The 57,671-nt window shown below is 59.8% G+C and carries 51 protein-coding genes, 4 pseudogenes and 2 riboswitches (2 of these 57 running past the window's edge); of the genes and pseudogenes, 36 read left to right on the top strand and 19 right to left on the bottom strand.

Going from position 1 to position 57,671, the window contains the following annotated elements:
- From torT to ACYHH6_RS10260, 6 genes are all read right to left on the bottom strand, one after another.
- Positions 1-188: the beginning of a TMAO reductase system periplasmic protein TorT gene (gene torT / locus ACYHH6_RS10285; RefSeq protein ID WP_352480520.1), read on the bottom strand. The gene continues 883 nt to the left of window position 1, outside the view; 188 of the gene's 1,071 nt are visible here — the first part of the coding sequence; the start codon lies at positions 186-188; its stop codon lies beyond the left edge, outside the window.
- Between the two features lie 195 nt (positions 189-383).
- The gene (locus tag ACYHH6_RS10280) at positions 384-1,157 is read right to left on the bottom strand and encodes an SDR family NAD(P)-dependent oxidoreductase (RefSeq protein WP_352592918.1); all 774 of its coding nucleotides are present in this window, start codon (positions 1,155-1,157) and stop codon (positions 384-386) included.
- A 1,070-nt stretch (positions 1,158-2,227) separates the two neighbouring features.
- The gene (locus ACYHH6_RS10275; protein WP_352592915.1) at positions 2,228-2,671 is read right to left on the bottom strand and encodes a hypothetical protein; all 444 of its coding nucleotides are present in this window, start codon (positions 2,669-2,671) and stop codon (positions 2,228-2,230) included.
- A gap of 690 nt (positions 2,672-3,361) precedes the next feature.
- Positions 3,362-3,868: a GIY-YIG nuclease family protein gene (locus ACYHH6_RS10270; RefSeq protein ID WP_031204411.1), complete on the bottom strand. Its 507-nt coding sequence runs from the start codon at positions 3,866-3,868 to the stop codon at positions 3,362-3,364.
- 91 nt (positions 3,869-3,959) lie between these two features.
- On the bottom strand, positions 3,960-4,829 hold the full coding sequence (locus ACYHH6_RS10265; RefSeq protein ID WP_023685599.1) for a nucleotidyl transferase AbiEii/AbiGii toxin family protein: 870 nt from the start codon (positions 4,827-4,829) through the stop codon (positions 3,960-3,962).
- Complete coding sequence (locus tag ACYHH6_RS10260) at positions 4,817-5,878, bottom strand: type IV toxin-antitoxin system AbiEi family antitoxin (protein ID WP_245263163.1); 1,062 nt, start codon at positions 5,876-5,878, stop codon at positions 4,817-4,819. The genes ACYHH6_RS10265 and ACYHH6_RS10260 overlap by 13 nt, the downstream gene beginning before the upstream one ends.
- Positions 5,879-7,116: 1,238 nt before the next feature.
- Between ACYHH6_RS10260 and ACYHH6_RS10255 the strand changes: the two genes are divergently transcribed.
- The 5 genes from ACYHH6_RS10255 to ACYHH6_RS10235 all read left to right on the top strand — a co-directional run bounded on the left by ACYHH6_RS10255 (position 7,117) and on the right by ACYHH6_RS10235 (position 11,790).
- Positions 7,117-8,082, top strand: coding sequence for an NUDIX hydrolase (locus ACYHH6_RS10255; protein ID WP_352487231.1), 966 nt, complete (start codon positions 7,117-7,119; stop codon positions 8,080-8,082).
- Between the two features lie 65 nt (positions 8,083-8,147).
- Positions 8,148-9,122, top strand: a complete 975-nt coding sequence (gene nadA, locus ACYHH6_RS10250) for a quinolinate synthase NadA (RefSeq protein ID WP_352592909.1) — start codon at positions 8,148-8,150, stop codon at positions 9,120-9,122.
- A complete protein-coding gene (locus ACYHH6_RS10245; RefSeq protein ID WP_352592906.1) occupies positions 9,119-10,660 on the top strand; it encodes an L-aspartate oxidase in 1,542 nt (513 codons plus the stop codon). Before nadA ends, ACYHH6_RS10245 begins: the two co-directional genes overlap by 4 nt.
- Positions 10,660-11,541 (top strand): carboxylating nicotinate-nucleotide diphosphorylase, encoded by an 882-nt coding sequence (gene nadC / locus ACYHH6_RS10240; RefSeq protein WP_352592903.1) that lies wholly within the window; start codon positions 10,660-10,662, stop codon positions 11,539-11,541. The genes ACYHH6_RS10245 and nadC overlap by 1 nt, the downstream gene beginning before the upstream one ends.
- Positions 11,542-11,589: 48 nt before the next feature.
- Positions 11,590-11,790 (top strand): hypothetical protein, encoded by a 201-nt coding sequence (locus tag ACYHH6_RS10235; protein WP_023693535.1) that lies wholly within the window; start codon positions 11,590-11,592, stop codon positions 11,788-11,790.
- Here ACYHH6_RS10235 and ACYHH6_RS10230 read toward each other — a convergent pair.
- Positions 11,781-11,966 (bottom strand): hypothetical protein, encoded by a 186-nt coding sequence (locus tag ACYHH6_RS10230; RefSeq protein WP_352592900.1) that lies wholly within the window; start codon positions 11,964-11,966, stop codon positions 11,781-11,783. The two genes, ACYHH6_RS10235 and ACYHH6_RS10230, sit on opposite strands and share 10 nt — an antisense overlap.
- A 196-nt stretch (positions 11,967-12,162) precedes the next feature.
- Here ACYHH6_RS10230 and ACYHH6_RS10225 point away from each other — a divergent pair, with 196 nt between their 5' ends.
- Positions 12,163-13,620 carry an NAD-dependent succinate-semialdehyde dehydrogenase gene (locus ACYHH6_RS10225; RefSeq protein ID WP_435053479.1) on the top strand — a complete coding sequence of 486 codons (1,458 nt, stop codon included), beginning with the start codon at positions 12,163-12,165 and terminating at the stop codon, positions 13,618-13,620.
- Positions 13,621-13,772: 152 nt separating this feature from the next.
- Here ACYHH6_RS10225 and ACYHH6_RS10220 read toward each other — a convergent pair whose 3' ends face one another.
- A complete protein-coding gene (locus tag ACYHH6_RS10220) occupies positions 13,773-14,108 on the bottom strand; it encodes a hypothetical protein (protein WP_031204413.1) in 336 nt (111 codons plus the stop codon).
- A 329-nt stretch (positions 14,109-14,437) separates the two neighbouring features.
- Here ACYHH6_RS10220 and ACYHH6_RS10215 point away from each other — a divergent pair.
- Positions 14,438-16,092: pseudogene (locus ACYHH6_RS10215) on the top strand (MFS transporter).
- 213 nt (positions 16,093-16,305) lie between these two features.
- On the opposite strand, the gene ACYHH6_RS10210 reads toward ACYHH6_RS10215, so the two are convergent.
- Positions 16,306-16,830: a DUF309 domain-containing protein gene (locus ACYHH6_RS10210; protein ID WP_352593574.1), complete on the bottom strand. Its 525-nt coding sequence runs from the start codon at positions 16,828-16,830 to the stop codon at positions 16,306-16,308.
- Positions 16,831-17,003: 173 nt separating this feature from the next.
- On the opposite strand from ACYHH6_RS10210, the gene pmtA reads away from it, so the two are divergent.
- From pmtA to ACYHH6_RS10175, 7 genes are all read left to right on the top strand, one after another.
- Entirely contained in the window at positions 17,004-17,600 is a 597-nt protein-coding gene (gene pmtA, locus ACYHH6_RS10205; RefSeq protein ID WP_352593577.1) for a phospholipid N-methyltransferase PmtA, read from the top strand.
- A gap of 182 nt (positions 17,601-17,782) precedes the next feature.
- Positions 17,783-17,899: riboswitch (TPP riboswitch) on the top strand.
- Positions 17,900-18,001: 102 nt separating this feature from the next.
- Positions 18,002-19,837: a phosphomethylpyrimidine synthase ThiC gene (gene thiC, locus ACYHH6_RS10200; RefSeq protein ID WP_023685604.1), complete on the top strand. Its 1,836-nt coding sequence runs from the start codon at positions 18,002-18,004 to the stop codon at positions 19,835-19,837.
- The gene (thiO, locus tag ACYHH6_RS10195; RefSeq protein WP_352593580.1) at positions 19,834-20,835 is read left to right on the top strand and encodes a glycine oxidase ThiO; all 1,002 of its coding nucleotides are present in this window, start codon (positions 19,834-19,836) and stop codon (positions 20,833-20,835) included. The genes thiC and thiO overlap by 4 nt, the downstream gene beginning before the upstream one ends.
- The gene (thiS, locus tag ACYHH6_RS10190) at positions 20,804-21,001 is read left to right on the top strand and encodes a sulfur carrier protein ThiS (RefSeq protein WP_023685606.1); all 198 of its coding nucleotides are present in this window, start codon (positions 20,804-20,806) and stop codon (positions 20,999-21,001) included. Before thiO ends, thiS begins: the two co-directional genes overlap by 32 nt.
- 3 nt (positions 21,002-21,004) lie before the next feature.
- Positions 21,005-21,778 carry a thiazole synthase gene (locus ACYHH6_RS10185; protein WP_023685607.1) on the top strand — a complete coding sequence of 258 codons (774 nt, stop codon included), beginning with the start codon at positions 21,005-21,007 and terminating at the stop codon, positions 21,776-21,778.
- Positions 21,775-22,380 (top strand): thiamine phosphate synthase, encoded by a 606-nt coding sequence (locus ACYHH6_RS10180; protein WP_352593583.1) that lies wholly within the window; start codon positions 21,775-21,777, stop codon positions 22,378-22,380. Before ACYHH6_RS10185 ends, ACYHH6_RS10180 begins: the two co-directional genes overlap by 4 nt.
- Positions 22,371-23,132, top strand: coding sequence for a hydroxymethylpyrimidine/phosphomethylpyrimidine kinase (locus ACYHH6_RS10175; protein ID WP_352593593.1), 762 nt, complete (start codon positions 22,371-22,373; stop codon positions 23,130-23,132). The genes ACYHH6_RS10180 and ACYHH6_RS10175 overlap by 10 nt, the downstream gene beginning before the upstream one ends.
- Before the next feature lie 21 nt (positions 23,133-23,153).
- On the opposite strand, the gene ACYHH6_RS10170 is transcribed toward ACYHH6_RS10175, so the two are convergent.
- The 3 genes from ACYHH6_RS10170 to ACYHH6_RS10160 form a co-directional block, all read right to left on the bottom strand.
- Positions 23,154-23,327 carry a hypothetical protein gene (locus tag ACYHH6_RS10170; protein ID WP_352593586.1) on the bottom strand — a complete coding sequence of 58 codons (174 nt, stop codon included), beginning with the start codon at positions 23,325-23,327 and terminating at the stop codon, positions 23,154-23,156.
- A gap of 432 nt (positions 23,328-23,759) precedes the next feature.
- On the bottom strand, positions 23,760-24,452 hold the full coding sequence (locus ACYHH6_RS10165; protein WP_023747646.1) for a hypothetical protein: 693 nt from the start codon (positions 24,450-24,452) through the stop codon (positions 23,760-23,762).
- 243 nt (positions 24,453-24,695) lie between these two features.
- Positions 24,696-24,983: a hypothetical protein gene (locus tag ACYHH6_RS10160; RefSeq protein ID WP_081726247.1), complete on the bottom strand. Its 288-nt coding sequence runs from the start codon at positions 24,981-24,983 to the stop codon at positions 24,696-24,698.
- A gap of 573 nt (positions 24,984-25,556) precedes the next feature.
- Here ACYHH6_RS10160 and ACYHH6_RS10155 point away from each other — a divergent pair.
- The 4 genes and pseudogenes from ACYHH6_RS10155 (at position 25,557) to ACYHH6_RS10140 (ending at position 29,019) form a co-directional block, all read left to right on the top strand.
- Positions 25,557-26,006, top strand: coding sequence for a hypothetical protein (locus ACYHH6_RS10155; protein ID WP_352593590.1), 450 nt, complete (start codon positions 25,557-25,559; stop codon positions 26,004-26,006).
- Between the two features lie 192 nt (positions 26,007-26,198).
- Positions 26,199-27,693: pseudogene (locus ACYHH6_RS10150) on the top strand (MFS transporter).
- Entirely contained in the window at positions 27,678-28,328 is a 651-nt protein-coding gene (locus ACYHH6_RS10145; protein ID WP_352592365.1) for an NAD(P)/FAD-dependent oxidoreductase, read from the top strand. The pseudogene ACYHH6_RS10150 and the gene ACYHH6_RS10145 overlap by 16 nt, the downstream one beginning before the upstream one ends.
- A 499-nt stretch (positions 28,329-28,827) precedes the next feature.
- Positions 28,828-29,019 carry a hypothetical protein gene (locus ACYHH6_RS10140; RefSeq protein WP_023727257.1) on the top strand — a complete coding sequence of 64 codons (192 nt, stop codon included), beginning with the start codon at positions 28,828-28,830 and terminating at the stop codon, positions 29,017-29,019.
- Positions 29,020-29,194: 175 nt separating this feature from the next.
- Here the strand turns inward: ACYHH6_RS10140 and hemN are convergent, their stop codons facing one another.
- On the bottom strand, positions 29,195-30,556 hold the full coding sequence (gene hemN / locus ACYHH6_RS10135) for an oxygen-independent coproporphyrinogen III oxidase (RefSeq protein WP_352592368.1): 1,362 nt from the start codon (positions 30,554-30,556) through the stop codon (positions 29,195-29,197).
- Between the two features lie 1,007 nt (positions 30,557-31,563).
- Here hemN and ACYHH6_RS10130 point away from each other — a divergent pair.
- The 6 genes and pseudogenes from ACYHH6_RS10130 to ACYHH6_RS10105 all read left to right on the top strand — a co-directional run bounded on the left by ACYHH6_RS10130 (position 31,564) and on the right by ACYHH6_RS10105 (position 37,376).
- Positions 31,564-32,721: a porin gene (locus tag ACYHH6_RS10130; RefSeq protein WP_023747649.1), complete on the top strand. Its 1,158-nt coding sequence runs from the start codon at positions 31,564-31,566 to the stop codon at positions 32,719-32,721.
- 18 nt (positions 32,722-32,739) lie between these two features.
- A pseudogene (locus tag ACYHH6_RS10125) lies at positions 32,740-33,003 on the top strand (thiazole synthase); the annotation flags it as partial.
- Positions 33,000-33,596: pseudogene (locus ACYHH6_RS10120) on the top strand (thiamine phosphate synthase); the annotation flags it as partial. The pseudogenes ACYHH6_RS10125 and ACYHH6_RS10120, both read left to right, overlap by 4 nt.
- Before the next feature lie 48 nt (positions 33,597-33,644).
- Positions 33,645-33,953 carry a bifunctional hydroxymethylpyrimidine kinase/phosphomethylpyrimidine kinase gene (locus ACYHH6_RS10115; protein ID WP_435053460.1) on the top strand — a complete coding sequence of 103 codons (309 nt, stop codon included), beginning with the start codon at positions 33,645-33,647 and terminating at the stop codon, positions 33,951-33,953.
- A gap of 509 nt (positions 33,954-34,462) precedes the next feature.
- Entirely contained in the window at positions 34,463-34,957 is a 495-nt protein-coding gene (locus tag ACYHH6_RS10110; protein ID WP_031194149.1) for a MaoC family dehydratase, read from the top strand.
- Positions 34,958-36,032: 1,075 nt separating this feature from the next.
- Entirely contained in the window at positions 36,033-37,376 is a 1,344-nt protein-coding gene (locus ACYHH6_RS10105; protein ID WP_352592373.1) for an IS1380 family transposase, read from the top strand.
- 111 nt (positions 37,377-37,487) lie between these two features.
- On the opposite strand, the gene ACYHH6_RS10100 is transcribed toward ACYHH6_RS10105, so the two are convergent.
- Together ACYHH6_RS10100 and ACYHH6_RS10095 are read right to left on the bottom strand one after the other, a co-directional pair.
- Positions 37,488-37,850, bottom strand: a complete 363-nt coding sequence (locus tag ACYHH6_RS10100; protein ID WP_352592375.1) for a PIN domain-containing protein — start codon at positions 37,848-37,850, stop codon at positions 37,488-37,490.
- Complete coding sequence (locus tag ACYHH6_RS10095) at positions 37,847-38,149, bottom strand: hypothetical protein (protein WP_023671839.1); 303 nt, start codon at positions 38,147-38,149, stop codon at positions 37,847-37,849. Before ACYHH6_RS10095 ends, ACYHH6_RS10100 begins: the two co-directional genes overlap by 4 nt.
- Positions 38,150-38,519: 370 nt before the next feature.
- Between ACYHH6_RS10095 and ACYHH6_RS10090 the strand changes: the two genes are divergently transcribed.
- The 6 genes from ACYHH6_RS10090 (at position 38,520) to metE (ending at position 46,204) form a co-directional block, all read left to right on the top strand.
- A complete protein-coding gene (locus ACYHH6_RS10090; RefSeq protein ID WP_352592379.1) occupies positions 38,520-38,864 on the top strand; it encodes a recombinase family protein in 345 nt (114 codons plus the stop codon).
- A gap of 622 nt (positions 38,865-39,486) precedes the next feature.
- Complete coding sequence (locus ACYHH6_RS10085; protein WP_352592382.1) at positions 39,487-40,824, top strand: serine hydroxymethyltransferase; 1,338 nt, start codon at positions 39,487-39,489, stop codon at positions 40,822-40,824.
- Between the two features lie 53 nt (positions 40,825-40,877).
- Positions 40,878-42,053, top strand: coding sequence for a methionine adenosyltransferase (metK, locus tag ACYHH6_RS10080; protein ID WP_352592385.1), 1,176 nt, complete (start codon positions 40,878-40,880; stop codon positions 42,051-42,053).
- 108 nt (positions 42,054-42,161) lie between these two features.
- Positions 42,162-43,154: an adenosine kinase gene (locus ACYHH6_RS10075; RefSeq protein WP_352592388.1), complete on the top strand. Its 993-nt coding sequence runs from the start codon at positions 42,162-42,164 to the stop codon at positions 43,152-43,154.
- Positions 43,155-43,424: a hypothetical protein gene (locus tag ACYHH6_RS10070; RefSeq protein WP_023750988.1), complete on the top strand. Its 270-nt coding sequence runs from the start codon at positions 43,155-43,157 to the stop codon at positions 43,422-43,424.
- 137 nt (positions 43,425-43,561) lie between these two features.
- A riboswitch (cobalamin riboswitch) is annotated at positions 43,562-43,758 on the top strand.
- Between the two features lie 94 nt (positions 43,759-43,852).
- Entirely contained in the window at positions 43,853-46,204 is a 2,352-nt protein-coding gene (metE, locus tag ACYHH6_RS10065) for a 5-methyltetrahydropteroyltriglutamate--homocysteine S-methyltransferase (RefSeq protein ID WP_352592391.1), read from the top strand.
- A gap of 438 nt (positions 46,205-46,642) precedes the next feature.
- Here the strand turns inward: metE and ACYHH6_RS10060 are convergent, their stop codons facing one another.
- A complete protein-coding gene (locus ACYHH6_RS10060; RefSeq protein WP_352592394.1) occupies positions 46,643-47,698 on the bottom strand; it encodes a cytochrome-c peroxidase in 1,056 nt (351 codons plus the stop codon).
- A gap of 956 nt (positions 47,699-48,654) precedes the next feature.
- Here ACYHH6_RS10060 and ACYHH6_RS10055 point away from each other — a divergent pair.
- Complete coding sequence (locus tag ACYHH6_RS10055; RefSeq protein ID WP_023690586.1) at positions 48,655-49,008, top strand: hypothetical protein; 354 nt, start codon at positions 48,655-48,657, stop codon at positions 49,006-49,008.
- A 137-nt stretch (positions 49,009-49,145) separates the two neighbouring features.
- Here the strand turns inward: ACYHH6_RS10055 and ACYHH6_RS10050 are convergent, their stop codons facing one another.
- The gene (locus tag ACYHH6_RS10050) at positions 49,146-50,150 is read right to left on the bottom strand and encodes a glycosyltransferase family 10 domain-containing protein (RefSeq protein WP_352592396.1); all 1,005 of its coding nucleotides are present in this window, start codon (positions 50,148-50,150) and stop codon (positions 49,146-49,148) included.
- A gap of 1,160 nt (positions 50,151-51,310) precedes the next feature.
- Here ACYHH6_RS10050 and ACYHH6_RS10045 point away from each other — a divergent pair.
- Positions 51,311-51,784, top strand: a complete 474-nt coding sequence (locus ACYHH6_RS10045) for a Ros/MucR family transcriptional regulator (protein WP_352592399.1) — start codon at positions 51,311-51,313, stop codon at positions 51,782-51,784.
- A gap of 225 nt (positions 51,785-52,009) precedes the next feature.
- On the opposite strand, the gene ACYHH6_RS10040 is transcribed toward ACYHH6_RS10045, so the two are convergent.
- Positions 52,010-52,222: a cold-shock protein gene (locus tag ACYHH6_RS10040; RefSeq protein WP_023679670.1), complete on the bottom strand. Its 213-nt coding sequence runs from the start codon at positions 52,220-52,222 to the stop codon at positions 52,010-52,012.
- 335 nt (positions 52,223-52,557) lie between these two features.
- Here ACYHH6_RS10040 and ACYHH6_RS10035 point away from each other — a divergent pair, with 335 nt between their 5' ends.
- The 4 genes from ACYHH6_RS10035 (at position 52,558) to ACYHH6_RS10020 (ending at position 56,101) form a co-directional block, all read left to right on the top strand.
- Positions 52,558-52,812: a hypothetical protein gene (locus tag ACYHH6_RS10035; protein WP_352592402.1), complete on the top strand. Its 255-nt coding sequence runs from the start codon at positions 52,558-52,560 to the stop codon at positions 52,810-52,812.
- Positions 52,813-53,920: 1,108 nt separating this feature from the next.
- Entirely contained in the window at positions 53,921-54,052 is a 132-nt protein-coding gene (locus ACYHH6_RS10030; protein WP_023690580.1) for an insulinase family protein, read from the top strand.
- 51 nt (positions 54,053-54,103) lie between these two features.
- On the top strand, positions 54,104-54,379 hold the full coding sequence (locus tag ACYHH6_RS10025; protein ID WP_435053459.1) for a peptidase M16 family protein: 276 nt from the start codon (positions 54,104-54,106) through the stop codon (positions 54,377-54,379).
- 246 nt (positions 54,380-54,625) lie between these two features.
- Positions 54,626-56,101 carry an NAD-dependent succinate-semialdehyde dehydrogenase gene (locus ACYHH6_RS10020; RefSeq protein ID WP_352592405.1) on the top strand — a complete coding sequence of 492 codons (1,476 nt, stop codon included), beginning with the start codon at positions 54,626-54,628 and terminating at the stop codon, positions 56,099-56,101.
- Positions 56,102-56,858: 757 nt separating this feature from the next.
- On the opposite strand, the gene ACYHH6_RS10015 is transcribed toward ACYHH6_RS10020, so the two are convergent.
- Positions 56,859-57,671 carry the 3' portion of a class I tRNA ligase family protein gene (locus ACYHH6_RS10015; protein ID WP_352558869.1) on the bottom strand. The gene runs 1,191 nt beyond the window's last position, so the window shows 813 of its 2,004 coding nt (coding positions 1,192-2,004); its start codon lies beyond the right edge, outside the window; its stop codon occupies positions 56,859-56,861.

The raw sequence follows: 57,671 nt of genomic DNA, 5'->3' as shown, positions 1-57,671 counted from the left end.
TTCCAGGGCTTCTCGGCCTTTTCCAGCGGCACATAGTCGAGTGCCTCGACTTTTTTCAGATCGCCGCCTTTGGCCGCGTTGATCTTGAAGGGCCACCAATCCTTGGCCTCGGCGGCGTTGGGCAGGACGGCCACGCCGGTGACGAAAGCCGCCGCGAGGATGGATCGGAAAGCGTGATTCTTGGTCATGTGATTCCCCATTTGTTTCGTGTGTTCCCGGGTGGGGAGCCGACGAATTCGCCGGCTCCCCGGTCTGCCTTGGGAGCAGAGATATCTGCCGATGCGTGGAAGTCACCTTTTCGGCGAATGCGCCTTGGGGTCGTCCGCGCTGTCGCTCATTCACATCGCCACCGTACTACTTATAAGTTATAAGTCAACAGGCTTTCATACGCTGGTGCTAATTTCAGGCAGGGTGAGCGTCTTCAATCCCGCGCCCTCGCCGCCGTCGACCGGCATGACGATGCCGTTGACGAAGGATGAAGCGCGCGACAGCAGCCAGGCCACGGCCTCGGCGACGTCTTCGGGAGTTCCCAATCGACCCACTGGAATGCGGCTTTCCAGCAGAGCCCTGCGGCCAGGAATGGCTAGCGTGCCCGCCATCATCCTTGTTGCGATCTGGCCGGGGCAGACGGCATTGAAGCGAACGTCGCTGATCTCCAATGCCAGCGACAAGGTCAAGGCGATCAGCGCGGCCTTGGAGGCCGAGTAGATGGCCAGACCCTCCTCGCCCATCAGCCCGGCCACCGATGACATCATCACCACCGATCCGCGCGCCGCGCGCAGGCCTGGCAGCGCCGCGCTGGTGAAGACGAACGACGAGCGCGCATTCACCCTCATGATCTCGTCCCAATCGCTCAGGGTGGCGGTCTCAAAAGCCCCTCGCCCCGTCATGCCGGCGTTGTTGACCAATCCGGCGATCTTTCCGTTACCGAGCATCATCGCGGTATTGATGACGGTTCGGCATTGGGCTTCGTCGCGCACATCACAGGCGATGAAATGTGCATTGGCGAGGCTGGATACGATTTCTCGTGCGGCAGCCTCGTCGCGACCCGTGAAGACGACGGCCGCGTTCTCCTGCTCGGCAAGGCGCCGGACACAGGCGGCGCCGATGCCATGCGTGCCGCCGGTTACGACATAGACACTCTCTTTTTCTCTCATGGTTCAGCCTTATGAATGATTGGCCCAACGAGCCAGGTTGCGCTGTCACGCTTCCAGCAAGGCTCGCGCAATTCGGTTGTGGTCCCGCCCACGGTGGGGTGGCTCACTGCGCGCGTCGATCGTGTTCACGGGCGTGGCGCCGCCGGTGGTCGGATAAAGGCATGTCGGAGCATGCAGCCTGCGCCGCGTTCAGTCAGTGTAAGTCGCGCTGAAAACCAAGCTCCAGCACGCCCGAAGCGTCATGGCCTCGACGAACCGCGGCGGTCCGGCGCTGACAAGACACAGTCTTTGATGATGTTGAAACCCGGGCATCCAGTGGCGTTGCGATCGTAAGCTTCGAAGACACCAATTGTCAGGTGGAGCCACAGAAAAATTCTTATCGTGGAACTGCGGCATTCGGCTATGCGAAAATATCACTGTTAACCCTCGACGCCCCCCGGCGATGCTGCTCATCATTCGACGGCCCACAAATAGACTTCCAAGCTAGGTAGTGAGGGTCACGAGACGCGCACTCCGCAGACACGAACAAACGCTGTGACGCGTCCCCTGCCCAAAGTCTGTGTTAACTTATAACTTATAAGGCGACTGTCAAGAATAGCGGCTGTGGTGTTCTGGCGTTGAGGGACCGGTTAGGCTGCGGCTGATGGAAAGACATGGCTGCATGGCGATGGCAGTGCGGTTCCGGACTGCCATTATGCGACTTTCGAGGCACAAATCATGAACATGGGACGACGGATATTTGGTTCGAACTCGCGAGGGACCGGCCCAAAGTGCTACCTAGACTACTCTGAACTCGCGGCAGCGTTTGCCGCTGACTGATCAAATGCCAGCCGCAATCGCTCCATTTCCGGGCGACTGTGTTCGCGGGCGGCAAAGGATCCCACGGCAAGCGCCGGGCTGAGGCATGGATTTTCGCAATGTTGCCATGCTCGTCCGGGCGGCGCCACCCACAAGAAGCTTGATCCTATGAATCGGAATATGCAATTGCACGCGCCGGTGCGGCGATGCATCGAACGTTTTGATCCGGCTGGGACGCCGTGTACGAAATGCCGCCTTCGGCCTCATCGCGGTCATCGACGGTAAATGGCTCGATCGATCCGCCGGCCGACAGGTGGAGAGGGATAAGGAAGGACTAGCAACCGACGCGCACGGATTTGGGGATTCAGCCGTATGAGGTAGCGAAGCACGGTCAGAATATCCGCCGTTGTGCCGTTCCAACGCAGCACCCGAAGTTGGTTGACCGGCTTGTAGATACCGGCGCCCCCGGCGATGGCGTCGAGGGCGACTAGTACGAGGGCGAAATAGCCATAGGAAAAGGTATTGTCATTTGTCCACCGATCGAATGATACCGCGAAGAGGCGTGGCGCGGCACGCCATTTCCGAAGGATCTCCACCATTTCGGGATCTTCCTCGAGCTGGTCTCGAATATCGTCGAGAAAACGCCGCTTCGTGCGCGCCTTGAATTCGCTATGCAGATCGGCGAATGCAACATCGAAGCGCGATTTCCTCGCCATAGGCCCCCTGCGTCATTGAATGTTTGATCGACTAGCGTTGGACTAGAGTTGTTGTTTTCGGATTGCTCCATTGAACCGCCGTCGAGGACAGCGAAGAAGTGTTTGTCGTCAGCGTCAAGATCTCGAAGCTTGACGAATAGCTCTGAGGCGCCAGGATAGCCCTGAAGCCGCATAAGCCCCCGAACTTCGCGGTTCCAGAGCGCCTGGATCGCGGAGCTGTCTCCTACGGGTTTATTCCAGAGCTTGACGTAGTATAGGTCTCCAGCATCTTCGGCCTGCCACAGATCAGGAACTCCTCTCTTGGCGTCCCCACCTACGATCCGACGGATCAGTCGATACCGCCCCACCCTCTGTTCAGCCATCCGATCCCCACCCAGAAATGTTACTCGCAAGACGTTGCGCATCGGTTTGAAACAATGCGCACAGGATTTGTTTCATCTATTTCTTCGCAATACTAGCTTGAGTTGTTCGGTCCTTCTGCGCCGCGTTCAGTCGGCCCGAACCGGCCCAACCCTCCACTTTGGTACCGACACCGACGATAGCAATTAAACGGCCGCGGTTCCGCTAGTGCGGGGCGAGTCCGACCTGCACCGGCCGGCCAAACGTCAAGACCATTCCTGGTCAAGCTCTCGAGTGGGGACGAGGCCACCATCGGCTTCCCGGGTCGGTATGCTCGTAGCGTATATCCTGCTAGACCTGATCATCAGCATCGTACGTGCGTTCCGAGACCCCGCACTCAAGGCACACGTCGCCACCATGGTTCTCGCTGTAGGTCCAGCCACCCGCCCACCCGCAGTTGGGACAGAATTCATAGCAGTCGAGCTCGCCCCATAGCCATGGACTAGCATATTCCGGAACCGCGTCCCTATCATAGGAAATGATCTCAAAGGCATCTTGTCCGACAGAGATGTAAGCCCTCGATGAAAAGAGCTTCAGGGCAGAAATAACGTCGTCTGCCGACAGGAAAAACCATTCTCCCGAATCTGCCTTGTGGTCGAATATGAGGTGCAACCGCCGTTCGACCACGCGGTCTTCGGAAATCGATCCGGTCCGAATTTCTCCCATCAACGCAACTCTACGCCGATTGCCAGTCTGCAGGTTGGCTATGCGGCGATCGACCGCCTGCGAGCGTCCGACCTTCACATAAAGACGGCCGGCAAGGCTGTTGTCCAATTCAGTGATAAAATAGACGGTCATTGTAGCATTCAGGATATTCAGCTACGCGCTTCAACCCCGCTGCACTCCCAAAACAAAAATTGCTAGCGAGGAACGGCAGCAGCGCGGTCACCTACTCTCTCCAGCCAAGTGCACGGAGCCACGCATCGACCTGACCAAATGCATCCTGCTGCCATTGTTCGGCGGTGCGTTCCCCGAGAATTTGGGTGTCCTGCACGAACTGGCGGACGCTAGTGGGGCCAAAACTATCAACCGCCTCGAACTTGCCGGCAATAAACCCGAAGCCCTCTTTGCCTTCCTTGTGAGCGAGAACCGGCTCGCAATCCGCGGCAAGTGCATCGGGGCCACCTGGATAGTTTCGAACGCAGTAATAGATGTCGTATGCATCCTTCCTCTTCAGGCGGTTCTCGATTGCGTAGCCCTTCATTGCGAGGAGGGCGGGGATCGATGCGACGGCGATGTTGACGTGGTTCGCGCCTCCATCCGGCATCTCGCCCGAAATCGCAACGAGGTTGTAAAAGCGTAAGGCCAATTCGGCACCCGATGCCCGCTGCACGGCAAAATGCTCGATCAGCGGCGGTTTGTTCTTTGTGAAGACGGCGTCGAAAGGACGCAAGAAGTCGACAACCACATCGATCGGACCTCCACCATCATCGACAGGCACTGTCCGAACAAGCTGGAACAGACGGTGATCGTCACGCTGCTCATACCCATTCCCCATAAGTGCCTCGACAAGTCGGGCGTATTCGCCATCTCCAAGTGCCTCGGTATCGAGGCCCAGATCGACGTCGAGAGTTCCGACATGCGGCATTTCTTCGTTTTCTAGGAGGAGCCAAGGCACCGCGCCGCCAATCACGGCGAACTTGCCTTTGAAACTGCCGAGTATCTGACCAATTTCCAGTAGAACCGATTTCACGGCCGCGGTGGTGCGGTCGTCGTAGTCGGCGGCCGATTGCGGATCGGGCGGTACTACTGGAGCCATTGCAATTTCTCCTGCCGCAAATGGTCAGCGGCCTCCTGTCCCCTCTCCCCGGATATCACCAAATCAAGGTAAGTTTGAACAGGACTTGTGCAAACGACGCCGGGCGCCGGCTCGATTGTATCAAGCAGTGGCCCTTCATCCTTCAGGATCGTGATCACAACGTTTTCACCCTTCGCCGCCGACGACAGCTTGAGGGCATGCCGCAGACGGTCGAGACCTCCGCTATCTGCGTAGAAGAACTGGCTGCCTACCCGAGCATATGGCGCAATCCATTGCGCTGCCGAGAACGATGCGAGGATCGCTCGGTCAATTCGATTCGACGCACCAAGCACATCGCGAACGACCTGGTCGAACGCTTTGCCGTGCAAGGTAGTGTAGAAGGTTTGGCGATCACCCGCTGGCGGCTCATAAGAGTTCCGCCAAGCGTCCAGAACCGCTGCCGGCCGAAAAAGCGACATGCCATCGTCGCCGATTTTCGCCCACTCCCGATCCACAAGCGCAGCGCGGACATTGCTGACGTGGCCGAGACTGACACCGGCTGCTTCCGCAAGCTCGGTGACGCGCCAGGGATGGTGTGGATCGCGCAACATCACTCTCAGAACCTGCGCGGACTTCGGTTTGAAGATCGACTTCAACTCGCGGCGTTCGATTGCGGGTCGGGTCGGAACCTTACGCTCAATAAATATGCCGTCGAAAGCGAGCCGGCAATTTCCCTCGAAATCGAGGAAGCCCACATTTTCTTCCTGGCAAAGAGCCTGTGCCTCTGGAGAAAGAAAGGGCGCAATGAACACAGGAATTGCGCCTTTTCCTATGTGGTTTACCGCCCTTCGCACCTGGAGTAGGCCCGAGTGAACGTGGCGCGGCTGTCCGCTCGACTTGACCTCACAGACGAGAATATGTGTGCGCCCGAAGGCGCTGATATACGCAAGAATATCGATTTCGCGATCGAAAGCGTCGGCTTCAACCTCTACATTCTCGATGGAAACGGGCGGAATATCGTTTAAGACGGCCCGCAGAGCGTCCGCAGCTTGATGCTCAATGCTTTTCAATGAGTCGCCCGATTTCAGCATCCGCTGAAAATGGCTGACCTACTGAAATATGTCAATCGCAATTTCACAAAATGTGGCGGTTTCAGCGGATGTTGAAATTCGACCAAGAGTGAAAATCTTGAGTTAGCTTCGCCCGTGCCCCAATCAATCCATCTTATGTCGATGGCCGCGACCTGAGTATCGAAAGGCGTCAACTAAAGGCGCCTTCACCAAAATCATCGATAGCGCGCCAGACGCCTGCGAACCTCGGGTGTCAAACGGCTTCCGGCGTCCAATTTTCACTCAATCCGACCGTGCGTGGCTTTCCCTGATACACCCCTCTCTCCCTTCAAGTTTCGGCGAACAGCTATGTCCTGCGTTGATTTCGGATGGTGAGCGAACTTGCGACCTCAAAGCGATCGGGTTTGAACCCATTGGCAGCAACGGGGCTGGGCCAGCACTGGAGCCGCTTTTAATCATTAAGAATGGAAAGAGCGTTTTATCCCAATTAGGCAACGTATAAATGCATTCCTCAGACGATATTTAATCAGAAGTTGCTTTTATGTCACTTTCATGGACTAACAGTTGGACAACTGCACATTTCTACTTGGACAAACTGTACATAACGGCGGCCAAACACGCTTCGCGCACGTTAATGCTTGGATTGTGCACAGGCTCAATCGCTGATCCGAGCACGAACTCAATCGTGTGATTACACCGCGGAAAACGCTCGAAGCGCAGATCAGCGACCGCCGCCCCCGCTCACTTTTCTCCTGGGCGCTGACGGAAGCGTGGCTTTTATGAGCGTTCGATTATAATCCGAGTGACTATAAGGGGAAGTCAATCCCCCGCGTCGCATTTTCGCCGAGTTCTGCCGTGTCATTGAAAGGCAGCACCGCGAATGACAAAGCTTTGCCCGGTCTTTTGCGGTGAATAGCAGCTCTATCTCTGCCAATAATACGTGGGGTCGAGCCACGTAGCCGGCGCCCGCTATCTTCGAGGATTCCCGCCCCCGTGCAGGGTTACTTGAGGCCCCGGTCACTCCACAATGGCAGAGCCTCTCGGACCGCCGAGCGCGGCTTACTTGCGCTGCCCCAGGGTCAGGTGCCGCGAACGTCGCTTCTGAAACATGCCGGGTGTAGACCGAAGGTCTAAGCCTTTCATAGAGCAGCCGAGTTGACAGGCGAAATGGCCTGTTACACGCTGGTTAAATCGATTAGGATGTTTCGCAGGGAAAACTCTGCCCAACCCAGGCAACCATGGACGATCGCCCAAAAGCAACACGCAACGGTAGGGCCGCCGCCAAGGCCAAAGAAGTCGAAGCGGAGCTGATTGCCGTTGTCGTGTCCGTCAATGACGGTGAACCAGCGGTTCTCACCATCGGGCAGGGGGATTGCCTGCCCTCGGGGCCGTTCGCGCTGGAGCATCGATCGCTGCAGTCAGGTCTTAGGGCGTGGGTCGAGCAGCAGACTGGTCATCCCCTCGGCTATATTGAGCAGCTCTATACGTTCGCTGATCGCGACCGCGCCGACGGGCGCCAGCAGCGCGTCATTTCCATCAGCTATCTCGCTTTGACCCGGAAGGAACATGCCACCGGCGCATCGGCCTGCGCCTGGCGGAGCTGGTACGATTATTTTCCGTGGGAGGACCACCGCCTCGGAACACCGAAACTGATTGCGGATGTTCTGAAGCCGCGTCTGCTTGCCTGGGCGGCTGCAGTTGAGGAGGCTGCGATTGCCCGTGAACGACGGCGGCGGGCTGCCATTGCTTTCGCGTTCGAGGACCGACCCTGGAATGAAGAGTTGGCGCTCCAGCGCTATGAGCTGCTTTACGAGGCGGGTCTGGTGGCAGAGGCCACCCGCGACGAACGGTCGATCGCATCCGACTCAACAGCCGGGACAACGATGGTTGCCGACCATCGCCGCATCCTGGCCACGGGCCTTGCGCGCCTGCGCTCGAAGATCAAATACCGGCCAGTCGTCTTCGAGCTGATGCCGCCGGTGTTTACGCTGCTGCAGCTGCAACGGACCGTGGAAGCCCTGGCAGGCCGGCTGATCAACAAGCCCAACTTTCGCCGGCTCATAGAGCAGCAAGAACTGGTCGAGGAGACTGGCGAGACGTCCCTGGATACGGGCGGCCGCCCGGCCAAGCTCTATCAGTTCCGCCATGCCGTGCTGGACGAAACTGCCGTGGCGGGGACAAAATTGCCTCTGGCCCGGGGTTGACACTCTTATAGTCAACCTAGATATATACCCCTTATAGTCGAATGGATTATAAACGGGAGGCGCCGGTGAGCGGGACGATACCTTCGGCCGCGTCCCTGTATCAGCGCGTCCAGCGCATCATCCCCCCAGTGGAATGGGCGGCTTTCAGCGATGACGTCGAGGCTATTCTCGAGCTCAAGCACGAGCGCAACGCCGTCATCCTGGCCCACAACTATCAAACACCCGAGATTTTCCACTGCGTCGCCGACATCGTCGGCGACAGCCTGGTGCTGGCCCGCAAGGCAATGACCGTCGATGCGGACATCATCGTGCTCGCCGGCGTGCATTTCATGGCTGAGACGGCGAAGCTCCTCAATCCGGACAAGACGGTGCTCATTCCAGATCTCGGCGCAGGCTGCTCGCTGGCTGACTCGATCGCTGCGAACGATGTGCGGCTGATGCGGCAACGCTATCCTGGCGTGCCGGTCGTGACCTACGTCAACACGTCCGCTGCCGTGAAGGCCGAGTCGGACATCTGCTGCACCTCCGGCAACGCTTTGGCTGTGGTGGAGTCGCTTGGCGTTGAGCGGGTGATCATGCTGCTCGATGAATACCTGGCCAGGAACATCGCGGCACAGACTTCGGTCGAGATCATCGCCTGGAACGGTCATTGCGAAGTGCATGAGCGCTTCACGCCAGCCGACATTCGCGAGCTGCGGGATGCCTACCCTGGCGTTACCGTGCTTGCCCATCCTGAATGCCCGCCGGAAGTTGTCGCGGTTGCCGATTTCGCCGGCTCGACTGCGGCGATGTCGGATTTCGTCGGACGGCACAAGCCTGCGCGCGTCGTGTTGATGACCGAATGCTCAATGAGCGACAACGTGGCCATCGAGCATCCCGACGTCGAGTTCGTGCGCCCCTGCAATCTCTGTCCGCATATGAAGCGTATCACGCTCGCCAACATTCGCACGGCGCTGCAAGAAACCCGCCACATCGTGACCATCGATGCTCGAGTGGTTGATGGTGCTCGGCGTGCGGTCGAGCGGATGCTTGCCGTATGACGCCAGACGTCGGCGACATCAGGGGAGCGCCCGTGATCATCGGCGCTGGCGTTGCCGGGCTGATGACCGCGCTTCATCTGGCGCCGCATCCCGTTTACCTTCTGTCCCCGACGCGGCTCGGGACCGAAACCTCCAGCACACTCGCGCAAGGCGGGCTGGCGGCAAGCCTCGGCGCTGACGACAGTCCAGACCTCCATCTTGCAGACACGCTTGCTGCAGGTGATGGCCTCTGCGACGAGAGTGTGGTCAGACGCGTTGCGAATGCGGCGGACCGAGCCATCGAGAATTTGATGGACTTGGGCGTCGCCTTCGACTGCTCGTGGGACGGGACACTGCGGCTCGGGCTCGAGGCAGCGCATTCCCGTCGCCGGATCGTCCATGCCGGGGGTGACTCTACGGGCCGCGAGCTTGTACGCGCGCTCATCATCGCTGTGAGGCGAACGCCTTCGATCACAATTCTGGAAGGCATGGAAGCCCGCCGGCTCATTGTGGAAAATGGTGCGGTCAGGGGCGTTGTGGCGGCAAAAGGTGGACAGGCGATTATATTTCCGACGCGCCGCGTGGTTCTTGCGAGCGGCGGTATCGGCGCCCTGTTCAGAGACACGACCAATCCGGCCGGCTCATTCGGGCACGGCCTGGCGCTCGCCGCATGCGCCGGTGCGGAACTCGCCGATCTGGAATTCATCCAGTTCCACCCGACGGCGCTCGACGTTTCGCATCGGCCTATGCCGTTGGTGAGCGAAGCGGTCCGCGGCGAAGGCGCAGTCCTGATCGACGAGTGCGGGTACCGCTTTCTATGCGATACGCCTGGCGGCGAGCTGGCATCGCGCGACGTCGTGGCACGGGCCGTATGGCAGCAGCTTGGCACCGGACATCGTGTTTACCTTGATGCCCGGCAGTCCCTCGGCCAGAAGTTCGCCAAGCGCTTCCCAGCTGTGACCCGGCATTGCCGGGACGCCGGAATCCATCCGGCAGTCGAGCCCATCCCGGTTCGCCCAGCGGCACATTATCACATGGGCGGCGTGGCCGTGGATGCCGCGGGCCGCAGCACGGTGTCGGGCTTGTGGGCTTGCGGTGAGGTTGCCTGCACCGGTCTGCACGGGGCGAACCGGCTTGCCAGCAACTCGCTGACCGAGGCCGTGACGACCTCGTTGTGGGTCGCGCAAAGCGTAGCTGCCGCTCCTGCAGGCTGGCAGTGGCCAAGGCTTGTCGCAACGGCACCCCCGCGGCCCGACCCCTCCTCCGTTCGCCACGCGGTCTCTAGTGGGCTCGGTGTTATACGGGACGGGCAAGCACTATCCGACACCGTGGAAACGCTGCTGCCGATCGCGGTTCGCAACACTGGCGCTTCCGATCCCGCCTTGATCGCGCTGATGATCGCCATTGCAGCGCTTCGACGCGAGGAAAGCCGCGGCTCGCATTGCAGGTCGGACTTCCCCACACGCAGGGCGCAGGCCCGGTCTTCGCGCTTGACCCTCGCCTCAGCAATGACGGTTGCGGCCGAACTTAGTCTGCGGCCCGCGGAACGGAGTGCCTGATGACGTCACCTCCACCCCTTCCCGGGATCGTGATCGAGCCGATCGTGCGTAGCGCTCTACTTGAGGATCTGGGCAAAGCCGGTGACCTTACCAGCGATGCGATTATACCCTTTGACTGCAAGGCCACCTTTGCGTTCAGAGCACGGCAGTCTGGCGTTGTTGCCGGTCTTGATCTGGTAGCCTACGCTTTCATGCTTGTTGATCCGTCGATCGACACAAATTTTGGACGTCTGGACGGCAGCAGGATCGCGGCGGGTGAGACCATTGCAAGGGTGAGTGGACCGGCGCGTGGAATGCTTGCGGCCGAGCGTACAGCGCTCAATTTTCTCTGCCATCTCAGCGGCATTGCGACGGCAACGGCCGAGATCGTCGAGGCGGTGCGCGGTCAGAAAGCACGGATCGTCTGCACGCGAAAGACGACGCCCGGCCTACGCGCGCTGGAAAAATACGCCGTGCGCGCCGGCGGCGGCGCCAACCACCGCTTCGGGCTGGATGATGCCGTGCTCATTAAGGACAATCACATCGCCATTGCCGGCGACATCCGCACGGCCATTGAGCGGGCGCGCGCCGCGGTCGGCCATATGGTCAAGGTCGAGGTCGAGGTCGACACGCTCGACCAGCTCGAGATCGCGCTAGGCGCCGGGGTCGACGCCATCCTGCTGGACAATATGTCCGTCAAGCAACTGACCCGAGCGGTGGCAATGGTCGACGGCCGCGCGACCACCGAGGCCTCGGGTCGCATAACGCCGGCAACGGCACCAGCCGTAGCGGCAACCGGGGTCGACCTCATTTCTATTGGGTGGCTTACGCACAGCGCGCCAATCCTCGACATCGGCATGGACGTGCCTATCGAAGCATGCATCCAGAAGCATCTGAACTGAATAGAGCGCGCTCCATATAGGAGCAATCTGCGGAAGTGGGGACGTACGATGATCGACAAGGGATTGAGATCCGACCGGGCCAAGGCGCTTGCCTTCATCAGCGCAATGCTCAGCGAGCTGAATCAGATCGCGGGGTCTCACAGGCTGCAGTTCCTAGGATACCTTCTGGAGATGGCGTATATCGAGTCGTACGACATGGTCCGCAAAGAGCGCTCCCACCATCAAAGCAAGGCCATAGATCAGGGATAGCCCTGCTGAACTGAGCGCTGCGGCAGCTTCAAATCTGACCTCGGCACTTCTATTTCCGCAAAAAAGACGCGCAGTGCTCCAGCGCGTTCACGGGCGGTTGGACTGCAAAAACCAGTTGGAATATCTGACAGCGCGGCAGGATCACGATTTCCCCTCCAGTGCGCGAGCAACGACATGGATTCGATCTCCTTGTTTCGAGAAATGGTCGGACTGTTTCGCACAACCGACATCAGTTTCGGTTGAGTGGATTCGAGTGGGTCTAGTGGCCCCTCACTGAGGCCCTATGCGAAACCATAGGCCAGCGGATAATCCAAAAAGTCGTGTGACACGCCAATTGCATCGAGGAGGAATGCGTTGCCCCTGTACGAGCCAATGCTTCGCCACCTGAAATCGCGCGAGCTGTTCGGAGCCATTGACTGGGTGCCGGCTCTTGGCATGCCAGCAAGTGAGAGGACCTTCGAGGTATCGAACCCTTCCACCGGCGAGGTGCTGGCGGAATTGCCCGACATGGGTGTTGAGGAGACGCGCGCGGCGATCGACAAAGCCTACGTGGCGCAACCTGAATGGGCTGCACTGACAGCTCGCGAACGCAGCGACGTTCTCTGGCGCTGGCATCAACTGATCGTCGACCACGCCGACGATCTCGCTGCGATTCTCACTGCGGAGATGGGCAAGCCGCTAGCCGAAGCGAAGTCTGAGGTGGCGCATGCTGCCGCGTATCTGCAATGGTACGCCGAAGAGGCCAACCGCATCTACGGCGAGACGATCTCGGCGCCCTCCGCAGACCGTCGCATGCTGGTTATCAAACAGCCGATCGGCGTTGTTGGTACGATTACGCCCTGGAACTTTCCGGCTTCAATGGTTGCGCGCAAGATTTCGCCGGCTCTCGCCGCCGGCTGCACTATTGTGCTCAAACCTGCTGAACAGACGCCCCTGGTGGCAGGTGCAATGTTTGCTCTGGCCCATCTTGCCGGCTTTCCCGAAGGCGTCGTCAACCTCATCTACGCCTCCGAAGGCGATACGGTCGGCCGCGAACTCTGCTCGAACGCCAAGGTCCGCAAGATGAGTTTCACGGGTTCGACCGAGGTCGGCCGATTGCTCATGCGCCAGTGCTCGGACCAGATAAAGAAAGTCGGTCTAGAGTTGGGTGGCAATGCGCCTTTCATCGTCTTTGATGATGCCGACGTCGATGCTGCCGTCGACGGAGCGATCCAGGCCAAGTTCCGCAATGCCGGCCAGACCTGCGTTTCCGCCAACCGGCTTTACGTCCAGTCGGGCGTTCATGACGAATTCGTCGCCAAATTCGTGGAGCGTGTCCGTGAGCTTCAGGTCGGCGACGGCTTCGATCCAGGTGTCGCCATCGGTCCGCTGATCGACGGGCATGCACTGGCCAAGATCGAACTTCACATTGCCGATGCCTTGGCCAAAGGTGGCGCGATCCGATGTGGCGGCGGCCGGATCGGCAGCAATGGCAACTTTTTCCGGCCGACGATTCTCAGCAACGTCTCAAGGGAAATGATCCTGGCGCAAGAAGAGACCTTTGGACCCTTGGCGCCGATCATTCGCTTTGAGGATGCTGATCAGGCCGTGCGTGAGGCCAACGACACGATCTACGGCCTCGCCGCCTACTTCTATGCTTCGAACCTGAAGCGTGTCTGGCGTGTGGCCGAGGCGCTGGAATATGGCATGGTGGGGATCAACACAGGACGCATGTCTTCAGAAGCCGCGCCCTTCGGTGGGATAAAACAGTCCGGCATCGGGCGGGAAGGTTCCCGCCATGGCCTCGAAGACTATCTCGAAATGAAGTACCTCTGCATGGGCGGCATCTGAGGCGGCGGGCGGCGATTGCCGCGATGAAGGCCAGCGGACGGCCGGACGCCACGAAATGGACCCGCAGTTTTCAGATTCGCGGAACAATCCGCACCCAGTCTGCCTCATAAAGGGCCCCGGTTTTCCGCCTATTTTTTGGTGGTCGAACGTCGTCAATTGCCTTCGTCACTGTGGCGGAACGCGGCGCGATAGCCGGTTAGCAACAAGCTTTGGGCGTCATTTCTCTCTGGCGGAATCGACCCTTCCGACAAAAGCCTGACCTTTGCCAGTCTTCTACGGGCCAGCGTTCGCGCCAAAAGCTCAAAGCCGCGTCCGTAACATTCAACAATGAAAGCCAGCGTTATCAGGTCGAGCAGAAAGTCGTCTATCGCATGCGTGAGCGCATCAGACCTTTGTTCGAATCGAAGTAGCAAGGCGCGCGCCTCTTCGATCGCGGCCCGGCAATCGTCTGCGCCTATCAGTGAATCGATCCTGTCGAAGATCTGCAAGCGTCCTCACTCTCCCTAAGCCAGCGCATCGAACGCCGCTGATGAATGAGTCTTCAACAAAGAACAGGGTCGCGTTTCGCGAAAAGGCATCGCTCCGCAAAGTGCGCGTTGATGAAGCCTGGTGCGTTAAGCGACAAGTGAATCCGACCTTGACAAGACATCTTCGAAGGCGAGTGAGCCGGCCCACGCCCGCGTGCCGCGACCCTCAATGCCGAGGAAACTGTGCTGCACTCGTCGGAGGCAACCAGTTCCTCTCTATTCTTCCCGCCGCCACGGTTCAGCCTAGATTACATGCGAAACGACAATAACGGAAAGCAAAGGTTCGCAAAATGAGTAGGGTGGCTGGATCAAACGAAGATTTGGCTGCACCAAGGACCTTTGGGCCACTTCTGCAGCCGACCTTTCGTTCGATCTGGCTCGCGACGCAGGTTTCAAGCCTCGGCTGGTTGATGCAGACTGTCGCCATCAGCTGGCTGATGGCAACGATCTCGACTTCCGATCTGATGGTTGCGCTGGTGCAGGCTTCATCGAACCTGCCCGCTTTCGTCCTGTCCGTTTTTGCCGGAGCTCTCGCCGACAATTTCAGCCGGCGCCGGGTCATGTTCGCCGGTCGGTGCCTTATGGTGATTGCGTCCGCGATGCTGACTGCGTCCGTGGCGCTGGGCTTTGTCAGTCCGTGGATGATCCTCGGCTTCAGCTTCTTGATCGCAAGCGGCGGTGCTCTCAATGATCCGGCCTGGCAAGCGTCGGTTGGCGATATTGTGGATCGACGCGATGTTCCCGCTGCCGTCACCCTGCTTTCTGTTGGATTCAACACCGTCCGGACTGTGGGTCCGGCGCTCGGCGGCATTGTAGTTGCCTCGTTTGGCCTTATGGCGGCATTCGCGGTGACCACGCTCACCTATTTCGTACCCTTGGCCACTATTTGGCGCTGCAAGTGGAAGGTTCGTTCTTCCCCTCTTCCACGCGAGTCGATGAGGACGGCAATTTATGACGGGCTGCGCTTCACGGCGATGTCATCGGAGATCAAGGCAGCGATCGCGCGCGGAACCCTCTTGGCCTGGCGAGCATCGCCATACTCGCGCTGCTGCCGGTGGTTGTCCGCGATCAGCTGGGAGGAGGCCCGCTTGCCTATGGCGCGCTCATGGCTGGCTTCGGGACCGGAGCCGTCTTCGCCGGCCTCTCCAACAGCCTGTTCAGACGGAGCTTGTCGCAAGAAAGGCTGATGAGGCTCTCCTGCGTCGCCTGTGCGGCGTGTTCTCTCTCCCTGGCACTGACATCTTCGATTACCGTGGCGGCAATTGCACTCGCCTTGGGCGGCGCGGGCTGGGTGACCGCCTGGTCCGGGGTTGGTGTGAGCGTGCAGCTGGCGAGCCCGCGCTGGGTCGTGGGGCGCACCATCTCGATCTACTATGCTTTGATAGACGGCGGCATCGCGCTCGGCAGCTGGGTGTGGGGCACGGTGGCCGAAAACCATTCGTTGACCTGGGCGCTGGAGGGCTCCGCTGGAGCCCTGTTGATCGTCGCTGCAGCCGGCGTTCTCTTTCCTCTTCGAGAGCGCCGCGACTCCGAGCCCGATCCCTTGGAGGAATTCGATGCCCCAGCTGTCTCTCTCAACTTGAAGCCGAGGAGCGGCCCGATCGTGGGTCAAGATCGAATATCTGATAGCCGAGAGAAATCTCGAGGCCTTCCTCGACCTCATGCGGCAGCGGCGCCATGTACACAGCCGCGTCGGTGCTCGGAACTGGACGCTCCAGCGGAACCTGCAGAAGCCTATGCATTGGACAGAAACGTCCGCACGCCGACCTGGACGGACTACCTTCGCCTCAATCATCGTCTGACGGAAGTGGACAAGGAACTGGACGAGCGTGTCTTTCAGCTGCACGCGGCCGAGACCCCACCTCAAATGACCCTTTCCATCGAGCGGCCGACAAGCTCGGCCCGCAAGCCCGAGCACTCAGCTTTTCGCCATCCCCGTCATTGAAGCCTGCCGGCATCTCTGTCATCAATAGATTGGCTACGAGCGCGACCGGTCGCCCCCGACCCTCGAGACCATCGACATCGAAGCGGCCGCGAGTTGCCTATAAAACCTTACTGCACTCTTATTTTTGTGACGCATGCGGGTGGTGAGCGGTTTTCAAAGGCCCCGTTTCCTGCTGACAAAGTTAGCTTGGACACTTGAACCACTGAATGCCGATCAAACGCTCTCGGATACTGGTGCGAGTATGAAATCAAACACGGGCTCAGGCTGGGCAGGCTTTGGCTCCCGCGGAACAACCGGGTAAGCTACGATCGCTTGGGCATGTTCAGCGAGCGCGGCGGGTGTCATTCCCAGCGCTTTCTCCCACAGGCCGCCCGGCACTCTCACCACCTGACGAAAAAGCCCTGCAGCTCTTGTCGCATGGCGCGCCGCTGCGACCCGCTTGCCCTCGCGGATCTTCACCCCGGCCGCCGCTAACAGGATCAGTCCCTTGAAGAACATGCGGTGCTGAGCGCTGTGTTTCGCAGCCTGCCAGAGAGGCTCCCAGGCTTCATGGGCTTCCCAGTAGTAGCCGTGATTGAAAAGGTCGATTCCCCATCGAAACACATCTGAGCCGAGCGCTTCGCCAACGGCGACGGTCACCGGATCTGATCGGTAACTGTGGCCCAAGGGATCGCGCACCGGATGCGGATATTTGCCGGGCAGATACGCATAGCTCGGGAAACTTTTTTCGGGCAGCAAGCGAGGGCGAGACATAGACCCAGCAAACATGAAAGTGCGTTAAGGGGCAATTCATGCTGACCGCGTCGTGACAGGGAAGCGGTCGTAACCGGCTTGTAAAAGGTGCCGAGATTGGCCAAAACGCGCTTTGCCAAATGATGACGTTGGGTAAGCGGCTGACGCAAGGAGAAGATATGATTTTGCGACTGAAGGAGCGGCTCGGCAAAAGGTTTGAGGAAGAAGTCCAATTCTCCAAAGGCTGGCAGAAGGACAAGAAGGGCGTGGGAGCCCTTATTCCCACTTCGGTTTATGCGGCACGCCGGATGGCAAGCGTGGTGAACCCACGGTCAGGATTGCCGATTCTGGAGCTTGGCGCGGGAACCGGTGTCATCACAAAGGCGATCCTGGCTAGGGGAATCAAGCCGCGCCAGCTGGTTTCAGTCGAATATTCCAGGATTTTCTACGACGGCCTGGTGCAACGCTTCCCGAATGTGGACTTCAGATTGGGCGACGCATTTGCGCTGGACGAAGCTCTGGGTGAGCGCAAAGGTGAACAGTTCGATTGTGTTATAAGTGCAGTCCCGCTGTTGAGCTTTCCAATGCAACAGCGTGTCGCGCTGGTTGAGGATCTGCTTGCCCGTATTCCTGCCGGCCGGCCTCTAATTCAGATCACGTATGGACCTCTGTCGCCGGTGATCAAGATGCCAGACCGTTACGTGGTTTCCCACTATGACTTCGTCGTCCGCAACATACCGCCGGCACAGCTCTGGACTTATCGTCGAGCAGTCTAGCCAAATCTGGACGGTTTTCCTTCTCTGAGGGTTCCGCTGGGTGGTGGCCTTCCACCCAAACAGGATGTGGACAGAGCAGGGGCAGATGCCAGACTGCCAAGAAGACGAAGCGGTCCTGGTTTGATTTGACAGTGGGCGGGCCAAATGCGCTTGACAAAGCCGCGCCGGCCCGTTCAACCTGAGGCATTCACCAGGGGAGTCCCGGCAAGGGGCTGAGATACTGCTGGCTTTCGCGGCGCAGTGACCCGTTGAACCTGATCCAGTTCATACTGGCGTAGGGACGGTGCAAGCGCTTTGCGGGAGTTACGCCCGAGGTCCTGTTTCGGCAGGTCGACAGAAGCGTCTTTTCATCCTTCCGGCACAGAACTGGGTCTCCAATGCATGAGCAAAGGAGCCTCAAGATGAATGCCCTCACCCCTGCCGTGTCGACGGGACCGCTGCCCGCCTCGCGGAAGATCCACAAGCCCGGCACCATCCACTCGCAGATCAAAGTGCCGATGCGCGAAATCTCCGTCCATCCGACAGCCGGCGAACCGCCAGTCACCGTCTACGATCCGTCGGGCCCCTATACCGATCCGGCTGTCGAAACCAGCATCGAAAAAGGCCTGGCTCGGCTTCGCCACGAATGGATCTTGGCCCGCGGCGATGTCGAGGACTGTGACGGCCGCCATGTCCGGCCGGAGGACAACGGATTCGCGACGGGCGAACGCCTGACGCCGGAATTTCCCATCCGCCACCGACCGCTCAGGGCCAAAGCAGGCAAGGCGGTGACGCAGCTTGCCTATGCGCGCGCCGGCATCATCACACCCGAAATGGAGTTCGTTGCCATTCGCGAGAACCTTGGTCGCGAGATCCTGCACGGCAAGCTTGAGCGCGACGGCGAGGCTTTCGGCGCGACACTGCCCGATTTCGTCACGCCCGAATTCGTGCGTGACGAGGTGGCGCGCGGACGGGCGATCATTCCCGCCAACATCAACCATCCCGAGAGCGAGCCGATGATCATCGGCCGCAATTTCCTGGTGAAGATCAACGCCAATATCGGTAACTCCGCCGTCACATCGTCGATGGCGGAAGAGGTCGAAAAGATGGTGTGGGCGATCCGCTGGGGCGCCGATACGGTGATGGACCTGTCGACCGGCCGCAACATCCACAACATCCGCGACTGGATCGTGCGCAACGCGCCGGTGCCGATCGGCACGGTGCCGCTCTACCAGGCGCTCGAAAAGGTCGGCGGCATTGCCGAGGATCTGACCTGGGAGGTCTACCGCGACACGCTGATCGAACAGGCCGAGCAAGGCGTCGACTATTTCACCATCCACGCCGGCGTGCGGCTGCATTATATCCCGCTGACCGTCGACCGGGTGACGGGTATCGTCTCGCGCGGCGGCTCGATCATGGCCAAATGGTGCCTGCACCATCACCGGGAAAGCTTCCTCTACGAGCACTTCGCGGAGATCTGCGACATCGCCAGAGCCTACGACGTCTCCTTCTCGCTCGGCGACGGTCTTCGTCCAGGCTCGATCGCCGATGCCAATGACGCGGCGCAGTTCGCCGAGCTGGAGACGCTCGGCGAGCTGACGAAGATCGCCTGGGCGAAGGATTGCCAGGTGATGATAGAGGGCCCCGGCCACGTGCCGATGCACAAGATCAAGGCGAACATGGACAAGCAACTCGCCGTCTGCGGCGAGGCGCCGTTCTATACGCTCGGACCGCTGACGACCGACATCGCGCCGGGCTACGACCACATCACCTCAGGCATCGGCGCCGCGATGATCGGCTGGTTCGGCACCGCCATGCTCTGCTACGTCACGCCCAAGGAGCATCTCGGCCTTCCCGATCGCAACGACGTCAAGATCGGCGTGATCACCTACAAGATAGCCGCCCACGCCGCCGACCTGGCGAAGGGCCATCCGGCAGCGAAGGTCAGGGATGATGCGCTTTCGCGCGCGCGCTTCGAGTTCCGCTGGGAGGATCAGTTCAACCTGTCGCTCGATCCCGAAACCGCGCGGTCCTTCCACGACCAGACCTTGCCCAAGGAGGCGCACAAGCTGGCGCATTTCTGCTCGATGTGCGGACCGAAATTCTGCTCCATGCGTATCTCTCACGACATCCGCGCCGAGGCGCAGAAAGAGGGCATGGCGGCGATGGCGGCGAAATACCGCGAGGGCGGTGATCTCTACCTGCCGGCGGACGAGACCGGCGCACCGCTCATACCTCAGCCGCGTGAGCCATCATGAAGGTCTTGGTCAAAGGGGCCGGCGTTGCCGGCCTCACCGCCGCCTTCGAATTCGCCGCACGCGGCGCGGCGGTTACCGTTGCCGAGACAAGGCCTGCCCTTGGGGGCAATGCGTCGTGGTTCGCCGGTGGCATGTTGGCGCCGTGGTGCGAGCGTGAAAGCGCCGAGCAGCCGGTGCTGGATCTCGGACGTGACGCCGCCGACTGGTGGGACGCCGCAACGCCCGGCTTGGTAGCACGACGGGGAACGCTGGTCTTGGCCGCGCCGCGCGATGCGGGCGAGCTCGACCGGTTCGCCAGCCGCACGACGGGCTATCGGCGCGTCGAGGAAGATGAAATTGCCTTGCTGGAGCCCGACTTAGCCGGCCGCTTCCGCCGCGGATTGCTCTTCCCCGCTGAGGGCCATCTTGATCCGCGCCAGGCGATGGCAGCACTTCATGACAAGCTCGCGGCCACGGGTGTTGAATTCTCCTTCGGCGCCGACGCCCAGCATGTTTTTGGTTTCGATCGTCAGATCGACTGTACGGGAATGGCGGCGCAAAATGACTGGCTGCGCGGCGTTCGCGGCGAAATGCTCACCCTGCGTACACCTGATATCTCGCTGTCGCGCCCCGTCAGGCTGCTGCATCCGCGCTTTCCACTCTATGCAGTGCCGCGCACCGACCACCGTTTCATGATTGGTGCGACGATGATTGAAAGCCAGTCCGGCGGACCGGTCACGGCGCGCTCCATGATGGAGCTGCTGGGTACCGCCTATGCCCTCCACCCGGCCTTTGGGGAGGCCGAGATCGTTGAAACCGGTGTCGGCGTCCGCCCAGCCTTTCCCGACAATTTGCCGCGCGTCGAAACGAACGGTGAAATCATCGCGATCAACGGGCTCTATCGTCACGGTTTTCTCCTGGCTCCCGCCATGGCGCGCCAGGCTGCCGACCTGGTTTTCAGTCAAGACAGAACCAAGGAACTTGCTCATGAAACTGATGGTCAACGGCGAAGCGCATGAGGTTGCCGCCACCACGCTGGCCGAGCTGCTTGCCGCGCTTGACTATGAGGGCGATTGGCTCGCGACCGCCGTCAACAACGACCTCGTGCACAAAGCCAACCGGGCGGAATTCCAATTGAACGACGGCGACCGGATCGAAATCCTCTCGCCCATGCAGGGCGGCTAGGCCATGATCGAGCTTTATGGAGCCGAGCTTCCCTCCCGCCTGCTTCTTGGCACGGCTCAATATCCTTCGCCGGCCATCCTTGCCTATGCAGTCAGGGCATCGGGCACGGCGGTGGTGACCGTCTCGTTGCGCCGTGAAATGGCAGGCGGCAGGGCCGGCGAAGAATTCTGGTCGTTGATCCGCTCGCTTGGTGTCAGAATCCTGCCCAACACTGCTGGCTGCCACTCCGTCAAGGAAGCGGTCACGACCGCACAAATGGCGCGCGAAGTCTTCGGTACGAACTGGGTCAAGCTCGAAGTGATCGGCAACCACGACACGCTGCAGCCGGATGTTTTCGGTCTGGTCGAAGCCGCCCGCATCCTGTGCGAGGACGGGTTTGCGGTCTTCCCCTATACCACCGACGACCTTGTCGTTGCCGAGCGGCTGCTTGCGGCGGGCTGCAAGGTGTTGATGCCGTGGTGCGCGCCGATCGGTTCCGCTCTCGGACCGATCAACATCACGGCGCTGCGCTCGATGCGCGGACATTTCCCTGATGTTCCGCTGATCGTGGACGCGGGGCTCGGACGGCCGTCGCACGCGGCAACCGTCATGGAGCTCGGCTTTGACGCCGTACTCCTGAACACCGCGGTCGCCAAGGCGGCCGATCCGGTCGGCATGGCGCGTGCGTTCGGCAAGGCGGTCGAGGCCGGTCGTGAAGCTTTCAGCTCGGGTATGCTTGAACCGCGCGACGTCGCCGTGCCATCGACGCCGACCATCGGCAGGGCCGTTTTTTCATGAAGCTCGATCCCTTCTACCTGATCGTCGACAGCGCTGACTGGGTCGAGCGGCTGGTCCCGCTCGGCGTCAAGCTGGTTCAGTTGCGCATCAAGGATAGGGACGAGACCACGCTGCGGTCGGAAATCCGCCGCGCGAACGACGTCTGCGCGGTCCATGGTTGCCAACTGATCGTCAACGACTATTGGCGCACGGCAATCGAGGAAGGCTGCGACTTCGTCCATCTCGGCCATGAGGATTTGGCTGCGGCCGACCTGCTGGCGATTAAGTACGCCGGATTGAAGCTCGGGCTTTCCACGCACGATCATCTAGAACTGGAAATGGCCATCGCTGCCGAGCCCGACTATGTCGCGCTCGGCCCCATCTATCCCACCGTCCTGAAGCAGATGAAATGGGCGCCGCAAGGGCTCGAGCGGATCAGCGAGTGGAAGCATCGGGTGGCGCCGATCCCATTGGTCGCCATTGGCGGCCTCAACCCCGATCGGCTCGACGGTGTTTTCGCGGCTGGTGCGGACACCGCGGCGGTGGTCACCGACATCACGTTGAATGCCGATCCCGAAGCGCGCACGCGAGAATGGATCGAAAAGACAAAGCCATGGCGCTGAGGCGAGAACCGCATGTGCTCGTGGTCGGCGGATCTGACTCCAGCGGTGGGGCTGGAATTGCACGCGATATCGAGACGATCTCTTCCATTGGCGTCCGCACCTGCCTGGCTGTCACAGCGCTGACGGTGCAGACGCACGAAGCCGTGATGAAAATCCATCCTTCGCAGCCCGATCTTGTGGCCAATCAAATGCGCGCCGCGCTGCAGGCCAACAAGGTGGCGGCAATCAAGATCGGCATGCTTGCAACGGCCGAGATCGTCGTAGCCGTCGCGGCTGTGCTCCGCGAAAATCCACAGGTGCCGGCAGTACTCGACGCGGTGCTGGCCTCGACGTCAGGCCGGGCGCTGCTGGACGCAAGGGCCATCGCCGCCATGAAACGCGACCTGATGCCCCTTTGCCGCCTCGTCACACCCAATCTCATCGAGCTGGCGCTTCTTGTTGGCTTAGAGCCAGCGGTTGATGAAGACGGCGCGGTGTGGCAAGGCCAGGAATTGCTGGTGGCCGGGATGCAGGCCCTGCTGATCAAGGGCGGCCACGCGGCGGGACCCCGATCGATCGATATTCTGTTGCGCCCCGATCACGAACCAGTCCGCTTTGACACGCCGCGTCTTGCCGCATCGATGCGCGGGACGGGCTGCATGCTGGCCAGCTCGATTGCGGCACATCTGGCGAAGGCGCAATCAATCGAGTACGCCGTGCGCCAGGGCAAGCTCTTTGTGTTAGAAAAGCTTCGGAAAACCCCAGCCGAATAGCCGTAGAGCCGGCTCAAGCGTTCAGCGGCTGACGCTGAAATGGAAGCCGTAGCCCTCCTGCCCTTTTTTCACAGGGCGTGACGGGATGAGGCCGCTTTGCAGATCGGAATTCAGCGGCGCCGAGACAAGCTGCCCTGCCAGGCCGGGAAAGTAACGGGACCCTTCCTGCGGCGAAGCGCACTGCCAGTCAGGCATGGGGATGCACTTGTGCCTCCTGGCGAGTGTGAGGCCGCAGGAGCGAGGCATTTCAGCGCGGCGGGGGCCGCCGGATCTGGCCCCGCAGTGCTGGAGCAAAGCAAAGGCCGGTTTGAGTGGGTGGGGAGAGAGGGCCGCGCGCCTCTCTTCCCGCTACATAGGAAAGGTGCCGCTAGGCACATCCATGTCGGCGCAGCCGTGCCGCGAAGCGGCCCAAGAAAGAAGAGCGTACAAAACGGAAGCACCGAAATGCCCGCCAGCGGGACCAAGTCAGATCGGTGCAGGAGAAAGACCGTGGCCCTGAGACCGGCTCAACAGGGCGGCCGTAGGAGCATCAGCAACGCGCCGCCGTCAGGCGGGATGCGGAACGGACGGCCCCCGGCGAAGGGCGCCGTTCTCTTTGAGCTGCGACCCTGGTGAGCGCCTTCGTGCCTAAAGCTGTGCCGTCGGGCTAAGCTTCAGCTTCAGATCGTTCTGAAAAGCCGAACATGGTTCGTCGAGGTAACCCTTGAGGGAAGGATCCTTGTCGGGTTCCCTGTTTTTCGACAAAATCGCCCTGCAGAATTTATATTGCGATTTGGCGGCGTCGCACTGCTGGGTGTCCGCCTTATAGCAAGCGTGGACCAAAACGGCTCCCACGTAATCATGCTCGACGTTGTTGGAAGAAAGGTGAGTCTGAATGTCTTGGAGAATGGCAACTCCATGGGACATCCCATCTGCTCCGGAGTAGGTCATTACGAGTTGACCGGGTCGTTCAAAGCCGCTTACCGAGCCGCTCCCTGCAACGTTCTCGTAGGTGCCAGACAAATCCGGGGCCGACGTGAATGTCACCTTGAAGGGGTGCCCCAGGCCGACGGGGGTGACATCCGTAAAGTCGGGACCGTAGTACACCGAGAGATACCACTCGCCCTCTGTAAGAGCGTTGGGGGCTTGCCCGAGCCCAAGGCGCTGCATGCTCTTGTCGATGACAGTCCGAACGACGTTGGACGTGCCCTGCTGGATGCCTTCGCCGAAGCCGGTCCAGATGAAGGCGCCTACGGCCAACACAGCCACACCCAGCAGGCCGAACCTCGCACCTGTTGACTTCGTTTCACGCCCGGGCTCGATTTCCGGCTGGTCCTGCATCCGCCCCTCGCAACGCTCGTCGGGAACAACTTGGGACCCGATTATGGGCCCCAAGGGATCGGTCAGCAGGCTTCCAGATGAACTTTCTTCTTCATGTGCATTCCTCCTCGACTCAAGGGCACTTGCCGTGCGGAGCCGAACACACGCAGTATGGAGATGATAACCCGATTGCGGCTTTCAAGTGTCCTCGCATCCCCCGAGGGCGCCACCTGATCTCTCGGGCAACCTTGTTCGGCGCCGCAGTTATTGAGGCGGCCGGCTTGGAAGCAGTTCCTTATGGCCCTCATGCATAAACCAGAGCACCCGTTTGAGATGACTGCGAAGGGCCTTACGGGCGCGGATTGGCTCTTTGACCGGATCGATACCCAGTACATCCAGCGCCATCTCCTCTTCGCTGGCACTGTCGGCGCAAGCGTCCATGAGCTTCAAATAGAGCTCGAAATGCTTGTCATCATATGCGGTTAGGCTTTCCGACCAGGGGACTTCCGTTGCAATGGTTGGATCAGGTGTTGGGCGCGATCTGCTTTTCATCCATGTCTCGCTTTGGCGATGAACCAGGCCCCCGTTCCAATTCAGAATATCTCCATCTAGCGCACTTTCAACAGTTCTCGGCCTTCTTCGGACAGTGCCCAATCGTTGCATATGGTCGTGGGTTCCAAATTGGCGCGCGGCTGCTCGCGACCATACATCCTCAACTTGGCGAGGCGATGTAACGCCCGGCGGAACCAGAATGGCGCGGCTATTGAGCATCGCCGATTGGACCGAACCTCTTATTTTAGCTTCGCGGTAATCTTGTCTGGATGCTTGCAAGCGTCCATCATGCCGCCGTACATACGCTTAAGGATCTCGCCCATCACCGTACGAGCAGCAAACATTTCCAAACTCGATCTTGTAACTTGAGGCTTTGCGTTACTGCATAGCTGCATTGCACAATATGTGTTTGCGCATTGCACAACTTTTAGCGATTAAGCTTACAGCTGATGCACGCGATGGTTTCCTCCCATTCCATCGTACCAGCTGTTCCCCTCTGAAGGTTTTGACTTTACACCTAAAGGGCCTCGGTTTTCCGATGGCCCTTTTTTTTGGCGATCGCCACGTCGTCAATTGCAACGCGGCGCGATCGCCGGTTCAGCCATCAGACTTTGGAACCATTTCTGCCCGGCCAATCCCTCCCGACAAAAGTCTGATCTTCACCAGCCTTCTACGGGCAAGCGTTCGCGCCAGGAGTTCAAAGCCGCGTCCGTAACATTCGACAATGAAAGCCAATGTCATCAGGTCGAGCAGAAACTCGTCGATCGCATGCGTGAGCGCATTAGACTTTTGTTCGAATCGAAGGAGCAAGGCGCGCGCCTCTTCGATCGCGGCCTGGCAATCGTCTGCGTCTATCAGGGAATTGAGCCTGTCAAAGATCTGCAAGCGTCCTCACTTTTCGAAAGCCACACTCAGCATCGAATGCCGCTGATGAGTGAGTTCCAACAAAAAAACAGGGTCGCGTTTCGCGAAAAAATCTCGGCAGCGGCGTCGATCAAGCATGGCGCCTCCAATGCCATGTGAATCCCGGCTCACCAAGGTGTCTTCGAAGGCGAGTGAGCCGGCCCATGTCTGCGTCTCGGCCGCCTAACCACTGGTCAGGAGGAACTGTGGCCACATTTGTCGGGCAAATGGGTTCCATCTATTCTTCTAGCCGCCACGGTTCAGCCTAGATTACATGGGAAGCGACAATAACGGAAAGCAAAGGTTCGCAAAATGAGTAGGGTGGCTGGATCAAACGAAGATTTGGCTGCACCAACGACCTTTGGGCCACTTCTGCAGCCCACCTTTCGTTCAATCTGGCTCGCGACGCAGGTTTCAAGCCTCGGCTGGTTGATGCAGACTGTCGCCATCAGCTGGCTGATGGCAACGATCTCGACTTCCGATCTGATGGTTGCGCTGGTGCAGGCTTCATCGAACCTGCCCGCTTTCGTCCTGTCCGTTTTTGCCGGAGCTCTCGCCGACAATTTCAGCCGGCGCCGGGTCATGTTCGCCGGTCGGTGCTTTATGGTGATTGCGTCCGCGATGCTGACTGCGTCCGTGGCGCTGGGCTTTGTCAGTCCGTGGATGATCCTCGGCTTCAGCTTCTTGATCGCAAGCGGCGGTGCTCTCAATGATCCGGCCTGGCAAGCGTCGGTTGGCGATATTGTGGATCGACGCGATGTTCCCGCTGCCGTCACCCTGCTTTCTGTTGGATTCAACACCGTCCGGACTGTGGGTCCGGCGCTCGGCGGCATTGTAGTTGCCTCGTTTGGCCTTATGGCGGCATTCGCGGTGACCACGCTCACCTATTTCGTACCCTTGGCCACTATTTGGCGCTGCAAGTGGAAGGTTCGTTCTTCCCCTCTTCCACGCGAGTCGATGAGGACGGCAATTTATGACGGGCTGCGCTTCACGGCGATGTCATCGGAGATCAAGGCAGCGATCGCGCGCGGAACCCTCTTGGCCTGGCGAGCATCGCCATACTCGCGCTGCTGCCGGTGGTTGTCCGCGATCAGCTGGGAGGAGGCCCGCTTGCCTATGGCGCGCTCATGGCCGGCTTCGGGACCGGAGCCGTCTTCGCCGGCCTCTCCAACAGCCTGTTCAGACGGAGCTTGTCGCAAGAAAGGCTGATGAGGCTCTCCTGCGTCGCCTGTGCGGCGTGCTCACTTTCCCTGGCACTGACAACTTCGATCGGGGTGGCGGCAATTGCACTCGCTTTGGGCGGCGCGGGTTGGGTCACCGCCTGGTCAGGGTCGGTGTGAGCGTGCAGCTGGCAAGCCCGCGCTGGGTCGTGGGGCGCACCATCTCGATCTACTATGCTTTGATAGATGGTGGCATCGCGCTCGGCAGCTGGGTGTGGGGCACGGTGGCCGAAAACCATTCGCTGGCCCTGGCGCTGGAGGGTTCCGCTGCCTCCCTGATGTTCGTCGCTGCAGCCGGCGTTCTGTTTCCTCTTCGCGAGCGCCGCGACTCAGAGCCCGATCCTCTGGAGGAATTCGATGCCCCGGCTGTCGCTCTCAATCTGAAGCCGAGAAGCGGCCCGATCGTGGTCAAGGTCGAATATCTGATAGCCGAGAGAAATCTCGAGGCTTTCCTCGACCTCATGCGGCAGCGGCGTCATGTACACAGCCGGGTCGGTGCTCGGAATTGGACGCTCCAGCGGAACCTGCAGAAGCCTATGCAAGAAGGCATGATCGGCCAAAGCCGGGAGAGGTGCTGCCGGCAGTAGCGAATGGGCTGCTGCGTCAGCTTGGTGTCTGGACGCCGTTCGCCGAGGCCGGCTTCGTTGAAAATCGTGCGCTTGTTTCGGTGTGGGCCAATGAAGTTCCCAGCGAGCGGCACGGCATGTTTTCCGCTCAAGGTGCCGGCTGGCAGCTCGACCGGACGCGATTCGACCGGCTGATGGTGCAGGCGGCCAAGGCGGCAGGTGTGGACACGCGGTTTGGCTCGGCCGTGGGTTCGGCAGTGCGCGACGATCAAGGCTGGCTGCTCAAGCTGGCCGATGAAGCTATCGTTGCCCGCGCCGTGGTTTGGGCGACCGGTCGCAGTTGGAGGCTGGCGCGATGTTTCGGCGCCAAGCTCACCATGCACGGACATCTTGCCGCCTACACACGCTTTTTCGACCGCGCACCGGGCGATTGCAGCATGGTCGTCGAGGCGCGTCCCGAAGGCTGGTGGTACAGCGCCGACTTGCGCGTGCCTCACCGATCCGGATCTGGGCAGCGAACTGCGCAAAGCCGGACATTGGTACCGCGCTTTAGCCGCAACGCAGTCCATCGCGCCGCTCGTGCCGCCCAACGCAATCGAGACCGCCAGCATGATCAAGGCGGCGGGAACCGCAACGATCGATCCCGCCGCCGGTGACCGCTGGGTCGCGGCGGGCGACTGCCTGTTCTGTGCCGATCCACTGTCATCACGCGGGATCGTGCATGCACTCCGCTCAGGGATCCTGGCGGCCTACGCGGCATCGGACATGCTGGACGGGCGTGGCGATTCGCCTGCGCCCGCTATGCAAAATCGCCACACGCGGCTTTGCCGATTAGCTCCCGGCGCTGGCTGCCCACTATGCAGCCGCCGCGCGATGGGACACGCCTTTCTCGCAGCGGCGGCGCAGCCATATCTTCCACGCGTCTAGCATCGAAGGAGGGAGGTCAGAGGTGGTCTCGGGACGGGGTGCTCGGCATTTATGAACCGACCGAGCGCCAGCGAGTGGTCGTCGGCGGGCTCGATGGCGGCATCAGGTCAGGGAACTCGGCCTCCATGATCATCTCCGATTTAATTCAAATTTGTCTGTATATATTGACGATTGCACTACCTTCACCTCGTAGACGGCAATGCGGGCGGGTAGAGAGGGTTCTATGATATGACAAGCGATTTTTCCGCCGCCCGAGTGCATTTAGATCGAGCGTATGACTACCTTTGTGGGGATGACCCGATGAGTCAAAGGGGCCGCGAAGCCTTGGACCTGCTAATTGAGGCGGTTGCCGTCGAAGAGTTCAAGCAGCCACGCCAAAGCGCTGAGGTGCTAAGGTTTCCGATCGGGCGCCGCTGCTGAGGTCATCTCCACGGCCGCCATGTAGCCTCGCGGGTGAGGCGCTCACGGCAGGGACTCGCCGCCCCGGAGGGCCGGGAACGAACGCATTGGCAATCGGAAAGCCCACTTGCCAGACCAGCGCCCGGCCGGCGTGGCAAGTAGGCCGGCGGTTCCAAGCGGAGACATTGATGCCGGACTATGTCGTGCTTTGCATCGCATTAAGCTGCTGCGGGATATACGTAACGCCATCCCTAAAAACATCGAATGCGGCAGCGACAGCGCGAATCCCAAAGCGATGCTCCCGCCGTACGCGGACAAAGCCGTTTTCGAAGTCCACTATCCCGTCCTTGGCCAGCATGGCCAAGCGCTCAGCCGAATCGCGAAGACGGATCGGATCAGATCCGTGGGCGACACAGATTGCCGGCACGTCAGCCTCGAAATCGCACATTAATCGCTCGATAATTGCGGCTCGCACGCGGTCGTCGTCTGTGAGGCGATGGCCCTTCGATGTCGCCAGTCGGCCAGCTGCGATGTGCTGGATGTAGGAATCCCGTGTAACTTCGTTTTGAACGTATCCCTGGCCGATGCGGCCGATAGCCGACGCGCCGAAACCGATCAGGGTTCTGCAGGTATCGGCCGAGTAGCCCAATGAGTTACGTCGCAGGCGACCTGTTTCCTGTGCCAGCGCGAGCTCGTCGTCCGGCAAGGCGAAATGGTCGAGCCCGATCTGTCGGTAGCCGGCGGCAATCAGCGTCACGGCGACAGCCGCATACTGTTCAGCGCGGGCAGCGCTGTCGGGAAGAAATTCCGCCTCGATGAGGCGCTGATTCTTTACTTGGGATGGGATGTGCGAGTAGCCGAACAAGGCAAGCCGGTCGGGGCGCATGGCGACCGCCGCCCTCACTGTTTCGACGCACGACTCCACCGTTTGATGCGGCAGGCCGTAGATGAGGTCGAAGTTGATGCGGCTTACTCCATGCCGGCGCAGCACTTCCACGGCAGCCGACGTCTGGGCCTCGCTCTGGATTCGGTTGATCGCTTTTTGAACAATGGGATCGAAGCTCTGTACGCCCAGGCTCGCGCGGTTCACGCCGGCCGCTCCCAAGCCTTCCGCCATCTCGGGCGTGAGCGTGCGTGGATCGATCTCGATGGCGACCGTAGCTGTTTTCGAGATGGCGAAGCGGCATCGCAGGAACTCCATCAGAGCGAGGAACTCGGCTGGTCCGATGAGAGACGGCGTTCCGCCGCCGAAATGTATGTCGCTCACGGGCAACGTCTTCGGCACTCGCTCCGAAACCAGACGGATCTCGTCACGCAGCGCCGCCAGATAGTTGAGGATGGGCGCATCACGGCGGGTGATGGTGGTTGGGAAGCCGCAATACCAGCAGGCTGATCGGCAGAACGGAACGTGCAGGTAGAGTGACACCGGATCATCAGCCGGCAGGTTCCTGAGCCATTCCTCATAAGCCTCGGCGCCGACCGCCCCAGAGAACTCCGACACAGCCGGATAGATAGTGTACCAAGGCAGCCGGGCCTCTCGAAATTTCGTGGTCTGCAACGGTCACCGTCCCATGCTGATAACATCCAACCTTACCGCTGCGCTCGCCTGCGTCTTTGCGCTATGTCAGTCCGTTCCGCTTTGGGCTCGAAATTTTTTAGCAATGGGCGCCGTTCAGTCTTGGCTGGACAGCGATGGTCTGAGCGCACTCGGTCAGCGACTGACGATGGTGTTCCCGCCGAAACCCTCACGCGCACCGTTTTGTTCGACGTCCCTTCCCTTCATCTGCGCGTGGGAGACTCTTCTGAGCGCAGATGCCGCATCCGATGAGACAATACGGTGTTGGGTCCAGACTTTGCACGCCAGCTAGCGCCGCCCATAATGATCTCTGCCGTCTCGATGAGCTCGTTGTGTGAATTGCTGGCAAGAAGCATTAGCTGTGCCGCGCCGCTTTCAACACGAAAACCTGCTCGACGCGACCGTCAGGTCCGCCGCAATGCCAAGGCTGGCGCCTACCGACTCAGTGGTGCAAGGCTGCGGCGCGTGGTTATCGACCATCAGCTCGCCAAAGTGACGGCGTCGTACCGAGCGGTGGCCGCCGCATGATGCCTCAACGGCGGGGCTCACAGGAAACAATGCCGTCGCCATTAAGCCAAACTGTCGCGAAGCGAACAGACGAACCGTAGCCGAAACGTTTGCCGTTCGTGCTTGGGTGGATCCGCAAGGCAAAAAGAACGGAAGCGCGAACCAAGGTCCGCCCGCACATTTGAGCTTCAAGCCGCAGCTGGGTCGTCAGGGTGGCACGTCATTTGCAGTAGTACCCTTTGTGAGGCCCGCCGCGGAGGTGAAAAGGGTGATTGTACAAAAATGTTGTATGACCGTCTGGGAGTGATAACTACTTAATATATGTGACAACAAGTCTCAATCACATTCTAAATTCTCCTGAGCATTAGCACGACAGGTGCAGCAACACTCCTAGAATTCAGCTTGATGCGCTATCAATCGTTTGCTTGGCAAAAATCATTTATCGGTCTCGATTCCTTTTACTATTTAGACGGAGATCAACAATGACCATTGGGAGCCTCCTCCTCGGCTCAACTGCGGCACTGGCCGCCGTTTCCGACGCTCGCGCCGTGATCATCGTCCCCGAGCCTGATCCGACTGAGTACGTCAAGATCTGCGACGTCTACGGCTCCAGCTACGTCTACATTTCAGGCACCGAGACCTGCCTGCGCATCGGCGGCTATCTTAGCTACTACGTGGGCTTGGGCGATGTCGGATTGTTTGACCACGCAAGAACCTCAGATGTGAGGACTGGTGAGGATCAGGGTACATGGCAAAACAACACGCGCTTCACACTGAAAGCTTGGACCGGCCAGGAGACCGAACTCGGCACGTTGAAGACCTACACCGAAACCCGCGTGAATTTCGGTAACCGCCACACTTCGGTTTCGGACAGTTCTCGGTCCTATGCCTTCAACGGAGACAGCATCTTGACTTTCGCCTGGATTCAGCTTGGTGGCCTCCGAGTTGGTAAGGACTGGTCGGCCTTCGACATGTTTATTGGCGGCGCGGGTGACGTACTCAACCAGACGCCGGTTCCGTACGGCGCTTTGGATACCAATGTGGTCCAGTACTACTTCGACGCCGCGAACGGCTTTTCCGCCGTGGTTTCGCTCGAAGAAGGCTCAGGCGTGGTGGGCACAATCGACAACTACGCTCCGCACATAGTCGGCGGCTTGAAATACACACATGGCTGGGGAGCGATCACCGGCGTTGCTGGTTATGATAGCAACTACGAATCGGTAGCCGCCAAGGTCCGTGTCGACATCAATGTCACCAACGAACTGTTGCTGTTCGGAATGTTCGGCTACGGTTCCAATGGCAAGCTCAACGACGACTCCATGAACGCGATCGACGCTCATGGTCGCGGCTTCTATAAGATTTGGGGCGGGAACTGGGCTTTCTGGGCTGGCGCCGCTTACGAGGTCAACGAGACAACTTCGTTCAACCTTCAGCTCTCGGGTGATCAGCTCAAGAACTATGGTGTCGCTGCGAACGTCGCCTATGCGCTTCTTCCAGATTTCACAGTTACGGCTGAACTCGACTACGACCGCTACGGAGGCTCCGCCGTCGGAAAGGTGAAAGCTTCCGAAGTGAACTGGGCCAATGCCAACAAGAAGGGCAGTGTCGGCGGTATCCTGCGTTTCGAACGCTCATTCTAATGCGATGAAGCGTTGAGCTCCGAGGTCCAGTTGATGCGCGGACATTTCCCCTACATTCCGTTGATTGTGGATGCACGGCTCGGACGGCCGTCGTACGCGGCGACCGTCATGGAGCTCAGGTTTGACGCCGTGCTCCTGAACACGGCGGTCCCGAGGGCGGCCGATCCGGTCGGCATGGCGCGTGCATTCGGCAAAGCGGTCGATGCCGGTCGTGAAGCTTTCAACTCGGGAATGCTCGAACCGCGCTACTCACCGACGGTCGGCAGGGCTGTCTTCTCATGAAGCTCGATCCCTTCTATCTGAATTTCGACGTGCCGGCTGGGTTGACCGGCTGGCGCCGCTCGGCGTGAGTTTGCTGCAGCTCCGGATAAAGGATATGGACGAGAAAGGACTGCAGACGGAAATCCGCCGCGCGAACGACGCCTGCGCGGTCCATGGTTGCCAAGTGAGCGTCAACGACAATTGGCGCACGGCAATCGAGGAAGGCTGCGACTTCGTCCATCTTGGTCAAAAGGATTTGGCTGCCGCCGATGCTGACGATTAAATACGCCGGATTGAAGCTCGGCCTTTCGATCCACGATCACACCGAACTGGAAACGGCGCCAGTGGCTGAGCCGGAGTATGTGGCGCTCGGCCCATCTATCCAACTAGCCTGAAGCAGATGAATGGGCGTCGAAAGGGCTCGAGCGGATCAGCGAGTGGAAGCACCAGGTCGCGCCGATCCCATTGGTCTCCATCGGCGGCCTCAACCTGACCGGCTCGAAGGCGTTTTTCGAGGCTGGCGCGGAAAGCGCAGCCGTGGTCACCGACTTTGCGCTGAACGACGCCCCAGAAGCGCGCACGCGAGAATGGATCGAAAGACAGAACAATGGCGCTGGGGCGAGAACCGCATCTGCTCGTTGTTGTCGGGTCAGATTCCCGCGGTGGGGCTGGAATTGCCCGCGAGATCGAGACGATCGCTTGCCTTGACGTGCGCACCTGCCTTTGCTGTCAGCGCGCTGACGGTGCAAACCCAGGAAGACGCCTTGGAAATCCAAGTTACGCAACCCGGTCTGGTGACGGACCAAATGCGCGCTGCGCTTCAGCCTAACAGAGTGGCCGCCACCAACATCGGCATGCTCGCAACGGCTGAGATCGATCGTCGCTGCGGTTGCCGCTGTGCTGCGCGAATATCCGCGCATACCGACAATCCAGATCCGGTGCTGCTTCCACGTCAGGCGAGCGCTTCTTGAAGCAAGCGCCATCCCGCATCATAAAGTAGCATCTGATGCCGCTTGCCGTGTCGACACCCAATGTCATTGAACTGGCGCTGTTTGCCGGCTCACAGCTAGCGGCCAATGAGGTCGGCGCGCTTCAAGAAGGACCACAAGCCACCCCGTCTGCTGGACTACTCCTCCACCATTCGAGACACGGATGGTTCCTATCCAGACAATTGATTTTATCAATCTGCGACAATACCGCATAGCGGCGCCGGCGGAATGATCATCCGTAGCAAGACGAGCTGCTTTCGGCGGCCTGCACGACGCGCACCGCGACCGAGTACAAGCCGGCTCGTCTGCAGCCATGTTCGGATCGGCCGCATCGGGGCGCCGAATGAGATTGCCGGCGGAACGCTCTATTCGTGCAGCTGTGACGGCAGTCATCTCACCGGAGCCATCCTGCCGATGGATGGCCGGCAGTCGGTGCAGCACGGGCTGACACTGTTCACGGAATGAAGCCGCTCGCGCTTCGGACGGTTGAAATGGAGGACATTAGCTTGGAACCGATCAGTCTCGACGAGCTTCTGGCCAGCGTCGGCAAGGAAGTCGGCGTGTCGCCGTGGCGGGTGGTCTCGCAGCGGATGATCGACCAGTTCGCCGAGTCCACCGATGACCACCAGTTCATCCACTGCGATCCGGAGCGCGCCAAGCGCGAGACGCCGTTCGGCGGCACCATCGCACATGGCTTCCTGTCGCTTTCGCTTTTGTCGGCGATGACTTTCGAGACCATGCGGCCGCTCGAAAACTGCAAGATGGGTGTCAACTATGGCTTCGAATCGCTGCGCTTCCTGGCGCCGGTGAAAACCGGATCGCGCATCCGAACCCGTTTCGTACTGGCCGACGTCAAGGTCAGGCCGTCGGGCTGGGTGCAGACGGCGCTGGGCGTGACGATTGAGATCGAGGGCTCGAAAAAGCCGGCGCTGACCGCGCGCTGGTTGACGCTGACGCTGATCAAACGCCAGCCGGAGGCGGCCTGAATTGCTCAACGAGCGTCAGCAGAGACGATCTTCACGTGCCGGGGCGATGTAGGCGACCAGTGCGCACCGATCGGCAACGCGGCCACGGGGGTCGGCTAGATAGAGTGGCAGGAATGCCTAATCGGAGCTCCGTCTCGGAAGGGGCGTCGATGTATCGGAAGCGCTTCGGCTTTCGGCGCTGCATTCCTTCTTCACGAAGTCCATGGAGAATTCCCGACCACGGGGTCGAAAGATCGGCTTGTGATCGGAGTGGGCAGATCCTCCCCGACTGAATCTGCCAATAGGGTGTTATCGAGTTAACCGGGTCGAACTTGAGGTCGCGGGTGTCGCTGATCGGCTGCTCGTCGAGCTCGAGAGCTGCCAGCTAAAGGCAGAACACGGCGATGCCAAGAGCTCCGCAGTTGATGTGGACGCCCAGAGCTGGGAGTACAGACCGACGAGTTCCCGGCGGGCGAATTTGCCATTGGTAGCGCGCCAGACCAGTCGCGAGAAAGCCTCGATGAGAAGGCCCCGAGCCGCGCGCGGCATCGACTACGTTTGGCGAGAGGCCTTCGAAGACGAGATCGAGTGTAAGATGGACGAGCTCGACACGCATATCGCGCAGTCCCTGCGATGGCGCCTTGTCCGCGGCGCTCGTGCGTGCGAACTGTTGGTAGATCGAGCTGACTAGATGAACCGGGATGGCATTAAAGCGGAACTGGAAGAGACGCCCTGGCCGAACTAAGCAAGATCAATCCAGCCATCGCTAAAAGGTAGGCGAACACGAGACGTTCGGACGCCGTGCCGCTGAAATCCTCAAGTTGAATCGGCCGGACCGTTGGAGCTATCATCACCCGCTTGGCTTCCAGAGCTACGGAGCGGGTTGATTATCTGAACGTCCTCGAAGTCCTTTTCATTGTCGGTCACTACGACACACTCGTTGGCTTCGGCTACAGCGGCAATGATTGTGTCTAGCCCGTCTTATGCACGACGATGGGGCTTTGAGGCTGGCGGATGTAGCTTAAGCGATTGATTTGGCGTAGGATTCGGTTGCTTAGGCCAACCCTTCCACCGCATCTCGCGAGCCACACCCGCCATGACCGAGGATACGTTGCTGCCGCTGTCTTTTCCAGCCGTCGGACGCAAGAAGGTCACAGCTGCGTTTGACGGCGGACGCATCACCTCGGATGGCGGCGTCATGCTTTTGGCCGCGGCCGAGCGACGCCTGCAACTGGCCGACAGGCTGGCCGCTGCGATCCACGATCCGCGCGATCCAGCGCGCGTGACGCACGCTATGGCCGACATCCTGCGTGCCCGCATCTTTGCCATCGCCTGCGGCTACGAGGATGCCAACGATCTCGACCGGCTGCGCACCGATCCGGCCTTCAAGCTCGCCTGCGGGCGGCTGCCCGACAGCGGGATTGATCTGTGCTCGCAGCCGACCTGTTCGCGGCTGGAGAACCTGCCCGACCTCAGGACCGTCATCCGGCTCGGCTGGGTGCTGGTCGATCTGTGGCTGTCGAGCTATGCCGCGCCGCCGAAAAGCGTCACGCTCGACATCGATGATACGCTGGATGTCGTTCACGGCCATCAGCAGCTCTCGCTCTTCAACGCCCACTACGACGAGCGTTGCTTCCTGCCGATCCACATCTACGACGCCGCGACAGGACGCCCGGTCGCGATGATCCTGCGTCCTGGCAAGACCCCGACGGGCAAGGAGATCCGCGGCCATCTGCGCCGTCTCGTGCGCCGCATCCGCGCGCGCTGGCCGACCACCCGCATCCTGATCCGTGGCGACAGCCATTACGGCCGGGCGCAAGTCATGGCCTGGTGCGAGAACAATGCGATCGACTACCTCTTCGGCCTACCCGGCAACAAGGTTCTGCAGCGGCTCGTCGACGAGAGCGCCGACGACATCCGCACCCGCCGCGCGCTCGAGCGCAAGTCTGTGCTGCGCGGCTATGCCGAGACCCGCTACAAGGCGAAGTCCTGGAAGGCCGAACGCCGCACCTGCGCTCGCATCGAGGCAACCACCCTCGGCCTCGACATCCGCTTCGTCGTCACCAATCTCGACAAAGGCTCCGCCGAGCACATCTACGACGTGATCTACTGCGCCCGCGGCCAGGCCGAAAACCTGATCAAGATGCACAAGAGCCAACTCGCCTCCGACCGCACCTCCTGCCGCTCACCGATTGCCAATCAGGTCCGTCTTGTCCTGCACACCGCCGCATACTGGTTAATGCTCACCCTGCGCGAGGCGGTGCCCACGACCCATCATCTGCGCAACGCCGAGTTCGCTACGCTGCGGCTCAGGCTGCTCAAGCTCGGCGCCCGCGTCATCGAAACCGTCTCGCGCATCCGCCTGGCCTTCGCCGCCGCCTGTCCCGAGGCAAGTCTGTTCCGGGCGATCGCCAGCAATCTGCTACCGGCAGGACCATGACCGCCGGGGCAGCGGGCCCCGCCGAACCACACAGCTTCCACCCTCCAGCGCGTTCACAAGTCCAGACACAGCCGCGGTGAAAAAGACGCCGAGCCGCCACCTGTCCGCCGCTCAGCGGCAAACAAACCCAGATCCGTCATGAATAAGACGGGCTAGGGCGCTCCGCGAACGGCCTCTGGCTTTGCCGTTGGCCATCAGCCGCGCCCACACGAGGCCGGCTGTCTCGTCGAACGATAGCACGCGGCCGGCGAACAGCGCTTGCGGGCCTTCGGAGCCCTCGAACCAAGTTTCAAGGCTGCTGCGCTTTTTCCCCTTCGGCTTCTCTAGGATGACTCGGCGAATTTCGGCGACAGTAAGCGAAGCAATGAAGAGGTCTTCGTCCTTCTGCGCGCCCATCCAGGCCAGCAACGAGCCCGAAGGCTCCGGCTTTATGACGTTGCTGATGATATTGGTATGAAGAAGGTAGCGCGTCACAGGTCGATCTTGCGCCCCTCTTCGCGCGGCCGGCTGAGGTCGAGATTGGAGCCAACCAGAGGCGAGCGACGCAACGCGGCGAGAATGCTGCCCGCTTTCGGTGGCTCACCCGCCACGGCTTGCTGTATGGTCCGACGAAGCTGTCGGGCATCCGGCCCGCTCTCCGTTAATTTTCGGGCAAGAGTTCGCAGTAGATCGCGGTCTGCGTCGAACGCCTGGATCTCGAACCGCGCGATGCCGCGCTCAGCCAGGCGAGAGCGATAATTCTCGATGGCTCTCTTCTGTGCAGTGTTGCCCATCGCGTGCCTCCGTTCTCTATCCGGATATATAGCCATGGCTTCTTCGTGCACAAGGTGCCCCGTCATCGACCAGCACTGGCTCCTGCGCGACGCGCGTTGTCGAAGCACTGTGACTTGGCATCATTGTCGCGAAACGGAGTATTTCGCGTCAGGACAGGAACGCGATCATAGCGCGACCGAAACGTGCAACAGCCGAAAAGCTTCGTGTGGTCGCCGGCGCGGCCCGCGAATCGGCTGTGCCTGCGTCGCCGAAGCCCGATCGACGCTTCGTCAATCTGGTCCGGCTGCTGGCGCGACAGGCCGCACGGGATTTCGTTCAAGCCGAAACGGATAGCCAAACCGACCGCGTCCCGGAGTAAGGGGCCGCCTCATGAAGGTCGCGCTTGGCGCTCGCTACTCAACTGACAATCACCGAGACGCCTCGATCGAGGATCAGTTGCGGCTCTGCTGCTTGCGTGCTGAAAAGCAAGGATGGACAGTCGTCGACAGCAATACCCACCGCGCGATCTGCGGCGCGTCGCTGTTGCGTCCCGGCCTTAAGGAGCTGATCAGCGATGCGATGCAGGGCAAATTCCTGATCGTGCTCGCAGAGGCGATGGATCGCCTGACCATGACCGCTGCAAACCGGGAGCAGGCCAGGCTGGGCAAACGTTGCAACAGATCCTTCAAGGAAATTCATAGACTCTTAGCAACTCCGGCTCGCTGTGAATGGTAGGCTTATTGCAACGTCTGAGGTCAGTGGTTCCAAACCGTGGCCCCGCTTATCTTCGACTCGCCCAACTGCCTGCAAGTTCGGCTAAAGGCAGGAAGAGCGCCCATTTGTTTGTTCGACACAGGATATCGACGGTCGTCACGGCCACCGAGATTTGTCCGGTCGTTGGACAACCTTCGAAATCTGCAACTTCTGTGGAGAACGCGAAATGAGAAATTCGGTAGGACTTGGTCCTGAGCCATGATGACACTGGTTAGTCGCCTACGCATGGCAGCGCATCCTGACCGCCTTCGAATCCTGGGCCTTTGTGCGCATGCGGACCTAACTGTCTGCGAGCTAGCGGAGATTCTGAGCGTGTGTCGAGAGCGGGTTGCGCGACACGTCCGGCTGCTCGCCCGAGCCGACTTTCTTTGCTGCAACGAACAGCCTCCGTGGCGCTCGTACCATCTCAACGCAGGATCCAACGACGGCGGGCTGCTTCAATTATTGGTCGATCTCCTGCCCCATCGCGACGGCTATCATAAACAGGACCTGCAGCGGCTCGAAGCGGTACGAGACACGCGGCCGAAAGGGACCGCGTGCTTGATCGTGAAATAGGTCAATCCAATTGGAGCGCGAAGCTACCATGGACAACTCCGCAGACGGCGCAATCGCACAGCCGGACACCCACGGGCGGTCTTCCTTGGCCGCGGTTGATTGCCGCGTCCACGAGCTGCTTCTGAGACAGGAGCGGCAGGAGCGGACGACCCTCAAGCTCATCGCCTCAGAGAACTTTGCGTCCTCGGCCGTGCTGGAAGCGAACGGCTCGATTTTCACGAACAAGTATGCCGAGGGGTACCCCGGTGCGCGCTACTACGCTGGAAACGAGATCGTTGATGAGCTTGAGAATCTGGCCATTGAGCGCCTGAAAACGCTATTTGGCAGCGAGCATGCCAACGTCCAGCCTTATTCCGGCTCGCCGGCCAACCAGGCTGTCTATCGTGCGCTTTTGAGTCCCGGTGACAAAGTCATGGGCTTGCCCCTTCCGGAAGGGGGCCATCTGACTCATGGTTGGGCCATCAACTTTTCCGGAACTGACTATCAACGCGTGCCCTATGGACTAGATGAAAAGACACAGCAGATTGACTATGACCGCTTGCGCGAGATAGCCAAGCGGGAACGGCCGCGGCTCATTTGGGTCGGCGGAACTGCTTACCCGCGTGTCTTTGACTACGCGGCAATGGCAGAAATTGCCCTGGAAGCGAACTCCTATCTCGTAGCCGACATTGCGCACATCAGCGGCCTGATTGCCGCGGGAGCGCACCCGAATCCCGTGGGCCATTGCGACGTGGTCAGCAGCACGTCCCACAAGTCGATCCGCGGTCCCCGCGGTGGCTTCATTTTGTCAAGGAACGAAGATCGCTATCAGGCCCTCTATCATACAAAGAGCAAATACAATCTCGCCAGACGAATAGACCGGGCGGTCTTCCCTCACCTGCAAGGCGGACCTCACATGAATGCCATCGCTGCGCTAGCGGTTGCCTTGCACGAAGCCGCGAACCCGTCCTTCCGAAGCTACGGCCAACAGACGGTCAAGAATGCCAAGGCTCTGGCACATGCACTGCTTGAGCGAGGTTATGACCTGGTGACCGGGGGGACGGACAATCACATGCTGATCCTTGATCTTCGCGATCGGCCACTATCGGGCAAGGCCTATGCCGAGCGACTAGCAAAGGCAGGAATCATCACAAACTTTAATATGGTGCCTGGCGACCCGCGGCATCCGGCGGTCACAAGCGGAATTCGCCTGGGCGCGCCAGCAGTGACGTCAATGGGCATGCGCGATGTGGAAATGGTGCAGATTGCTGGCTTCATTGACTCCGTCCTCCAGCGGCCAGACGACGAAGATCTCCATGCCTGCGTGCGAAGAGACGTTGCCGACTTGTGCGCTGCGTTCGAGGTCCCGGGCATCTGCGACAAGTAAGGTGGGCCAAGCAAAATGCCCATACCACATCCAACACGCGAAGCGAGGTATTCATGGCTAGGCAGTTCGTGTTCTCTTCCGAATCGGTTGGCGCGGGGCACCCGGATAAGTTGGCCGACAACATCTCGGATGCCATCCTCGATGCCATCCTCCGCACAGATCCCGAGGCGCGCGTCGCCTGTGAAGCGTTGGTAAAATCAGGGATAGTCGTTCTGGCTGGCGAGATTACCAGCGATGCCCAGGTGGATTACAGCCAAGTTGCGCGCGATACGATTCTCGACATTGGCTACGACGACGAGGCCGTCGGCTTTGACGGCCGGCGTTGCTCCGTCGTTCATGCCCTCACCGAGCAGTCGCCCGACATCAGCCAAGGCGTTGACGAGGGAAGAGGGCAAGACCTCCAGCAGGGAGCGGGAGATCAGGGCCTCATGTTCGGCTACGCATGCCGCGAAACCGATACACTGATGCCTTTGCCGATCCAGCTCGCTCATCGCTTGACGAAACGGCAGGCGTATGTCCGGAAGACACAACAGCTTGGCTGGTTGCGTCCTGACATGAAATCCCAAGTCTCAGTGCGGTATGAGGGGTTGCGCCCGGTCGCGCTGGATACCATCGTCGTGTCGACGCAACATGACGAGCAGGTCTCGCAAGAGACTGTCCGCGAGGGCGTCATTGAGGAAATCATAAAGCCTGTCCTGCCGACCCACCTGGAGACGGAAGGCATCAGAATTCTGGTCAACCCGACGGGGCGGTTCGTAGTCGGCGGGCCGCGCGGCGACTGCGGTCTCACTGGACGCAAGATCATCGTCGATTCCTATGGCGGGATGGGTCGTCATGGCGGCGGCGCCTTCTCGGGCAAGGACCCGTCCAAGGTTGACCGCTCGGCTGCCTATGCAGCCCGCTATGTCGCAAAGAACATCGTCGCTAGCGGACTTGCGGACGTGTGCGAGGTGCAGCTTGCTTACGCAATCGGCGTGGCCAGTCCGGTTTCCGTCATGGTCAACACGTTCGGGACAGCCAGGGTTGAGGAAAGCAGGATCGAGCGCCTCATTCTTGAGTTGTTCGATCTCAGACCGAAAGGCATTATCAAGATGCTTGATCTCTTACGCCCTATATACCGCAATACAGCGACCTATGGCCATTTCGGCCGTGAAGAGCCTGATTTCACCTGGGAGAAGACAGACAGGGCGGACGAATTGCGTCGCGAGGCAGGACTCGCCGCCCCGTGAGAGCCGCCGGCGAACGGATTGGCAAGCGGAAAGCCCATTTCCACCGGGCAGACCCGCGCCTGGCAGGCGTGGCGAGAAGCCGGCTCGGGTTTTTTGGCGGAGACATTGATGCCGGATTATGACGTGCTTTGCATCGGCAATGCCATTGTCGACATCATCGCCCAGTGCGACGAGGCATTCCTCGAGATCAACGGCATCATCAAGGGCGCGATGAACCTGATCGACACGCGCCGCGCCGAACTGCTCTACAGCCGCATGGGGCCGGCGATCGAGGCCTCGGGCGGCAGCGCCGGCAACACGGCGGCCGGCGTCGCCAGCTTCGGCGGCCGCGCCGCCTTCTTCGGCAAGGTGTCGAACGATCCGCTCGGCGAAATCTACGCCCATGACATCCATGCCCAGGGCGTTGCCTTCGACACCAGGCCGCTTGAGGGACAGCCGCCGACGGCGCGCTCGATGATATTCGTCACCCCCGATGGCGAGCGTTCGATGAACACCTATCTCGGCGCCTGCGTCGAACTCGGCCCGGAAGACGTCGAGGCCGACAAGGCATCCGGCGCCAAGGTTACCTATTTCGAGGGCTATCTGTGGGATCCGCCGCGCGCCAAGGAGGCGATCCGGCAGACGGCGAAGCTCGCACACGAGGCCGGGCGCGAAGTGTCGATGACGTTGTCGGATTCGTTCTGCGTCGACCGCTACCGGGACGAGTTCCTCGAGCTGATGCGCTCGGGCACTGTCGACATCGTCTTTGCCAACAGCCACGAGATCAAGTCGCTCTACCAGACAAAATCCTTCGACGAGGCGCTGGCTCAGATCCGCAAGGACTGCAAGATTGCCGCCGTCACCCGTTCCGAAAAAGGCTCGGTGATCGTGCGCGGCGACGAGACCGTGGTCATCGAGGCGACCGCCATCAAGGAGTTGGTCGACACCACCGGCGCCGGCGACCTCTACGCCGCCGGTTTCCTGCATGGCTACACGCAGGGCCGCAACCTCAAGACCTGCGGCGACCTTGGCTCGCTGGCGGCCGGCCTGGTGATCCAGCAGATCGGCCCAAGGCCAAGGCAGAATTTGCGCCGCGAGGCGGAAGGGGCTGGGTTGCTGTAGATGCGCCGGCAACTAACCAGCCGCCCTACTGACGCGATGACCGCAGTGGCGGAACTGTGTCAAAGCTCGCTGATAGCGACAGCCATTCGCTTCGGAGAACTGACCCATGCTGCTGCCGTGAAGCTCGCTGGAGGAGCGGTGCAAGGCGTGCTTGCCATGACGGCATTCACCGTCATCCAGATCGTCACCAGCATTTTCCAGAAGCTCAGCTTGGGGAAGGCCAGTAAGGTTCCTGAGGTAACGGAGAACTCGCGGCGTCCGTCGGACTGACTTGCGATCACGTCCCACGATGCCGAATGCGGGGAGCAGACTGAATATTTCACAATGCTAGACAAAGGCGTAAAAGCGCGATCACATAACGACATAAACATTTCGTTATGCGTCATTGACAAAAGAGCGAACTGCTGTGATTGTCTGCGTGTCGTGGTTCTCGCGTGCGGCGCTGCCGCAGCGGAGCTAAGAGGGAAGCCGGTGCGATGCCGGCGCTGCCCCCGCAACTGTTAGCGGCGAGCCAACACACGTCACTGAGGCGAATACCCTCAGGAAGACGGGTAGAGGCTATGACCCCGCGAGCCAGGAGACCTGCCACGCGAATTACGTCCACGGGCGGGGTGTCTCGGTGGCCGCTGCAACCCGGCGTTGATGCCGGCCTGCTAGCGCCTTCCTTGTCACCGACGCCCCAATCATCGGGGTATGACATGACTGTCTCTCAGCAAATTCCTGTAGCAACGCTCGGCGTGCCGCGCTTCGGTCGTCGGCGAGAACTGAAATTCGCGCTTGAAAGCTACTGGTCCGGAACATCTTCCGCTGGCGACCTTCTCACGACGTCGAAGGCGCTCCGTGCCGCTAGCTGGGAAGAGCAGCGCGATCGCGGCGTGTCGAAAATCCCGTCGAACGACTTCTCGCTTTACGACCATGTGCTCGACACCGCAGCCATGGTCGGGGCCGTTCCATCCCGTTACGGCTGGAATAGCGGCGAGGTCCCACTTGACATCTACTTCGCAATGGCGCGCGGCTACCAGGGTCAGACGCAGGATTGTGGACACGCTGGTTACCAGGAGGAGGCTCATGGACCTGGTGTAACCGCGATGGAAATGACCAAGTGGTTTGACACCAACTACCACTACATTGTGCCGGAACTCGATGATGATCAGACGTTCGCCCTCTCGTCATCGAAGCCGGTCGATTACTTCCTCGAGGCTAAAGCTCTCGGCATTCACACACGCCCAGTCATCCTTGGACCCATCACCTTCCTCAAGCTGGCGAAATCGCCTGCCGAGGGGTTCGGTCCCATCGCGCTCCTACCGCGGCTGCTGCCGGTTTACGAGCAGCTTCTGGAGAGGCTGAAGCTGTCGGGAGCCGACTGGGTGCAGATCGATGAGCCAGCGCTTGTCCTCGATCTGAACCCGAACGAACGAGCTGCGTTCGAATTCGCCTATGGCCAGCTGTCGAAAGCCGCGCCCGAGCTGAAGATCATGCTGGCTACGTATTTCGGGTCGCTGGGAGACAATCTCGAAACCGCGATTTCTCTGCCCCTGGCCGGCCTGCATATTGATCTCGTGCGCGCTCCCGAGCAGCTGGAAACGGTGGCTCGGCTCGCTCCGAAGGATCTGGTGCTCTCGCTTGGCTTGATCGATGGCCGCAACGTCTGGCGTGCGAACCTGCCCGCCATTCTCGACCGCATCAAAGCGATCGTCGCCGGCTGGCCCTTGGACCGCGTCGAGATCGCGCCTTCTTGCTCGATGCTGCATGTGCCGATTGATCTGCGCATGGAGACGGAACTCGACGCGGACATCAGGTCGTGGCTCGCCTTCGCGGCCCAGAAGACCGACGAGCTGGTCTTGCTGGCCCGGGCCCTGTCCCAAGGCAGGGATGCGGTGGCAGGCGCGTTGAAAGCGTCTGCCGAGGCTGCCGCCACGCGCGTGACATCCACGAGGATCCATGACCCGCTTGTTCAGGGGCGGATCGCTAGCATTGAGGACAGCGCGAAGCGACGAGAGAGCGCTTTTGGCGAGCGCTCCAGAGTCCAGGCCGGCTCACTCGGGCTGCCGCCGTTCCCGACGACGACCATCGGGTCCTTCCCGCAGACGCCGCAGGTACGCAAGGCGCGGGCCGCTCATGCGAAGGGCCAGCTGAGCTATGTCGACTATGAGACGTTCCTGAAGAAGGAGATCGAGGCTGCAATTCGCTGGCAGGAAGAGATCGGGCTGGACGTGCTGGTGCATGGTGAGTTCGAGCGAAACGACATGGTACAGCATTTCGGCGAGCAGTTGTCCGGCTTCGCGCTCACCCAGCATGCCTGGGTACAAAGCTATGGGTCGCGCTACGTGCGTCCCCCCATCATTTTCGGCGACGTATCGAGGCGCAATCCGATGACAGTGCGCTGGTGGCAATTCGCCCAGTCGCTTACGGAAAAGCCCGTGAAGGGAATGCTCACAGGCCCAGTCACCATTCTCAACTGGTCTTTTGTTCGCGACGACGTACCCCGCTCCGAAGCCTGCCGCCAGATCGCGCTCGCCATCCGCGACGAAGTGACGGATCTCGAAAGATCCGGCGCAAGGATGGTCCAGATCGATGAGGCCGCGTTTCGCGAAGGATTGCCACTGCGCCAATCTGACTGGAAAGTCTATCTCGACTGGGCTGTCGAATGTTTCCGGATCGCTTCAACGGGTGTAAAGGACGCGACTCAAATTCATACCCACATGTGCTATTCGGAGTTCAACGAGATCATTCACGCGATCGCTGGAATGGATGCGGATGTCATTTCGATTGAGACGTCGCGCTCGAAGATGGAACTGTTGGACGCCTTCACGAGCTCCAAATATCCGAACGAAATCGGTCCTGGCGTCTATGATATTCACTCACCACGCGTCCCGGAAGTCGGCGAGATTTCGGACTTAGTCATGCTTGCCCGCGAGCGACTGTCCGACGGCCAACTGTGGATAAACCCGGACTGTGGCCTCAAAACACGCAAATGGGAGGAGGTCCGCCCTGCCCTCATTAACATGGTCGCTGCAGCACGCGCGCTCCGGCAGAAAGTGCAGGCGTGAGGCTTCTCTTCCTCACCGTGTGGGGAGTTGCCGGCTGGCGGATGTCGGCCGGGAATATGCCAAACCGATCACACTCTTGGAAATGAGCCACTCGGCGCAAATGTGCAATTTCCCTACGGCACGTGTCTTAATCCCGCAGAAATATAAATGTGGCACTACGCTATAATATCGGTTCCTTGGGGACATACAGGCCCCGCGCCTCGAACAAATCGGACACGCGTCGTTTCTCAAAGTAGACTGCTTGGCGCGTTCGCTCAGGCAGCGACAATATATGGTGCTGCGTCTGTCCGCCCCCAGTTGATCGCGCAGACTACGGGCGAGGTGGCAGGATCCGGGTATCGCTAGCGTCCCGCCAATTCGGAGATGGACGTCGCAATTCGTGTCGCCAAGTAAAAATCGCCAATCATTTTCGATTGCGAGTCCGCAGCCAGTTGGCCCTTATTTTCCTGAGATCTGCGTTACAGGCCGGGGCGTTGTCGCCGTTTCTGAGGGTAAGATGGGATAGGCGACGTCAGGTGCCTCTCCGGTCAGCGAGTTGAGGAAGGCAACAAGCAGGTCAACTTCTTCGTCCGCCAGTACTACGCCGAGCTGGGTGGTCCCCATAATGGCGACGGCCTGTTTCAGATCCCAAACCTTGCCCGTATGAAAGTATGGCGCGGTGAGTGCAACGTTGCGCAGCGGCGCCACGCGGAAGACATAGGAATCGTCGGCTGCATTGGTGACCTCAAATCGGCCCTTGTCTTTGTCCGGCAGGACTTCGGCGCTGGGCCGTTCCACGAGGCCGAATGGGTAATAGGCTTGCCCACCAACGTTGATGCCGGCATGGCAGGACGAGCAGCCTTTGTCCATGAAAAGCACCAGGCCCTGTTTCTGTTCGGAAGTCATGGCAACCTCATCACCATTCAGGAAGCTGTCGAACGGGGCAGGTGTGACCAGTGTCGCCTCGAAGGCTTCGATCGCCTTGGCGAAGTTGTCGAAGGTGACCCGATCGGCTTCAGCCGGAAAAGCTGCATCGAACCACTCGACATATTGCGGCATGGACTGGAGAGTGGCGATGAGTTGGCCCGGTGTATTGGCCATTTCGATCCCGGCTTGGACCGGTCCCTTCGCCTGAGCCTTCAGGTCTTCGGCACGACCATCCCAGAACTGGGCGATGTTGAAGACAGCGTTCAGTACAGTCGGCGCGTTGCGCTGTCCCTTCTGCCAACCATGGCCAATCGAGGTTTCGTGATTGTCGTCGCCGCCGGTGGCCAGGTTGTGGCATGAATTGCACGACAAGACGCCTGACGCCGAGACGCGTGGATCGAAGAACAGTGCCTTGCCGAGAGCGATCTTTTCCGGGGTGATCGGGTTGTTGGCGACTGTCGGCGTGGTGGATGGCAAAGCCGTGAAGGTGGCCAATGCCGTATCTCTGAGGTCGGTGGGGATCGAATCCGCAGCAAAGGCGGTGGGTGCCAGCAAGGTGACAGCCATCGTACTGAATAGGATTTTCATAATTGGTCTTCCTGCGTCGTCCACGCAGCCATTATGCGATCTGCGGCTCATGAACGCCCTGAGCTAGATCAGCTTGAGGGAGAGGACGGGGTCTCACACCTGTTTTCGCAGCTGAGCTGGGACCCTCTTGGAAGGATCGCTCTTCTCGATTGGACTTCAGGGAGGAGGGGTATCCCTGGTCGGCAACCGGTTGTATGCATCAAAGCACGCCCTGAGGGCGGCTTCGTAGATTCGGTCACTGCGATCTTCCAGCCAAGGTTGAGAAAGTCGACAGCATCCGCAAGACTGGCAATCTCTTGCACGATGTGCGCTGCACGCCTTGCGAAAAGTGAGCTTCTGAAACGTCAGGGTTCATTCGTTCCTCCTGACCTGCTGATTACGCAATCGGCCTTGTCGACACCCGCCGACTGCACATTGTGATGTCACCAGCGATGGCGGTTTCAACACCTAAGCAGCGACGGTCTATACGACAGTATGGATCTCGTATCGGAATAGGCGTTCCGCCTTGGTGGACCGTCACACCGGCATATAGCTCCGCTTCTACGAACATCCCATCACGCCAGGAAAGACATGGCCAACACGCGCAGTATCGCCAATCTAGCCCTTTGTGTCGACGGCGCCGCGCTTGAGCAGGTCCACCCGCTGTAACTGCCTCACCTTGATCCACAGATCCTAGGCGCCGACCACGTTGTCGTCATCATTTGACGGGCGGGGGGCATTGGCCCATAAGCGAGCCAACGCAAACTGTGCGGTTGCCAATGCGTACTGAAGTGAATTGCAATGATCTTCGGTTTGCGAAACACGCACTTCCGACGCAGCTTGCGTTGACAGAGGCGGTTTTAGGCGCAATAGCACTTCCGCTGGCCTATTTAGTGGAGTTCCATTGTGGTTCGGCCAAGGGCGCGGGGCGCCGGACCGGCCACTTGTAAACCTAATCAAAGAGAGAGAGACCCTGCATGGAAGAAATCTTACCGCGCATCGCCACTGGTGCCGGCATCGGCCCGGCTCTCGCAGAGAAGGCCGTTGGGTTAATGCTGGGTTTCCTGCGGAGCCACGCGGCCGACGGTCCCGGCGCGCGCATGATCGAGGCCATTCCGGGAGCTTCGGAATTAGTAGCGAAGTATCATGGCGACGACCCAGAGGGTGGCGGCCTTATGGGGCTCGGGCAGCAATTGATGGGTGAGGGTCTCAGCATGGCAAAGATCGCCGCCCTCGCCAACGAGACGATCGCCTGCGCCAAGGAACATGCCGGCGACGAACTCGTGGACGAGGTCCTCAATTCCGTTCCTGGCCTTCCCCAGTTCGTCTGATCAGCGGCAGCCGGGGGCGCATGACCTTGTGCGCCCGTGCCGGCCCGTCTGCGCAGCAGGCATTCTCCGCCGAGCGCTCCGCACCGATCTCGCCAGACCACCAACCGCCGGGCACGCGAAGCGAGCGTTGGATTAATTCATTCGTCTGTTGCAAAATCAACTTCAGGCGATTCGATGTGTATAATTTCTGGCGGTAAGGGTTTATCCTGAACGCTTTCGATGAAGCCCGCGAGATAAGCAAACGTATTGTATTTCTCGAGGACTAGCCGCTTCGCCTCTCTTATTGCGCCGCGACGTTCCTTCCAGAGGTCTGAGTTGATGATTTCTTGAATTTTTTGGGTTACGTTCTTGTCCTCTGGGTCAATCAGAACCATAGAGTCCGAAGGGAAGAACCTCGTGATTGCTGGGCTGCCGTAATAGATCGGCATTGTTTCAGCAACGAAGCAGTCCATAAGCTTCTCTGTAAAATAGTAGTCAGCACGAGTATTCTCGAACGCTATACTGTAACGGTAAGGTGCGAGTGCGTTCCATTTATCTCCAATCAGCCGAAAACCTCGGCCGAACAGGTCAAAATCGAGCTCCTTTTTCAGCCGTTCCAGAAACGCCAGCCGATATCGATGTCCTTTTAGCAGGGCGATGTTACTGGTAATCCATGAGAGCCGAAGCGGTTTATCCACCACTTCGCTGACCAGAAGTTGGTCATATGTCTTGTTTACAGACCAAGACCGAGTGATAGGCGGAGACAAAACGAATCGGCGCGCTGCATTCTGCCGAGCAGCCAGCTCTTCGTCAGACGTCAGGACGATAGTATTCTTCCCCTGCCCTTCATGAAATGCACGATGAGCTTTCGTCGGCGGTTCGCCGATTGCAAAGATTGTCCTGTTTGGGCTCGCCTCGATATCAACAGGGAGCCCAAAAAGAGAAGCAGAGTTAAAGACAATATGCCAATCGGGCACGAAGGATGTAGTGCGTACAAAAGCGACGTTGTTCCAGATTCCACTGCCCTTTGGAGTGAGATGGTGGATTGCATCATCCAAAACGCCCCAAGAATCTAGACATGTAGCAACAATGGGCGCCGGGCGTTCCGTCAACAATTTGGCCGACAAAGCAGTTCCACTCCCTTCAGTCGTGAAGGTACTCAATCGCCATTCAGGATTGCGGTAACATCGGGCAGCATAAACCTTCCGGGACCTGCTGTCGAGGCAATTGTCGCTTTGCACTTGACCAGGTTCTTCCTCGCTTCATGTGGTGATCAGGCCGGCTGAGTGGCAGCATGCGTGCCTAAGGAGTTCGCAGCCGGCGCTGCCTAATGGTACGTTTGATCGTCTTCAGGCGGTTGATCAGCCCTTCCGCCTCGGCCGCTCTCCACGGCAGTTCAATGGCATCGCGAACGGAGTCAAGGTCACGGCGTAGGACCAGACCGAAACGCGTGTTGGCGATGAGCCGGGTGACGCCAAGTCGATCGAAGTGCCGAGCTTGCCCAACTCACAGGCCCCGCAAAATGCCGCGGAAGGGCATGGCAAGCCTGCGCATAGTGGCAAACTCATGTCATCCCTGCTTCAGGACGTCGACCTTTCTGGCCTGGTTGATCGTCAGCACATCACGAGGCTTCATGCAGAGGGCCTCGGCGACTACCGGCGAGATCACACGGCCGGTCGCGGCATTCTGTATGAGGACGCGTCGCTGGCTGGTTGATGCATATCATTGATGCAGGCGGCTCACTGTCCTTGCCCGGCCTCTCGGCGCGGCGCCAACTTGCGAGAAGCCGCTCCAGATTCGAGAAGCTGCCGGTCGCCGCGCTGTTTGATATCCTGGAACAGGTGTCATCCGCAGCCATTGCCGCCTCTCCAGGACCGGCTAAGAAACGCCTCGAAATACATTGATGTCCTAGGTTTATCAGCGGCGGTTCCCAGCCCCTTTGCAAGAGCGGCTCACCGGCGATGAACTTACATCACTTTGGCCATTGCCAATGAACGTTTGTTCCATCGTCCCTGACGCCCACCATCAAGCGACCACTATCGCTCGATTTCACAGTCCAAAGAAGCAAAGCGAGACAAAAACAGCGCGCTTAGCCTCGAGGCTACTAGCGACTTCGGCGCTAAGTTAGAGCGGCACGCGCCACGCACCTCGGCAGGGTCGCCAACAACGAGTGGCTCAGCGGTCACGCCGCGAAATATGGCGCATCGATGTCGCTTCTGGACGAGCATTGGCAATAACGCAGTCAGAGACATTGTTGCTTTCAGCGGCAACCGGCCCTATGAAGCGACGCTTCGCTGACTATGTTTCACCCCTGGAGAGTTTCATGACAGAAGAAGCCGGAAAAAACGTCGACAACCTCATTGAGCTTGCCGCCGACGTCGTGTCGGCCTACGTGTCCAACAATCCGATCCCGGTGGGGGATCTCCCTGCCCTCATCGGCCAAGTGCATGCGGCTCTGAGAGCGACGGCCGGAGGTATCTCTGCACAAGAGCCGGTTGCCCTTACGCCTGCAGTCCCGATCAGGAAGTCGGTGACACCGGACTACATCATCTCCCTTGAAGACGGGAAGAAATTCAAATCTTTAAAGCGCCATCTGTCGACCCACTATGGGCTGACGCCGGGTGAATATCGGGCCAAATGGGGCCTGCCGGTGGATTATCCCATGGTGGCGCCGAACTACGCCGCGAAGCGTTCGTCACTGGCGAAAACGATGGGGCTCGGCCGCAAACCGAAAGCGCCGAAAGAGCCGGAAGCGCCGGTGCCGACGAAGCGAACTCGCAAGAAGGTCGCGGCTTGATTGCGGCAATTGAAATTCCTTCTGCAGCGTTGCAGCCGTCGGCTTAATCTGGGCGTCGCATAAAAAAGGCGGGCCAACCCCGCCTTCCTTTCCAACAACTTGTTTCATGAGGAATTCGCGACCCATGCAGCAATCTGCTGCCCTCACTTTTGCTCGTCCCTATCGAGCGGCAGTGAGCACTTCCGGGCCTACACGCCCACTCTTGCGACTTCGCAGGAGAAAATTTCAACCAGCTTTGCTCAGGCTGCCAGCTGAGGACTTGCCAGTGCGGCGGTCCTGCTCGATCTCATAGTTGATCTTCTGGCCGTCAGCGAGGGTCGAGAGGCCCGCGCGTTCGACAGCTGAAATGTGGACGAAAACATCCGGACCGCCATTGTCGGGCTGGATAAATCCAAACCCTTTGGTGCTGTTGAACCACTTTACCGTTCCAGTCGGCATATAATTATTCCTCTTTTACAATTGCAACGTGGGGCAGGCCATTGGGCCTGTCCGAGTCATAGCCGAGACTTGGGCGCAGCAAAAAGCGAAAAATTGTTAAGCCTGGCGCACTCCATTGTTGGCGTAGCCGCCAGCAAGCACTGTCCACACTACCGCTCGAGCGTGGCCGGAAGCGCCCAATTTCTTCCAACGCTCCTCAGCGCCACGTCGATGGCTCGTGCTTTGGCACGAGACGTAAGGCCGACCGCTGCTCGTGCCGTCAGGTCAAAAGGCCGGGTAGTTCACGGAGCTGCCTTCGTGCATAACACCTTGGGAGCGCCTTAAGGAGTTTCGAGTTGGACTGTTTCAAGAGGGTCGAGGGGTTGATCGATGCGACCAGCGTGGAAGCGATCGATAGCGCGCGCGTTTTGCTGGACCAGTTCAAGGGCAAGTCAGAAACAATCGCCCAAGCGATTGACGACTTCCTGCTTGATTTCATGACCTTGCTGTTTGTGTTAGAAGCCACCCGCGAGCAGTTCCACAATCCGGCGAGGCGGTTAGCGCGCATCAGATTGAGCAAGGTCAGGCTGTTACTCACGCGATGCTCTTGACCTAAGCGACCACTCCGCCAGGCATGCATTTGCAGCCGAGCGCACCAGGCGGTATTTTACGCACATGAAATCAATCGCGACCGCTAAATTCTGCTGTTTGGTGCCCAGGGACGACGGCAAGCGCGGACAGCTTCCGTGCTGCTGTCCTGCAGCGGCAAATGTGCTGCATGCCCCCATCCAAGGCGAGCTCGAAGTTTGTTTCTTACGTTGACCAAGGTCCCCGCGAAAACACTCCCCTTCCCGCAGCAACTCACCAAGTTCAACGGCCTCGCGGCAGGCCATCACGCCAGAAGAGAGCAACGGCATCGTTTTTCCCGCCCAGTCCTACGACCTCCAGCGCCTCGCGAATGTCGCCACCCGCCGTTTTTTTTCAGGTCCGTCTTCGCGCGCGAGCTGGGTCCGCGGCCACTTAGCTACGCTGCTCACGCCTCTACCCTTCAGCACCGCCCGGTCTGACTGTCGAGGACATCGGTCCGCTGGAGCGACAACATTTCAATTCTGACCGTCGGTGCAGCGGCCTTCGAAGCGCATCCTGTCCCCATTCCCCAGCAGCGCGCCCAAGCGTCTTCCAATGAAGAAGATATTCTCAGCCGTGCTCGCGTCGCCTTCAGCCCTGTTCGATGGCCCACAATGTCGGATGCACAACATGTCAGACTGACTTGTCCACATGCCTCGAATGTTTTCTGATCTGGCACGGTGCATGCGAGGTCGTCCGCAAGGCGTCGCGGATCAAGGAAAATCCATCCAATGACCATCCCCCCAAGAACACCGCCGCCGGTCTCCTGGGCTCTTCCCAAGATGAGGCTCGAGTGAGCCCTGGCCGCATGATTCATCTGGCTCGGCCTGCCCGCCGATCCTCCCACGGGGATCGAAGACGCAGCCCGTTCAGGAAAATGAGGAACAAATCACTGCCTCGAAACTTGCCTTTCCAACCGGAGCCATCGATCGCCCCCTGGCTGCGCAAGGCATCCACTGCCACCGCCCTAGCCCTGGCGACGACCGCTCCCGCTCTGGCCGCCACTGACGGCGGCATGATTACGGATTTCCTGCTCGGCAATGGCATGGAAGGGTCGACATCCCCGATCACCGCGCGCCATTCATCACTCATATGGTCTGGTACAAGGTCGGCAGCGCCGACGAGCCACCCGGCAAATCCGGACTTGCCCATTTCCTCGAGCGTCTGATCTTTAGGGCGACGCCCAACCGCGCCGACAGCGAGTTCACCGAGCCGTCTAAGTGAGTGGCGGCTACAATAACGCCCTCACCGCCTATGACTCGTTTGGGCGAGATGATGGGCTTCGAGGCCGATCGCATGTTCAACCTCATCCTCAACGAGGATGATATCAAGACCGAGCGAAAAGTGATCCTGGAGGAGCGCCGTTGGCGCAGAGAGACGAACCCGCAGGTCTGCTGGACGAGGAGGTCAACGCGACATTGTGGCCGAACCAGCCCTACCGCATTCCGGTCAAACGGCTCGATACAGGAGATGGAGAAGCTGAACGGCACCGACGCATTCACGATCTACAACAAATATTGCCGACCGAACGACGCGGTGGCCGGCACGTAGAACCAAGCGCTGGCCGCGAAGACCTTTGGCAGGGTTGTGCGCGCGGGCCGGACCTGCCCGCGCGCAACCGCCGGTCGAGCCCGGCTAGTAGAACCGCGACTCATCTTCTAGCGAATTCAGGTATTCTCCCTTTCCAGTTGGCAACTGTGGTCTGCTAGCTGTCTGGCCGAGCTCCTATGAGGAGCTTGGACGTCCGGACTACACACCGAACCTGCTATATACGCCTGGCGTTGAGGAGGAAACCGATTGCCCCTGTGCCCGCCGATGATCCGTCACCTGAGATCCCCTGACCTGTTTGGACCCATCGATCGCCTGCCGGCACTTGGCACGCGGATGAGCGAGCGGACATTCGAGGTCCTCAACCCGTCGACCGGCGAAGTGCTGGCAGAACTACCTGACATGGGAGTCGAAGAGACATGCGCTGGAATCGAGAAGGCCTATGTCGCGCAGCCTGGATGGGCAGGGTTTACCGCCCGTGAGCGCAGCGATGTTCTATGGCGATGGCATGAGTTGATCATCGACCACACCGACGATCTCGCTGCAATTCTCACCGCGGAGATGGGCAAGCCGCTTGCCGAGGCCAAATCGGAGATATCGCATGCTGCGGCGTATCTGCAATGGTACGCCGAGGAGGCAAATCGCGTCTATGGCGAGACGATCTCCGCACCATCGACGGACCGCCGAATGCTGGTGATCAAGCAGCCCATCGGGGTGGTCGGCACGATAACCCCATGGAATTTCCCGGCCTCGATGGTGGCGCGCAAAATCTCGCCAGCCTTGGCGGCGGGCTGCACGATTGTCCTCAAGCCCGCTGAACAGACGCCGCTCGTGGCTGGAGCAATGTTCGCCCTCGCCCATCAGGCAGGCTTCCCCGAAGGCGTCGTCAACCTGATCTATGCGTCCGAAGGTGACGCGGTCGGCCGCGAACTTTGCACAAATCCCAAGGTCCGCAAGATCAGCTTCACCGGGTCTACTGAGATCGGGCGCTTACTTATGCGCCAGTGCTCGGACCAGATCAAAAAAGTCAGCCTAGAGCTTGGCGGCAATGCACCCTTCATCGTCTTCGATGATGCCGATATCGATGCCGCGGTTGACGGTGCGATCCAGGCGAAGTACCGCAATGCCGGCCAGACCTGCGTTTCAGCGAACCGCCTTTACGTCCAGTCGCGCGTTCACGACGAGTTCGTCGAGAAATTCGTTGAACGGGCTCGCCAACTTCAAGTTGGTGACGGTTTCGCGCTCGGAGTGGACATAGGACCCCTCATCGACAAGAAGGCTTTGGCCAAGATTGAATCCCATATTGCCGATGCCGTAGCTAAAGGCGGCGCAATTCGATGCGGGGGCAAACGCATCGGCACGAATGGCACGTTTTTCCAACCAACGGTCCTGACCGGTGTCACCAGCGAGATGACCGTCGCGCGCGAAGAGACATTCGGGCCGCTCGCACCGATTATTCACTTCAAAGATGCCGATCAGGTCGTGCGTGATGCCAATGAAACGATCTACGGCCTCGCGGCCTATTTTTATGCCTCTAACCTGAAGCGTGTCTGGCGTGTCGCCGAGGCCTTGGAATATGGAATGGTCGGGGTAAATACCGGCCGGATGTCTTCGGAAGCGGCGCCGTTCGGTGGGATAAAACAGTCCGGAATCGGGCGGGAGGGTTCCCGCCATGGCCTCGAGGACTACCTCGAAATGAAATATCTCTGCATGGGCGGCATCTGAAGCATCGACTTGCAGGGTCACAGGCCGAGTACCTAGTGAGCGATCCCCAAACATGTAAATTGTAGAATCGCTCCTCGATTAGGGCCCTCATACCGGAGCAAACACGCAATCCTGAGGAGCACCCTAATAATTTAGGCATCTATCTCTCCCGCGACAAGCGTCTGCATTTTCGGCGAAGACCTCGTGAATGTTAAGGAGGATACGCTTGCGATTTGGCAGCCCTCGCCGAATACTTCAGGCGAAGGGCTGTGCGTTGCGCGGGTCTGATTGGAAGCTTGTGCACCATGCTGGATCGTGAACGCTGGTTGTGAGCAATACCGGTTTCGGACCCGAATTTGAAGCTGCTACATTCCGATTGTCAGTTCAGTTGTTCTTCGGCTGAATGCCGCGCCGGTACAGTCTCGGACAGAATAGAAGATATCATCACGCAGGCATTCGCGTTCACATTGGTGATCGGCGCACGCTCCAGGCGCCAGGTTGACCAAGCGGGTCGAATCGCATGACAGCCTTGACCCGCTGGAGGACGGAATCCCGATGCCGCCGAGGTTGGTCAGCGCAGTCGAGCCCTCACGGCATTGCGGCACGAACAGCAAGGGCTGGGAAGCGACCGGCCGAGCGGTCCTCGAAGCCGCGGGCCAGGGTTGTCGACGACGCGCTGGTTCAGGTCGCCCCAGTGACAGCATATTTGGCATGGTCGGCTTTGGTTGCCGCGCAGATCTGGTCGAGATTGGGACAGCTCACTGGTGCACCTTTGGGCTCATAGTGCTTCCTCCTCATCGAGGTGAGGATTGCCGGACTTGGCGTAGAACACCAACACGGGTCTGAGATCAAAGCGCGTCCCGGGTGCGAGGCGCTGGACGGACCGGGGCCATGTTTCGGTTGAGACGCCATCGATGCCTCGCGCCAGCGTTCTGGCGAATCGGGGCATCAGCGGAGCGACTGTCGGTGCCATGATCGCAGCGGCCGTCGTCTGAAGGGCTAGCGAAGTTCGATTGCGGGCGGGGTAGAAACATCGCGCAGCCGCATAGTCTCGCGCCCGACGGTAGATCACGCAATCGCGCACGAAATCGCAGGCCTGAGCGGCCGCGCGCCGGACCGAGAAGCCTTCGTCCGAATATGCCCGCTCCATCGCCGCGCGATAGATCTCTATCCGAGCAAAGAAGGCGCGGTCGACTGGGCTCCAGTCGCCTGCATCGGGTACATGGCCGGCAAAATCCTGCTTGATTTCCTGGTCCAACGCATCAAGCCAGTTCAGCCAAATCCCTTGGAAGACCTCCTTCTCGGTGCGGCGCAGCCCGTCCAGCGTGAAATCCGTCCGCTCCCCTTCCGGGCGTGTCAGGCCCAAATGGAGGCGCACGACGTCGACTGTCTTTGGGCTCAGAACGTCCTTTCCCCAGACCGCGTGGCGGCAGCTGGTTGAAAACTTCTTGCCGTCGAGCAGGTAGAACTCGTTTACGTGATAGTGGATGCGCGGCGTCCAGTGGGAGAAGACCTCGGCGTAAAGAGCGGGGTAGAGTAGCGCGTGGTAGAACGAATTGTCGAAGCCGAAGAAATGGACAATCTGCCAGTC

The organism is Mesorhizobium sp. P171375 (genome assembly GCF_057786075.1).
This window is presented reverse-complemented; position numbering and strand designations above follow the sequence as displayed.

Coding starts and splice junctions, on each gene's coding strand:
- ACYHH6_RS10280 (WP_352592918.1), bottom strand. CDS start 1,157: ATGAGAGAAAAAGAGAGTGTCTATGTCGTAACCGGCGGCACGCATGGC.
- ACYHH6_RS10275 (WP_352592915.1), bottom strand. CDS start 2,671: ATGGCGAGGAAATCGCGCTTCGATGTTGCATTCGCCGATCTGCATAGC.
- ACYHH6_RS10270 (WP_031204411.1), bottom strand. CDS start 3,868: ATGACCGTCTATTTTATCACTGAATTGGACAACAGCCTTGCCGGCCGT.
- ACYHH6_RS10265 (WP_023685599.1), bottom strand. CDS start 4,829: ATGGCTCCAGTAGTACCGCCCGATCCGCAATCGGCCGCCGACTACGAC.
- ACYHH6_RS10255 (WP_352487231.1), top strand. CDS start 7,117: ATGGACGATCGCCCAAAAGCAACACGCAACGGTAGGGCCGCCGCCAAG.
- ACYHH6_RS10245 (WP_352592906.1), top strand. CDS start 9,119: ATGACGCCAGACGTCGGCGACATCAGGGGAGCGCCCGTGATCATCGGC.
- nadC (WP_352592903.1), top strand. CDS start 10,660: ATGACGTCACCTCCACCCCTTCCCGGGATCGTGATCGAGCCGATCGTG.
- ACYHH6_RS10235 (WP_023693535.1), top strand. CDS start 11,590: ATGATCGACAAGGGATTGAGATCCGACCGGGCCAAGGCGCTTGCCTTC.
- ACYHH6_RS10230 (WP_352592900.1), bottom strand. CDS start 11,966: ATGTCGTTGCTCGCGCACTGGAGGGGAAATCGTGATCCTGCCGCGCTG.
- ACYHH6_RS10225 (WP_435053479.1), top strand. CDS start 12,163: ATGCTTCGCCACCTGAAATCGCGCGAGCTGTTCGGAGCCATTGACTGG.
- pmtA (WP_352593577.1), top strand. CDS start 17,004: ATGATTTTGCGACTGAAGGAGCGGCTCGGCAAAAGGTTTGAGGAAGAA.
- thiC (WP_023685604.1), top strand. CDS start 18,002: ATGAATGCCCTCACCCCTGCCGTGTCGACGGGACCGCTGCCCGCCTCG.
- thiO (WP_352593580.1), top strand. CDS start 19,834: ATGAAGGTCTTGGTCAAAGGGGCCGGCGTTGCCGGCCTCACCGCCGCC.
- thiS (WP_023685606.1), top strand. CDS start 20,804: ATGAAACTGATGGTCAACGGCGAAGCGCATGAGGTTGCCGCCACCACG.
- ACYHH6_RS10185 (WP_023685607.1), top strand. CDS start 21,005: ATGATCGAGCTTTATGGAGCCGAGCTTCCCTCCCGCCTGCTTCTTGGC.
- ACYHH6_RS10180 (WP_352593583.1), top strand. CDS start 21,775: ATGAAGCTCGATCCCTTCTACCTGATCGTCGACAGCGCTGACTGGGTC.
- ACYHH6_RS10175 (WP_352593593.1), top strand. CDS start 22,371: ATGGCGCTGAGGCGAGAACCGCATGTGCTCGTGGTCGGCGGATCTGAC.
- ACYHH6_RS10170 (WP_352593586.1), bottom strand. CDS start 23,327: ATGCCTGACTGGCAGTGCGCTTCGCCGCAGGAAGGGTCCCGTTACTTT.
- ACYHH6_RS10165 (WP_023747646.1), bottom strand. CDS start 24,452: ATGCAGGACCAGCCGGAAATCGAGCCCGGGCGTGAAACGAAGTCAACA.
- ACYHH6_RS10160 (WP_081726247.1), bottom strand. CDS start 24,983: ATGAAAAGCAGATCGCGCCCAACACCTGATCCAACCATTGCAACGGAA.
- ACYHH6_RS10140 (WP_023727257.1), top strand. CDS start 28,828: ATGACAAGCGATTTTTCCGCCGCCCGAGTGCATTTAGATCGAGCGTAT.
- ACYHH6_RS10130 (WP_023747649.1), top strand. CDS start 31,564: ATGACCATTGGGAGCCTCCTCCTCGGCTCAACTGCGGCACTGGCCGCC.
- ACYHH6_RS10110 (WP_031194149.1), top strand. CDS start 34,463: ATGGAGGACATTAGCTTGGAACCGATCAGTCTCGACGAGCTTCTGGCC.
- ACYHH6_RS10105 (WP_352592373.1), top strand. CDS start 36,033: ATGACCGAGGATACGTTGCTGCCGCTGTCTTTTCCAGCCGTCGGACGC.
- ACYHH6_RS10095 (WP_023671839.1), bottom strand. CDS start 38,149: ATGGGCAACACTGCACAGAAGAGAGCCATCGAGAATTATCGCTCTCGC.
- ACYHH6_RS10090 (WP_352592379.1), top strand. CDS start 38,520: ATGAAGGTCGCGCTTGGCGCTCGCTACTCAACTGACAATCACCGAGAC.
- ACYHH6_RS10085 (WP_352592382.1), top strand. CDS start 39,487: ATGGACAACTCCGCAGACGGCGCAATCGCACAGCCGGACACCCACGGG.
- metK (WP_352592385.1), top strand. CDS start 40,878: ATGGCTAGGCAGTTCGTGTTCTCTTCCGAATCGGTTGGCGCGGGGCAC.
- ACYHH6_RS10075 (WP_352592388.1), top strand. CDS start 42,162: ATGCCGGATTATGACGTGCTTTGCATCGGCAATGCCATTGTCGACATC.
- ACYHH6_RS10070 (WP_023750988.1), top strand. CDS start 43,155: ATGCGCCGGCAACTAACCAGCCGCCCTACTGACGCGATGACCGCAGTG.
- metE (WP_352592391.1), top strand. CDS start 43,853: ATGACTGTCTCTCAGCAAATTCCTGTAGCAACGCTCGGCGTGCCGCGC.
- ACYHH6_RS10060 (WP_352592394.1), bottom strand. CDS start 47,698: ATGAAAATCCTATTCAGTACGATGGCTGTCACCTTGCTGGCACCCACC.
- ACYHH6_RS10055 (WP_023690586.1), top strand. CDS start 48,655: ATGGAAGAAATCTTACCGCGCATCGCCACTGGTGCCGGCATCGGCCCG.
- ACYHH6_RS10045 (WP_352592399.1), top strand. CDS start 51,311: ATGACAGAAGAAGCCGGAAAAAACGTCGACAACCTCATTGAGCTTGCC.
- ACYHH6_RS10040 (WP_023679670.1), bottom strand. CDS start 52,222: ATGCCGACTGGAACGGTAAAGTGGTTCAACAGCACCAAAGGGTTTGGA.
- ACYHH6_RS10030 (WP_023690580.1), top strand. CDS start 53,921: ATGGTCTGGTACAAGGTCGGCAGCGCCGACGAGCCACCCGGCAAATCC.
- ACYHH6_RS10025 (WP_435053459.1), top strand. CDS start 54,104: ATGGGCTTCGAGGCCGATCGCATGTTCAACCTCATCCTCAACGAGGAT.